This window comes from Nonomuraea sp. NPDC048901 (assembly GCF_040649695.1).
Taxonomy (GTDB): domain Bacteria; phylum Actinomycetota; class Actinomycetes; order Streptosporangiales; family Streptosporangiaceae; genus Nonomuraea.
Genome location: NZ_JBEZFW010000032.1, coordinates 1 through 57671 on the forward strand (window position 1 = coordinate 1; position 57671 = coordinate 57671).

General features: G+C 70.2%; 52 protein-coding genes and 1 pseudogene (1 of these 53 running past the window's edge). 29 read left to right on the forward strand and 24 right to left on the reverse strand.

The genetic code is table 11. The annotated features are described in order from the left end of the window. The first annotated feature begins 303 nt into the window (after window positions 1-303). The 3 genes from AB0C30_RS55065 (at window position 304) to AB0C30_RS55075 (ending at window position 2168) form a co-directional block, all read left to right on the forward strand. On the forward strand, window positions 304-552 hold the full coding sequence (locus AB0C30_RS55065; RefSeq protein WP_357960150.1) for a hypothetical protein: 249 nt from the start codon (window positions 304-306) through the stop codon (window positions 550-552). Window positions 553-708: 156 nt separating this feature from the next. Next, entirely contained in the window at window positions 709-1284 is a 576-nt protein-coding gene (locus tag AB0C30_RS55070; protein ID WP_357960153.1) for an RNA polymerase sigma factor, read from the forward strand. Then, window positions 1281-2168 carry a hypothetical protein gene (locus AB0C30_RS55075; protein ID WP_357960156.1) on the forward strand — a complete coding sequence of 296 codons (888 nt, stop codon included), beginning with the start codon at window positions 1281-1283 and terminating at the stop codon, window positions 2166-2168. Before AB0C30_RS55070 ends, AB0C30_RS55075 begins: the two co-directional genes overlap by 4 nt. Window positions 2169-2199: 31 nt before the next feature. On the opposite strand, the gene AB0C30_RS55080 is transcribed toward AB0C30_RS55075, so the two are convergent. Genes AB0C30_RS55080 through AB0C30_RS55095 form a run of 4 tightly spaced genes read right to left on the reverse strand, consistent with a single transcriptional unit; the run spans window position 2200 to window position 8468 of the window. Then, entirely contained in the window at window positions 2200-4248 is a 2049-nt protein-coding gene (locus AB0C30_RS55080) for a DUF3488 and transglutaminase-like domain-containing protein (protein ID WP_357960159.1), read from the reverse strand. Then, complete coding sequence (locus AB0C30_RS55085) at window positions 4245-5321, reverse strand: DUF58 domain-containing protein (RefSeq protein WP_357960161.1); 1077 nt, start codon at window positions 5319-5321, stop codon at window positions 4245-4247. Before AB0C30_RS55085 ends, AB0C30_RS55080 begins: the two co-directional genes overlap by 4 nt. Beyond that, complete coding sequence (locus AB0C30_RS55090; RefSeq protein ID WP_225289611.1) at window positions 5322-6299, reverse strand: MoxR family ATPase; 978 nt, start codon at window positions 6297-6299, stop codon at window positions 5322-5324. A gap of 15 nt (window positions 6300-6314) precedes the next feature. Then, window positions 6315-8468, reverse strand: a complete 2154-nt coding sequence (locus AB0C30_RS55095; RefSeq protein ID WP_357960164.1) for a hypothetical protein — start codon at window positions 8466-8468, stop codon at window positions 6315-6317. Window positions 8469-8630: 162 nt separating this feature from the next. On the opposite strand from AB0C30_RS55095, the gene AB0C30_RS55100 reads away from it, so the two are divergent. The 3 genes from AB0C30_RS55100 (at window position 8631) to AB0C30_RS55110 (ending at window position 15072) form a co-directional block, all read left to right on the forward strand. After that, window positions 8631-9830 (forward strand): hypothetical protein, encoded by a 1200-nt coding sequence (locus AB0C30_RS55100; protein ID WP_357960167.1) that lies wholly within the window; start codon window positions 8631-8633, stop codon window positions 9828-9830. 200 nt (window positions 9831-10030) lie between these two features. Continuing rightward, a complete protein-coding gene (locus tag AB0C30_RS55105; protein WP_357960170.1) occupies window positions 10031-11521 on the forward strand; it encodes a hypothetical protein in 1491 nt (496 codons plus the stop codon). Window positions 11522-11820: 299 nt separating this feature from the next. Next, window positions 11821-15072: a chromosome partitioning protein ParA gene (locus AB0C30_RS55110; protein WP_357960173.1), complete on the forward strand. Its 3252-nt coding sequence runs from the start codon at window positions 11821-11823 to the stop codon at window positions 15070-15072. Between the two features lie 89 nt (window positions 15073-15161). On the opposite strand, the gene AB0C30_RS55115 is transcribed toward AB0C30_RS55110, so the two are convergent. Further along, on the reverse strand, window positions 15162-16403 hold the full coding sequence (locus AB0C30_RS55115; RefSeq protein ID WP_357960176.1) for a citrate synthase: 1242 nt from the start codon (window positions 16401-16403) through the stop codon (window positions 15162-15164). Between the two features lie 68 nt (window positions 16404-16471). Here AB0C30_RS55115 and AB0C30_RS55120 point away from each other — a divergent pair, with 68 nt between their 5' ends. From AB0C30_RS55120 to AB0C30_RS55155, 8 genes are all read left to right on the forward strand, one after another. Next, on the forward strand, window positions 16472-17686 hold the full coding sequence (locus tag AB0C30_RS55120) for a hypothetical protein (protein WP_357960179.1): 1215 nt from the start codon (window positions 16472-16474) through the stop codon (window positions 17684-17686). Between the two features lie 55 nt (window positions 17687-17741). Next, window positions 17742-18182 (forward strand): GNAT family N-acetyltransferase, encoded by a 441-nt coding sequence (locus AB0C30_RS55125; protein WP_357960182.1) that lies wholly within the window; start codon window positions 17742-17744, stop codon window positions 18180-18182. 80 nt (window positions 18183-18262) lie between these two features. Continuing rightward, window positions 18263-19096 (forward strand): TauD/TfdA family dioxygenase, encoded by an 834-nt coding sequence (locus AB0C30_RS55130; RefSeq protein WP_357960185.1) that lies wholly within the window; start codon window positions 18263-18265, stop codon window positions 19094-19096. A gap of 53 nt (window positions 19097-19149) precedes the next feature. Next, window positions 19150-20028, forward strand: coding sequence for a hypothetical protein (locus AB0C30_RS55135; RefSeq protein WP_357960188.1), 879 nt, complete (start codon window positions 19150-19152; stop codon window positions 20026-20028). 139 nt (window positions 20029-20167) lie between these two features. Continuing rightward, a complete protein-coding gene (locus AB0C30_RS55140; RefSeq protein ID WP_357960191.1) occupies window positions 20168-21169 on the forward strand; it encodes an SIS domain-containing protein in 1002 nt (333 codons plus the stop codon). 71 nt (window positions 21170-21240) lie between these two features. Continuing rightward, window positions 21241-21873, forward strand: a complete 633-nt coding sequence (locus AB0C30_RS55145) for an HAD family hydrolase (protein WP_357960194.1) — start codon at window positions 21241-21243, stop codon at window positions 21871-21873. Between the two features lie 130 nt (window positions 21874-22003). Next, window positions 22004-23437, forward strand: a complete 1434-nt coding sequence (locus tag AB0C30_RS55150) for a vanadium-dependent haloperoxidase (RefSeq protein WP_357960197.1) — start codon at window positions 22004-22006, stop codon at window positions 23435-23437. Then, window positions 23398-23586 carry a hypothetical protein gene (locus AB0C30_RS55155; protein ID WP_357960199.1) on the forward strand — a complete coding sequence of 63 codons (189 nt, stop codon included), beginning with the start codon at window positions 23398-23400 and terminating at the stop codon, window positions 23584-23586. Before AB0C30_RS55150 ends, AB0C30_RS55155 begins: the two co-directional genes overlap by 40 nt. Here the strand turns inward: AB0C30_RS55155 and AB0C30_RS55160 are convergent, their stop codons facing one another. After that, the gene (locus AB0C30_RS55160; RefSeq protein ID WP_357960202.1) at window positions 23587-24690 is read right to left on the reverse strand and encodes a LacI family DNA-binding transcriptional regulator; all 1104 of its coding nucleotides are present in this window, start codon (window positions 24688-24690) and stop codon (window positions 23587-23589) included. Window positions 24691-24851: 161 nt separating this feature from the next. On the opposite strand from AB0C30_RS55160, the gene AB0C30_RS55165 reads away from it, so the two are divergent. The 6 genes from AB0C30_RS55165 to AB0C30_RS55190 all read left to right on the forward strand — a co-directional run bounded on the left by AB0C30_RS55165 (window position 24852) and on the right by AB0C30_RS55190 (window position 30486). Continuing rightward, window positions 24852-25745, forward strand: coding sequence for a PfkB family carbohydrate kinase (locus tag AB0C30_RS55165; protein WP_357960204.1), 894 nt, complete (start codon window positions 24852-24854; stop codon window positions 25743-25745). Next, a complete protein-coding gene (locus AB0C30_RS55170; protein WP_357960207.1) occupies window positions 25742-27046 on the forward strand; it encodes an extracellular solute-binding protein in 1305 nt (434 codons plus the stop codon). Before AB0C30_RS55165 ends, AB0C30_RS55170 begins: the two co-directional genes overlap by 4 nt. Further along, window positions 27043-27927: a sugar ABC transporter permease gene (locus tag AB0C30_RS55175; protein WP_357960210.1), complete on the forward strand. Its 885-nt coding sequence runs from the start codon at window positions 27043-27045 to the stop codon at window positions 27925-27927. The genes AB0C30_RS55170 and AB0C30_RS55175 overlap by 4 nt, the downstream gene beginning before the upstream one ends. Next, window positions 27924-28799: a carbohydrate ABC transporter permease gene (locus tag AB0C30_RS55180; RefSeq protein WP_357960213.1), complete on the forward strand. Its 876-nt coding sequence runs from the start codon at window positions 27924-27926 to the stop codon at window positions 28797-28799. Before AB0C30_RS55175 ends, AB0C30_RS55180 begins: the two co-directional genes overlap by 4 nt. Window positions 28800-28891: 92 nt before the next feature. Next, window positions 28892-29419 carry a SigE family RNA polymerase sigma factor gene (locus AB0C30_RS55185; protein ID WP_357960215.1) on the forward strand — a complete coding sequence of 176 codons (528 nt, stop codon included), beginning with the start codon at window positions 28892-28894 and terminating at the stop codon, window positions 29417-29419. Further along, window positions 29416-30486: an ABC transporter substrate-binding protein gene (locus AB0C30_RS55190; protein WP_357960218.1), complete on the forward strand. Its 1071-nt coding sequence runs from the start codon at window positions 29416-29418 to the stop codon at window positions 30484-30486. Before AB0C30_RS55185 ends, AB0C30_RS55190 begins: the two co-directional genes overlap by 4 nt. Before the next feature lie 113 nt (window positions 30487-30599). Here the strand turns inward: AB0C30_RS55190 and AB0C30_RS55195 are convergent, their stop codons facing one another. Genes AB0C30_RS55195 through AB0C30_RS55210 form a run of 4 tightly spaced genes read right to left on the reverse strand, consistent with a single transcriptional unit; the run spans window position 30600 to window position 33178 of the window. Continuing rightward, window positions 30600-31529, reverse strand: coding sequence for a dihydrodipicolinate synthase family protein (locus AB0C30_RS55195; protein WP_357960221.1), 930 nt, complete (start codon window positions 31527-31529; stop codon window positions 30600-30602). A 58-nt stretch (window positions 31530-31587) separates the two neighbouring features. After that, window positions 31588-32439, reverse strand: coding sequence for a helix-turn-helix transcriptional regulator (locus tag AB0C30_RS55200; protein WP_357960224.1), 852 nt, complete (start codon window positions 32437-32439; stop codon window positions 31588-31590). Between the two features lie 11 nt (window positions 32440-32450). Continuing rightward, on the reverse strand, window positions 32451-32969 hold the full coding sequence (locus AB0C30_RS55205) for a DUF6879 family protein (protein ID WP_357960228.1): 519 nt from the start codon (window positions 32967-32969) through the stop codon (window positions 32451-32453). Further along, window positions 32966-33178 (reverse strand): hypothetical protein, encoded by a 213-nt coding sequence (locus AB0C30_RS55210; protein WP_357960231.1) that lies wholly within the window; start codon window positions 33176-33178, stop codon window positions 32966-32968. Before AB0C30_RS55210 ends, AB0C30_RS55205 begins: the two co-directional genes overlap by 4 nt. A 234-nt stretch (window positions 33179-33412) precedes the next feature. On the opposite strand from AB0C30_RS55210, the gene AB0C30_RS55215 reads away from it, so the two are divergent. The 3 genes from AB0C30_RS55215 (at window position 33413) to AB0C30_RS55225 (ending at window position 36178) form a co-directional block, all read left to right on the forward strand. Next, window positions 33413-33541, forward strand: coding sequence for a hypothetical protein (locus tag AB0C30_RS55215; protein ID WP_357960234.1), 129 nt, complete (start codon window positions 33413-33415; stop codon window positions 33539-33541). Next, complete coding sequence (locus tag AB0C30_RS55220; protein ID WP_357960238.1) at window positions 33538-34698, forward strand: methyltransferase domain-containing protein; 1161 nt, start codon at window positions 33538-33540, stop codon at window positions 34696-34698. Before AB0C30_RS55215 ends, AB0C30_RS55220 begins: the two co-directional genes overlap by 4 nt. A 454-nt stretch (window positions 34699-35152) precedes the next feature. Further along, the gene (locus AB0C30_RS55225; RefSeq protein WP_357960240.1) at window positions 35153-36178 is read left to right on the forward strand and encodes a hypothetical protein; all 1026 of its coding nucleotides are present in this window, start codon (window positions 35153-35155) and stop codon (window positions 36176-36178) included. Between the two features lie 43 nt (window positions 36179-36221). Here the strand turns inward: AB0C30_RS55225 and AB0C30_RS55230 are convergent, their stop codons facing one another. Both AB0C30_RS55230 and AB0C30_RS55235 read right to left on the reverse strand, forming a co-directional pair. Continuing rightward, entirely contained in the window at window positions 36222-40031 is a 3810-nt protein-coding gene (locus AB0C30_RS55230) for an SMC family ATPase (protein ID WP_357960243.1), read from the reverse strand. Beyond that, window positions 40032-41144, reverse strand: coding sequence for an exonuclease SbcCD subunit D (locus AB0C30_RS55235; protein WP_357960245.1), 1113 nt, complete (start codon window positions 41142-41144; stop codon window positions 40032-40034). Between the two features lie 106 nt (window positions 41145-41250). Between AB0C30_RS55235 and AB0C30_RS55240 the strand changes: the two genes are divergently transcribed. After that, window positions 41251-42744 carry a prolyl oligopeptidase family serine peptidase gene (locus tag AB0C30_RS55240; RefSeq protein WP_357960248.1) on the forward strand — a complete coding sequence of 498 codons (1494 nt, stop codon included), beginning with the start codon at window positions 41251-41253 and terminating at the stop codon, window positions 42742-42744. A 10-nt stretch (window positions 42745-42754) separates the two neighbouring features. Here the strand turns inward: AB0C30_RS55240 and AB0C30_RS55245 are convergent, their stop codons facing one another. Together AB0C30_RS55245 and AB0C30_RS55250 are read right to left on the reverse strand one after the other, a co-directional pair. Then, window positions 42755-43669 (reverse strand): alpha/beta hydrolase, encoded by a 915-nt coding sequence (locus AB0C30_RS55245; RefSeq protein ID WP_357960251.1) that lies wholly within the window; start codon window positions 43667-43669, stop codon window positions 42755-42757. Window position 43670: 1 nt separating this feature from the next. Next, window positions 43671-44531 (reverse strand): enoyl-CoA hydratase-related protein, encoded by an 861-nt coding sequence (locus tag AB0C30_RS55250; protein WP_357960254.1) that lies wholly within the window; start codon window positions 44529-44531, stop codon window positions 43671-43673. A 141-nt stretch (window positions 44532-44672) separates the two neighbouring features. On the opposite strand from AB0C30_RS55250, the gene AB0C30_RS55255 reads away from it, so the two are divergent. Then, window positions 44673-46100 (forward strand): LCP family protein, encoded by a 1428-nt coding sequence (locus tag AB0C30_RS55255; RefSeq protein ID WP_357960256.1) that lies wholly within the window; start codon window positions 44673-44675, stop codon window positions 46098-46100. Here the strand turns inward: AB0C30_RS55255 and AB0C30_RS55260 are convergent. Genes AB0C30_RS55260 through AB0C30_RS55275 form a run of 4 tightly spaced genes read right to left on the reverse strand, consistent with a single transcriptional unit; the run spans window position 46075 to window position 49465 of the window. Continuing rightward, the gene (locus tag AB0C30_RS55260; protein ID WP_357960258.1) at window positions 46075-47031 is read right to left on the reverse strand and encodes an asparaginase; all 957 of its coding nucleotides are present in this window, start codon (window positions 47029-47031) and stop codon (window positions 46075-46077) included. The two genes, AB0C30_RS55255 and AB0C30_RS55260, sit on opposite strands and share 26 nt — an antisense overlap. Beyond that, window positions 47024-47857 carry an amino acid ABC transporter permease gene (locus AB0C30_RS55265; protein ID WP_357960261.1) on the reverse strand — a complete coding sequence of 278 codons (834 nt, stop codon included), beginning with the start codon at window positions 47855-47857 and terminating at the stop codon, window positions 47024-47026. Before AB0C30_RS55265 ends, AB0C30_RS55260 begins: the two co-directional genes overlap by 8 nt. 58 nt (window positions 47858-47915) lie before the next feature. Next, entirely contained in the window at window positions 47916-48560 is a 645-nt protein-coding gene (locus tag AB0C30_RS55270; RefSeq protein WP_357960264.1) for an amino acid ABC transporter permease, read from the reverse strand. After that, window positions 48560-49465, reverse strand: a complete 906-nt coding sequence (locus AB0C30_RS55275; RefSeq protein WP_357960267.1) for a glutamate ABC transporter substrate-binding protein — start codon at window positions 49463-49465, stop codon at window positions 48560-48562. Before AB0C30_RS55275 ends, AB0C30_RS55270 begins: the two co-directional genes overlap by 1 nt. A 107-nt stretch (window positions 49466-49572) precedes the next feature. Here AB0C30_RS55275 and AB0C30_RS55280 point away from each other — a divergent pair, with 107 nt between their 5' ends. Then, window positions 49573-50709, forward strand: coding sequence for an ROK family protein (locus AB0C30_RS55280; protein WP_357960270.1), 1137 nt, complete (start codon window positions 49573-49575; stop codon window positions 50707-50709). A 162-nt stretch (window positions 50710-50871) separates the two neighbouring features. Beyond that, complete coding sequence (locus tag AB0C30_RS55285; protein ID WP_357960274.1) at window positions 50872-51645, forward strand: hypothetical protein; 774 nt, start codon at window positions 50872-50874, stop codon at window positions 51643-51645. A gap of 52 nt (window positions 51646-51697) precedes the next feature. Here AB0C30_RS55285 and AB0C30_RS55290 read toward each other — a convergent pair whose 3' ends face one another. Both AB0C30_RS55290 and AB0C30_RS55295 read right to left on the reverse strand, forming a co-directional pair. Continuing rightward, complete coding sequence (locus AB0C30_RS55290; protein ID WP_357960276.1) at window positions 51698-52270, reverse strand: cysteine hydrolase; 573 nt, start codon at window positions 52268-52270, stop codon at window positions 51698-51700. Beyond that, window positions 52165-53478 (reverse strand): transposase, encoded by a 1314-nt coding sequence (locus AB0C30_RS55295; protein ID WP_357960279.1) that lies wholly within the window; start codon window positions 53476-53478, stop codon window positions 52165-52167. The genes AB0C30_RS55290 and AB0C30_RS55295 overlap by 106 nt, the downstream gene beginning before the upstream one ends. Before the next feature lie 34 nt (window positions 53479-53512). Here AB0C30_RS55295 and tnpA point away from each other — a divergent pair. Beyond that, window positions 53513-53946: pseudogene (tnpA, locus tag AB0C30_RS55300) on the forward strand (IS200/IS605 family transposase). 86 nt (window positions 53947-54032) lie between these two features. After that, entirely contained in the window at window positions 54033-54380 is a 348-nt protein-coding gene (locus tag AB0C30_RS55305) for a hypothetical protein (protein ID WP_357960282.1), read from the forward strand. Window positions 54381-54443: 63 nt separating this feature from the next. Here AB0C30_RS55305 and AB0C30_RS55310 read toward each other — a convergent pair whose 3' ends face one another. The 4 genes from AB0C30_RS55310 to AB0C30_RS55325 form a co-directional block, all read right to left on the reverse strand. After that, window positions 54444-55265, reverse strand: coding sequence for an alpha/beta hydrolase (locus tag AB0C30_RS55310; RefSeq protein WP_357960285.1), 822 nt, complete (start codon window positions 55263-55265; stop codon window positions 54444-54446). Between the two features lie 72 nt (window positions 55266-55337). Then, a complete protein-coding gene (locus AB0C30_RS55315) occupies window positions 55338-56075 on the reverse strand; it encodes a class I SAM-dependent methyltransferase (protein WP_357960288.1) in 738 nt (245 codons plus the stop codon). Window positions 56076-56433: 358 nt separating this feature from the next. Further along, window positions 56434-57438, reverse strand: a complete 1005-nt coding sequence (locus AB0C30_RS55320; RefSeq protein WP_357960291.1) for an enolase C-terminal domain-like protein — start codon at window positions 57436-57438, stop codon at window positions 56434-56436. Window positions 57439-57459: 21 nt separating this feature from the next. Next, window positions 57460-57671: the end of an MFS transporter gene (locus tag AB0C30_RS55325; protein ID WP_357960294.1), read on the reverse strand. The gene runs 1162 nt beyond the window's last position; only the last 212 of its 1374 coding nucleotides appear in the window; the start codon falls outside the window, past its right edge — the gene reads right to left on this strand; its stop codon occupies window positions 57460-57462.

Consider the following 57671-nt stretch of genomic DNA (forward strand, 5'->3'; position numbering starts at 1 on the left):
GGACAGACCCGAGAACACTATCTGCGCAAGCTCGTTGACATCCTTCACAGGAAGATCAACGATCTTCGCGACTTTCCGTCACCACCGAATGTGAGACAGGGCCGAGTTTCTGACACACCCGGTTGTGGTCCGGCGTTCCCGGTCAGGAGGGCGGGGCCCGAGATGAAGCTTTCATCGCGTCCGCGATGTTCGCGCTGGTCGTCGGGGCCGAGCGGGGGCGGATCTTGCGGCGGTGCGGTGCTTGTCGTCCAATTCACGGTGATCGCTCTTCGCGATTTCCGGCCCTTCATGAGGGGAGAACTGGTGCGTCGCCGAATCACCGCCTTGTCGCTTCTCGCGGTCACCGCTCTGACGCCGATCCTGGCCACGAGCACGCCAGCGCACGCCTCGTCCACACTCCAAGTCGTCTACAGCAACCTGCCCTATGACGTCTGCATCAGCTTCGGCCGGTCAGGACAGGAGACCGGACGCTGGCAGACCTGGTGGTGCAGCACCCACCAGCCCGAGAACCCGATGTTCTACACCTACGACCTGTGGGCGTACGTGAACTGAGGCAGTTCCCCCGGCACGGGTGCTGCCGTCGTCCCCATGAAGCAGCACCCGCGTCCTCATGTGATCCCGTCTTGAAGAAATCTGACCGGGATGTAATGTTCTGCGCCCTTGCTCGCCAATAAGGGGAAAGCCCCGAGCAAGCGGAAGGCGCACTGGATGGCAGACACATCATCGGAGGGCCTCCTGCGGACGATGCGGGATCCTGAGGCCTTCGAGGTCTTCTACCGAAGACACGCCGAACGCGTGAGCCGCTTCGTGGCCCGCCGGGTGACCGATCCGCACACGGTGGACGACCTCACCACCGAGATCTTCCTGGCCGCCATCGACACCGCGGGCACGTACAAGGCCGAGCGGGGCGGCGAGGTGGCGTGGCTGTTCGGCATCGCGCGCAACGTGGTGGCGTCCGAGCTGCGCAGAGCGGCCAGAGAGTTGCACAAGAGCGGCAGGGCGGCGGGACGGCGCACGCTGGACGCCGACGACATCGCCCGGTTAGAGGAGCGCATCGACGCCGAGCGGGCCGCCCGCCCGCTGTTGTCGGCCATCGCGAAGTTGCCCAAGAGCCTGAGGGCCGTGGCCGAACTGGTGGACATCGACGGCCTGTCGGTCGCCGACGCCGCCATGGCCCTGCGCATCCGCGTCGGCACCGCCCGGGTGCGGCTGCATCGCGCGCACCGCCGGCTGATGATCGAATCCGGTCACCGCCCGGAAGCCATCTTGAAAGGATCGTCATGAACGGGTCTCTCGCCGGTTTCGAAGAGCGCCGGCTGGCCGAGCTGAAGGAGCACGTGGCGGCGCGGGCGGCGGCCGAGCGGGCCGGACGGCCGCACGCGGTGGCCGAGCGGGCCGGACGGCCACGCCGCCGGATGGTCCTGGCCGTGGCGGCGGGGGCGGCGATCGCCGCCGTGGCGAGCGTGGTCACGGTCTCGTCCATGGGCGGGGCCGACCGCGCCTACGCCGTTACCAAGGACTCCGACGGCATCGTGTACGTCACCGTACGCGACTTCCGGGACGCGGCGGGACTGACCAGGCAGCTCAAGAGCCTCAACGTGCCCGCCATCGTGGACTTCGTCCCGGCGGGCCAGAAATGCAAGGAGCCGCGCGCCGAACCCGTGACGGACATCCCCCGCGGCCTGTATTACGCGCCCAGGAACATCCCCGGCGACGACGCCGGCTCGGGCTGGCAGATGCAGATCAACACCAAGCTGTTCAAGCCCGGCCAGACCTTCGTCTGGACCCTTGCGGTCGATCCCGTCTACGGAGGGAGCGACACCAGCACGATCCTCATGCGGGACCCGGTGGCGCCCTGCGAGCTGGTCCCCGACGACGTACAGCACGTCGTGCCGAAGATGCCCTTCCCGGAGGTCACGTCGCTGGGCGGGTACCGGGTGGAGGGCAAGACCGTGGGCGAGGTCCTGCCGGAGATCGAGAAGCGCGGCCTCAAGGTCACCTACCTGATCACCGAACCCCCTCCCGAGCGCTATCCGGGCGACCCGTACCTGATGTACCCCACCAAGCAGGGCACTCCGGTGGGTGCGGACTGGTTCGTCTGGCAGGCGGACGAGCCGGAGAAGGGAGTGATCCGCCTGATGGTCACGCAGAAACTCCAGAAGCCTTAGCGATCAGCCCGTCATGGTTCGCTCCGGCGGGTCAACGTAGGAGCAGTCGCTTGCGGAGGCGGGTTTTGAGGGGTGTTCTGGCGCGTACGGCCTGGCGGACGGCGTCGCTGTGGCGCCAGGCCGCGTCGGCGGCCTCGTGGGCGACGTCGTCGGGGGCGTAGCGGACGAAGTTGGAAATATCGGCGAGTGGTCGGAGATGGGTTGATATGTCGGCTGGGTGCCGGGCCACCACGTCCTCGGCGGTCAGCGCCCGCTCCCCCTTCAGGCCGAGGTCGTCACAGGTCTGCGACCACGCGCCGAGCACCCGCCGCTCCGCGCCCGTCACGCTCCTGCGGGCCCGCCTGCGCCACCACGGCAGCACCATCGCCGCGCTCGCGTACACCACCAGGATCCCCGCCCCCACCGCCGGGACGATCACCCACAGCGGCGGCCCGGCCGAGGTCTCGCGGCCGCCACCCGCCGTGGGCTTCTGACCGGCCTTCGGCTTGTTCACCGTGCCCTGGGTGAACTCGCCCTCCAGCTCCTCGCTCTCCTTGAGAGCGGAGGACACCACCTCGTGGTCGTCCTTCGCGCCGCCGCGGCCGGGCGTGGGGTAGAACGGCCGCCAGCCGAGCTTGTCGAACTTGATCTCCGCCCACGCCATGACATGACCAGATTTAACGTGGTAAATCCCGTCGGACGCCTGCCCCGGCCGGAACCCCACCACGACCCTCGACGGCAGCCCGAGCGTCCTGGCCATGAGCGCGAACGTCGACGCGAACTGCTCCGACGTCCCCCTGTGCGTGGTCTCCAGGAAGAACTCCAGGCCCTTGAGCGAGTGCCCCGGCGGCGCGGTGACGTCGTAGGTGGCGCTGGTGCGCAGGTAGCTCTGCAGCCGGTACGCCTGCTTGATCGGCACGTCCGCGCCCTTGGTGGCCTGCTGGGCGAGCTTGTGGAACAGCGCCTCCTGAGGCCCGGCCGGGAACGCGGTCAGCGCCCGATCGTCGACCGGCGTGGCCGCGAGCAGGTCGGCCTTCGACGGCTCCGCCACCCGCGAGGTCACCTCGTACGTGAACCCCTTGGCCGGCCGGCTCGCGGCCAGCAGCGCGCCGCTCCCGGGGTCGACGGCCAGGCCGCGTACGCCGTCCACCTCGACGGGACGTTCGGCGCCGGGCAGCCAGGTGCCGGGCAGGCCGCTGAACGTGATCGTCTGGCGTACGGTCTGCGCCTTGCCCGTCCAGTCCCCCGCGGGCACCCGCCCGCCCGTCGGCTGGAAGCGGGCGCCGGACGTCCAGCGGACGCCGTCATAGCGGTCGAGTACGGCCAGCCGCCAGTTGAGGGGCTTGGCCGCCTTGACGGTGAACAGGTCACGGTCAGGGATCTGCAGCCAGGCGGACACGCGGTCGAGCGGGCTGACGCTGTCGACGCGTACCGGGGGCGGGAGTTCGGCGTCGTCGCGCGGGTTGTACGGCTCGGCGGCGATGGGCAGCAGCGGCCCGGCGACCAGGGCGACGGCGGCCAGCGCGGCGGCGGCCGGGATGCCGGCGAGCAGCCACAGCGCCGGCCGGTCGTCCCGGAGCAGGGCCAGTGCCGCGATGAGCACCACGAGGGCCGCGGCGACAGGCAGGTTCGAGCCCTCCCCGTCCACCCCGAACAGCAGCGCCACCCCGTACACCACCAGTCCGGGCACCGCGGCGGCCACGCGGGTCCTGGTGCGGGTCAGCGTCTCGGCGCCGACCACGGCGGCGGCCCAGACCAGCGTGTGCACGAGGACCAGCAGCCGCGGCTCCGGCTGGGCGGGCAGGAGCGTGGTGAGCAGCGCCCGCCACGAGTCGGCCAGGTCGCCGAGCAGGCCGGGAGCGATGCCCTTGTACAGCGGCACGGTCCCGGCGAACCACAGGACCAGGTCGAGCACCAGCGCCAGCCAGAGAGGCCGCCGCCGGCAGAGCGCGGCCACCAGGGCGGGGACGGTCGCGGCGGGCACGACGGCCAGGAGCAGCTCGGTGCCGGGGAAGACGCGATGGAACCCCCACCCACCGGCCCCGGTGACGGCCGCCACCAGCGCCAATCCCCCTAACCACCGCCACACAGGCTGCTTCATCGCCTGCCCCAGGCCAGCGGCAGCGCGGCCAGGTCCGCGATGGGGACGACCGTCACTCCGGGCACGCTGAGCGGACCTGTCCCTATATATACGCAGATGATGCGGTCGAACCGTCGTCGTGCCCCCGCCACTCGGGCGGCCTCGGCGGGGTCCCCGGTGATCACGACCAGCGAGCCGCCGCGGGCCAGCCGGACCGCCTCGCCGACGCCGGACGTACCGGATCCAACCAGGGCGAGGCGATCCAGCAGCAGCTCGGGGTCGGTCTTGGTCTCGGCGAGCGGCCCGTCGCCCGTGAGCACCCGCACGGGGAAGCCGGACCGTGCGGCGGCGACGGCGGCCGAGGCGGCGGCGTCCACGCCCAGCTCGGTGAGGTGACGGGTGTCGAGGACGACCGTCGTGGTGGGCAGGCTGGCATCGATGAGCTGGCGCACCATGAGCGTGCCGGTGCGCGCGCTGGACTTCCAGTGGACGTGGCGCAGGTCGTCGCCGACGACATACTCGCGCAGGGTGTGGAAGGTGACCGTGCCGCTGGGGGCGTTGTCGCTGGTGGGGCCCTCCAGGTGGTGGGCCTTGCCCGACGCGGGCACCGGCAGCGCGACCGTGCGAGGGCGGACCAGGAGCGTGGCCGTCTGGCCGTACCGCCTGATCCTGCGTGTCAGGCCGAACGGGTCGGCGCGGACGAGCAGGAGCGGGCCGACGGGGATCTCGCCGCGCACGCCGGTGGGCAGCGGGTACGACACCGTCCTGGTGGCGTTCCGAGGCAGGCGGGGCAGGTCCACCGTGTGCTCGGCCGTACCGATCCGGTCCTGCGCGCGCAGCCCTGACAGGCCCCGGCGGCCGAGATTGCGTACGTGAAGGACCGCCACGGCCGCGTCCCCGCGCGGCACCTTGAGCGGAGTGACCTCGCGGTGCACCTCCAGCCTCGGTCCGGGGGCGGTCCAGGCAAGGGCGGCGGCGAGCGCGAGCAGCCCGCCGGTGGCCAGCACGACGGGCTCCGGGTAGCCGAGCGCGAACCCGGCCGCGTACAGGATCACGGAGCCGGCGAGCGTGCCCCACCCCAGCGGTGTCAGCACCTAGGCCGCCTGCGGCACCGGCATCCCGGCGAGGAGCTCGCCGAGCACGTGCGCCGCGGTGACCTCGCGTAGTTCGGCCTCCGGGGTGAGGATCAGCCGGTGCGCGATGACCGGGACGGCCAGGGCCTTGACGTCCTCCGGCACGACGTAGTGGCGGCCGGCGGCGGCGGCCTTGACGCGGGCGGCCCGCAGCAGCGCGAGGCTGCCGCGCGGGGAGGCGCCGAGCCGCAGGTGCGGGTTGGTGCGCGTGGCGCCGCAGAGGGCGACGATGTAGTCGTAGACGGGGTCGGCGACGTGGATGCGGGTGGCGAACTCGATCATCCCGGCCACGTCCGACGCGCGGGCCACCACGGGCAACCGCTCGACCTGCGGCCCGGTCGGCATGCCCTTGAGCACCTCGACCTCCGAGACGTGGTCAGGGTAGCCGACGGAGATCCGCATGAGGAAGCGATCGAGCTGGGCCTCCGGCAGCGGGTACGTGCCGTCCATGTCGACGGGGTTCTGCGTGGCGACCACCAGGAACGGCCTGGGTACGGGATGCGGCTCGGCGTCGACCGTGACCCGGCGCTCCTCCATGACCTCCAGCAGCGCCGACTGGGTCTTCGGGGAGGCGCGGTTGATCTCGTCGGCGAGCACGATGTTGGCGAACACCGGCCCCTGGTGGAACTCGAACTTCTGGTGCGCCTGGTTGAAGATCGACACACCGGTGATGTCGCTGGGCAGTAGGTCGGGCGTGAACTGGATGCGCCGCCACTCGGCGTCCACACTGGCGGCGATGGACCTGGCCAGCGTGGTCTTGCCGGTGCCGGGCACGTCCTCGATCAGCAGGTGTCCTTCGGAGAACAGGCAGATCAGGGCCAGCTCTATGGCTTCGTGCTTGCCGCGGATGATGCGCTCGATGTTCTGGGCCAGCATCTGGAAGCGCTGGGCGAACTGTGCCGCAAGCTGCTGCGGTTGCTGCGTCTGCTCGTTGTACAACTGAGGTCCCCTATCTCAGTCGGTGCATTCGAAGAGCGGAGCCTCCGGGAAGCCGCCCCCGTCCGGTGTGGCCACCAGCGTGTCGTTGAGGTAGCCGTTGCCCGCCGACGACTCGATCCGGTTCCAGATGTCACTGGACTTTCCGGTGGACTTGTCGGTGTAGGACGAGCCCTTGACCTGGCAGATCACTGTCAGCGTGATGTACTGGCCCTGTGGGATCCTTCCGGCCTCGCCATCGGCGGACGGGCCCGGCCGGATGAGCGTGTTGGTGTCGTTGTTGCTGGCGTTCTGGTACTGCTGTTTCGGATAGGCCAGGTCCACGTCCGCTGTGGCGGCGTCCTGGCTCTCCCCCGCGTCGTTCTTGGCCTTGAGCTTGAACTCGTGCTTCTGGTTGTTCTTGAGCCCTTCGGCGGTGAACGACGTGCCCTTGACGCTGTCGTTGCTCACCGCGCCGGAGAGCACGTACGTGATGCCTTCGCCGCCGCTCTCCGGGGCGTCCCAGGTCAGCTCGGCGCCGCGGTTCTTGGGCTTGGCCGCGAAGTTGGCCGGTCTGCCGGGGGCCACGCAGGGCTTGACCCCGGCGCTGGGCTCCGACTCGACCTGGCCGCCCGACCAGTGGGCGACGACCGTGAAGGTGTACTCGGCGCCGCAGCTCCCGCCCGAGAACTCGAACTGGAACGGCCCGCCGGCGTCCACCGACTGCGGCGTGCTCCTGCCGTCGCCGCCGGACACCTTGAGCGTGTAGCGGTCGACCTTGCCGCCGCTGGACGGGCTGAAGTTCACGCTGACGTGGCCGGGGCCCGACTTGGCGCTGACCGCGCCCGGTTTGGTGGGCGCGCTGGGCGTGGGGGTGGGAGTGGGGCTGCGGGTGGCCGAGGAGGGAGTCGGGGTCGACGTCGGGGTCTTGGTGGGCTTGCGCGACGGCTCCGGGGCGTCCGTCCGCGTCGGCGCTGGGTCGTCCGTCCTGGTCGGGTCGGGCCTGGGGTCGGTGTTCGTCGGCTCGGGCCGTGGCGTCTGCTTGGGCTTGGGGGTGTTGGTGGGTCCCGGTACGTCCGAGTCGTCCTTGTCGACGTCGTGCTTGCGGCCTTCGGTGTCGACGACGACGGCCTTGTCGCCGTTCTCGTCGTTCGCCCAGAGCAGGCCGTCCTTGACGAACACGTCGACCGGGCCGGGCCCCTGCGCCACCTGGAGCTTGGTGGGCTGACCGCCCGCCGCGCTGTCCCACACGATCAGGCCGCCCGTGCTGCGGTCCGGGACGTACACCTTCGAGCCGAGTATCTGCGGCACGCCGAGCGCGGCCGGGTCCTTCACCGCGAACTTGGTGTTGAGCACCGAGTTCGACTCCGTGTCGACCACCACGAGGAGCCCGGAGTCGCCGGGCGTGAGCAGCGGAACCAGCGAACCCTCGGTCGAGGCCGGCGCCAGCACGCCGCCTTTGGCGGCCTGGGCGACCTCCTTGGGCAGCGTGATCTCGCCCACGCCGCCGTCCGCGCCGACGATCGTGGCGGTCGCGGCGCGGGTGTTGACGATCACCGGCAGGCCGCCCGCGATCGTGACGGCCAATTCCTCGCCCGGCTCGCCGACCTTGACGGCGCTCGCGGCGACGCCCTTGGTCACGGGTACGACCTCGCCTTTGGCGGTCACCGGCACCCAGAGCCGCCCGCCACCGTCGATGCGGGCCGAGCCGAGCGGGCCCGGCAGCGACAGCGGCGCGCCGACCGAGTTGAGCGTGGCCGGGTCGATCTGCTGAACCTTGCCCTCCGGGTCCACCGCGTAGCCGGCGGCGCCCGAGACGACGATCTGCAGACCGGCCGTGCCGAAGTTACGGGTCTGCGCGACGCTGAGCTGGCCGGGCTCGATCCGGCTGACGTAGCCGCTGCCGTCGTCGACGAGCAGGACGTTCGAGCCGTCCTGGACGATGCGCAGCCGCTGGGCCGACTTCTTGTCGAGGTAGCCGTCGACCTCGCCGGACAGGCCGTTAACGTGCACGATCTTGCCTCGGGCCTGGGTCCAGAGCCAGGCGCCGACGTCGGCCAGTTTGGGTGTGGCGCTGGAGACGCCCACGCCGAAGACGGCCGCCAAGGCGACCAGGATCACGGCCACCGCGCCGGCGATCACGGCCGTGGCACGGTCTCCGCGGAGTACGCGGATACGCAAGGCGTCACTCACCCCGTACGTATGATTACTTAACGTTTGCCCCCGTATTACCCTGGATCACCCTAGCGTGCGGCGCGACTACTCGCAGGTAAGCACGCCAGGTTGGGCACTACTCGCAGGTAAGCCCGTCAGGTCGGGCCGAGATTGTCGGCGCGAAGCCGTACCTTAGTCCCCGTGTCCGAACAGCCCTTGACCCTCGACGCCGCCCTCTCGGAGGAGGCGGTGCTGTCGACCTACCGCCGGATGTTCGCGGCGCTGGCCCGCGACAGCGGCGCGGTCGTCGACGACCCGGCCCTGGTCGACATCGCCGAGACGCTGTTCGCGGCGTTCGCCGAGGCGGGCGAGGAGTGGCTGACGCACGAGCAGATGCGCTTCGCCTGCCGCGCCTATCCCGGCGACCAGTTCGACAACCGGCTGCGCGTGCTCAAGGGGCTGGGCGCGATCCGCGAGGTGTTCCCCAAGCCCAACCAGCTGCGCTATCGGGCGTCGTTCACCAGCGTGGTCGGGCTGATGTTCATCAGGCGGATGATGGACGACGGCGGCCAGTCGGAGATGCACCGGCTGCTCGCGCTCGAAGACCTCAACGTCGCCGACCCGCGCACCACGATGGAGGAGGCCAGGCAGAGCGCCGCCAACCTGGCCAGGGCGTTCCGGCTGTGGGCGCTGGAGCTGATCACGCTCACCATGGGCACGATCGAGGAGCTGCGCGAGCAGGCGCCCAAGCTGTGGGGCACCGAGGAGATCGCGCGCCGGGCGCAGAGCCTGCACGGCACGATCCTGACCCGCTGGCCCGCGCTCGACCGGGTCTGCACCGATCTGCGGGCGGCCATCTACGCCTACAGCGACGCCTCCCGGCGGGCGGCGGGGCGCCTGGCCGACTCGGCGGGCACGACCCGCAACCTGACGCTGCTGCCCACCGAGACGTGGCGCACGTTCTCGCAGACCGCTTCGCGTGAGCGGCTCGCGGCGGTGCTCGACGGCTTCGTGTTCGACGCTCCGGCGCCCTGGCACGACCCGGCGGCTATCGCCCGCGCGGTCGACGAGGCGCCCCGCCCGGCTCCGGCCCAGCCCACTCCCCCGCGCTCCAACCTCGCCGACGCGGGCCCCGAAGGCTCGCTCGGCTCCGCGCCCAACGCGGCGATCGAGCGGCTGACCGAGGTGGCGGAGTCGCTGCTGGGGGCGTCGTCGCGGGTGGCACTGGCCGACGTACTCCGGTCCGACTGGCCATCGGCCCGCCGGCTGCTGGCCGACCTGACGACGGTCGATCTGCGGCCTGAGCTGCCTTATCGGCTCGTGTGGGCCGACGACCTCACGATCTCGCCAGGAGGCGAACCGGCCTGGCTGTCCCACGGCTACCTGGAGCGCACCGCATGACCCGACTCTCATCAGAGGCCGCGGGCCCGGACCTTCCCTCCTCGGAGGTCGCTGGTACTCGCGGCTCCTCAGGGGGCCCGGCTGCGGGTCGCACTTCAGCGGGCGTCGGTGGGGGTCGCTCTTCGGCGGGTACCGGTGGAGGTCGCACTTCGGGAGGCGTTGGTGCGCGGCGCGCGCTGGGGGACGACGCGGTAGCTCACGTGCGGGCGCGGTCGGGCGGGCCGCTGCGGCTGGGGGCCGGCGTCGCGGCGCCACCCGGGATGCTACGGCTCACGCGCCCCGACTCCACCGGCCAAGCCCTGCCGGTGTGGCCTGATGCGGCCACCCCGTCGCTCCTCGACGAATACCAGGTGCCCCCGGTCCCGGTCGAACGCTCGGGCGAAACCCGGCGGGTGCTGGCGGCGACGCTCAAGTGCTGCTGGAGCGACCTGTCCGTCGACCCGTGGCCGGGCACACCGGCGCCGGTCGAGCTGATCCTCGACACCTACCGGGCACTGATCGGCCGGGCCGACGACCTGATGCGCAACTGGGCCATCGGGGCACTGCGCCGGCTGCACGACTCGGCGTGGATCGTCATGTCCGACGGCGTGGTCTCGCTGGGCCCGCGCTGCGCCCTGTGGCCGGTCGAGTCGCACGCCCAGCTGAAGGAGCTGGTCCGGCGCATTCCCACACCGGAGCAACGGGACCTCACGGTGGTCGCGGACGCCGACATCGTGGCGGCCGCCACGCAGGAATCCCACGGACTGCAGGAACCACCCGCTGCGGAACAACCTTCGGCCGCGCAAGGGCCGCTGGACATTCAGCAATCCCCCGCTGGGCCAGGATCGCCGGTCGTACAGCAACCCGCCGCCGCGCAAGAACCACCCACCGCAGAACAGCCCCCTACGGAACAAGGACTGGGCGTTCAGCAGCCCTCCGCCGTGGAAGGACCGCTCACCGCACAGCAGCCACCCGAGGCGCGGGTGCGGGCGCAGGATCCCGCAACCGCGACCGCGATGACAGTGGCGGCGGGCCGGGTCGAGGGCGGTGCGGCGGAGTTCGACGAACTGCTGGGCGGCTATGACGAGCGGCGGCGGGCCGAGTTGGTGGCGGCGTTCATGGCGGTGGAGCATGGCGCCGAGCCGGTGCTGGAGGCCCGGTTCGGTGGGCTCCGCGATCCCGCGCTCCGCCACACTCTGGGCGAGATGCTCGCCCGACGAGGCCGGACGCTGATCCAGCACCGCGAGCGATGGACCTCGGGCTACGACGACGCCTACCGCGCCGAGCCGACGCCCGCGACCACGCCCGCGGCCGCCGGGTCCGGGTTCGGGGCCGGGGCAGCGGCGGGGCTTGGTGAGAGTGAGCGGGCGGTGTTGACGCTGGTGCTGGTGCATTCGGTGGCGATTCCGAGGGCGGAGGGGCTGCTGCCCGATGACACCTGGCTCTCGCCGCATCCGACTCCCGTCGACGAGCTGCGCCGCCACACCCAGTTGCCGATCGGCGAGCTGGAGGCGGCGCTGCGGATGCTGCGGCACGCCGGGCTGCTGACCCAGGTCAAGGCGGGCGAGGAGGCCGGCGGTTACGCGCCGGGACCGCAGTTCCACCGGCTCACCCCGGCGGCGCGGCGACGGCTGCAGGAGGAGCTGATCCTGGCGGCCGGACCACACAGCCCGCTGGCCGCGGCCGTACGCGCGCGGAGATCGACAGGGTAGGCACCCGGACCTGCCGGGCCCGGATTGCCACCCGGGCCTGGCAGGCGCCAAGCGTCAGACGCGGTCGGGGTAGCGCGGTGAACAGGAACTAAGCGTCCTCGGCCGGGCGGCGCGGCGAAGAGACAGCAACAGCCCACGCGGCGCGGCAAACAGACAGCGAGCGTGCTCGGGTCGGCGCGGTGAAGAAGCAGCAAGCGTCCGCCCTCACCCGGGCGGCACGGTGAACAGACAGCAAGCGTCAGCCCCGCCCGGGTCGGCGCGGTGGAACGGAAGGACTACGGGGGTCACAGGTGTCGCAGGTGGAGAACGTCGTCGGGGACCGGGTGCTGATCGCCATGCAGGCGGTCAACATCTCACGGCTCTCGACCCATCCGGTGCCGACCGTCCCCGGCACGCTCATCGTCGTCGCCGGGGCCGGGCCCAAGGACTCCAACGGCGCGGGCAAGTCGTCGTTCATCGCGTCGATCACGGCGTTGCTGGGTGACGAGCAGTGGCGTTTCGCCTCGGGCGCGAAGGCGGTGTCGGAGCTGCTGTTCAACGCCGAGCTGGCCAGTGGCGCGGGCGCCCGCCAGTGGGCCAGCGCCGACCACGGCTACATCGTCGGCGTGTTCGGGCGGCCCGGCGCGTCCTACGACCTGCCGCTACGCGCCACCGGCCCAGTTCCCGGCGCCGTCGCCTCAGAAGAAACCGCCGGGCCGGAGCATGGCATCATAAATGCGGACCAACCCGCCAAAAAGGGGCATGGCACCTCCATCGCTGACCAAGTCACCGAACCGGAGCAGATCAGCGTGGGCGTGGAGCCGGCCGTACCGGATGACGGTGAGTTGTTCTCCGTGCCCGACACATCCGGCGGGGCCGTCACCGTGTGGCTCAAGGTCAATCAGGAGGCTCCCCACCTGGAGATCCGCTGGCGCGAGGGCGTGCACCTGGCCTCCGCCGCGTCCGAAGCCGAGCGCGTGGTGCGCGCCGACGAGATGTGGGCGACGCTGCCCAAGTCCGCCGGACGCCGCGACGTGGTGGCCCGCGACCTGACCAAGGTGCTCTACGGCGACCGCATCCGCTGCGTGTCGTTCCTGTCGACTTCGGTCCGGAGCAAGGTCGCCACCAACCTGCTCTCCCAGCCGCTCAACGAGATCTCGCCGGAGCGCGTGTTCGAGGCCATCGCGGCTCTGACCGGCCTCGACGCCGAGCTCGAGCAGGAGCGCGAGGCTCGCCGGGACGAGCACGCCAAACGCGTACGGGCGGCGCAGGCGGCCGATCGGCTGGCCGAGTTCGAGGCGGAGTCGCGGGCGTTGCTGACCACGTTCGACCGGCGCGATCAGGCCCGGATCCGGCTGGCCGACGCGCTGCGGTGCTGGCGGGGGCGCCAGGCTCGCAAGCTGGACGACGCGGCGGCCAAGGACGAGCTGCTGGTCGCCGAGCTCGAACGGCACCGGGCCGCGGGCGAGACGGCGGCCGAGGCGCTCTCCATGGTGAAGGCCGAGATCGCCACCCTGAAGGACGACACGCTCGATCGGAGGGTGGCGGAGGCGCGCAAGGAGCTGGCCGCGATGCAGGCGCGGGCCGCCAAGCTCGACGCCGACCGGGCCGTGGCGGAGAACTCCGCCGACGAGTTGCGCGGCCTGATCCCGGCGTTGGAGGAGACGCGCCGGTTCTCGGACGGCCGTGATGTGCCCACGGCCGAGCGGGAGCTGCGGGAGGCGCGGCTGCGGCTGAACGAGGCGCTTAAGGCGCTGGGCGTGGCCGATCGCGAGGTGGCCTCTGCCCAGGCCGCGCTGGACGACGCCGAGGGCGGCCCGGCCGCTGCCCAGCTCAACGCACTGGCCGCGGCGGGCGTCGTGGCGACGGGTCTCCTGGACGCACTGGACGTGGCCGAACAAGCTCGCGACTACTCCCACGCCCATGGTGATTCCGCCGGCCGACCATCCCCCAAGGCAGCCGGGAGAGCGGCCGGTCAAGCAGCCGCTGGGGCGGCCGGCGGAGCGGTCGCGAACGCTGGTGGGGCCGGGCTCGGGTTGGAGGAGTTGCGGGGGTGGCCGCACGAGCATGCCGTGATCGTCGACGCCGGCCAGCTCGAAGCGGCCGCCGCGGCCTTGGTCGAGCTGCCCGGTTCGGTCCTGGTGAGTGCCGCCGGGGTGAGCGTGGTGGGGGCGTTCGACGGGGAGGCGACCGGCCGGGAGGCACGGATCAAGGCTGCCGAGCACCGGCTCAACCGGGCCAAGGACACCCAGGAGACCGCGGCGCAGACCGTACGCGATGGGGAGGAAGGTGTCGCGGAGGGACAGCGGCGGCTGGAGGGGGCGCAAGCGGGAGTACGGCTCGCCGAGCTGGAGACGAAGCTGGCCGGGCGGCGGGCGCGGCTGGGCGAGCTGACGACGGCGCTGGAGGAGCTGGCGCCCGCGGTGGCGGAGGCCGAGCGGCAGGCGGCCGCGCTCGACTTCCGGGCCCGCACGAAGGACATGGAGATCGAACGCCTGGAGGGGCGGCGGCAGCGGCACGAGGGCGAGCGGGCCCGGTCGCGTCAGGACGAGACGAGGGTGAGCGGCGAACGGGAGGCGCTCAAGGTCGAGGCGCTGGCCGCCGACTGGGGCGGCACCGCCGAGGGAGCGCGGGAGTGGCTCAATGCGCTGCCCGAGGGCGAACGAGCGCGCACCGCCGAGGAATGGTGGCGCGTCGCCGAACGGCATTTCGACCAGGCGTTGCGCGACACGTTCCCGGAGGAGGACGCGGAGATCCCGGAGGAGCTGCGGTTCCTGCTGTCCGAGCGTGGGGGGAGCACGGCGCGGGAGCAGGCGACGTTCGCGGCGGTGTGCGGCTCGCTGGCCTCCTACCTGCGCGGGCAGGAAGAATACGAGAAGCACCAGCGGCGTCAGATCGAGGCGCAGGTCGTGTCGAGGCAGCGTGACCTGGCCGCGGCCGACAAGGGGGCGGAGGAGGCGGCCAGTTCGACGGCCGTGCACCGGGCGGCGCTGACGGCGGCGATCAAGTCCCGGCTCACGCGGGTCGCCGAGGAGTTCGAGCAGCTCGACACGTCCTACGGAGGTTACGGGGCGACGCTGGAGTTCCCGGTGCCACCGGCGCCCGCGGATCCGGAGCAGCGCTGGCAATGGCGCGTCACGCCCAAGTGGCGGCGCGGCGAGGGCCAGGGCTTCGTCCCGTACAACCGGCGGGCCAACACCGCGCTCATGGACGAGAAGGCGGTCAAACTGGTGTGCGCGGCGGCGATCGCGTCATCCGGGGGCGGGCATCTGTGCCTGGTGCTCGACGAACTGGGCCGCAACCTGGGCAAGGAGCACCGGCGGGAGGCCGTGGCGCTGTTCCGGCGGATCGGCGAGACGTACGGGATCACGGTGATCGGGGCGCTCCAGGACGACATGGAGCCGTACGCGATCGACGCCTGCGGGCAGTACATCAAGCTCAGGCGATCGTCGGACGCGATGCCGTACAACGAGCCACCGGTGATCGTCGGGCACGACGAGCACGCGGAGCGCGTGCGGGCATTGGCCGCCTATGTGGACAGGAGCGGGCACTCCCCTGTGGCTGCCACCTGATCACCGGGTCCGCTCCATCCGTGCGGACCCGACGTGATCACGTGCGGACCCGACGTGATCAGCGGACGCGGCCCCATACGCGGGGGCTGTCATCTGATCGGCGGGCCGACGTACGAGGCGCGGAGGCGGAGGAGGGAGCCCTTGGCGTATTCCTCCATCGCGTGGGCCAGCCACCCGGCGGTCCTGGCCACCGCGAAGATCGCCTCGCCGGAGCCGGGCACCATCCCGGCGACTGCGGCGAGGGTGGCGAGCGCGAAGTCGACGTTCTGTTCGGGCAGGCGTCGCCGACGGACTTCAGCCAGTACGGCCTGGACCACGGCGATGCGTTCGTGGTCCGGCGCGGCCTCCTTCACCAGGTCGAGCAGGAGGCCGCCGCGGGCGTCGCCGTTCTTGTAGACGCTGTGGCCGAAGCCGGGGATGCGCTCGCCCCGACGTACCCGATCAGTGATCACGCGCGAGGCCTGGCCGGGTTCGGTCACCTCGGCCAGCAGCCGTTCGGCCGCGTGGGACGCGCCGCCGTGCAGGGGGCCGCCGAGCACGCCGAGGCCGGTCAGCACCACGGCGTACGGGTCGGCGCGAGCGGAGGCGGCGACCCGGGCGGCCAGCGTGGAGGCGGCCAGCTCATGGTCGGCGAGCAGCACGAGCGCGCCCCGCAGGGCGGCCAGGAGGGCGGGGGTTGCGGGCCCCGGGCACAGGCGGGACCAGAGCCGCTCGGCGATCGACTCGCCGCCGGGAGCCTGGAGCGCCGGCAGGGCGTCGACGAGGCCGGAGATGAGGCGACGGCCGGTGGCGGCGACGGAGGCGGGATCGAGCTGGTAGCGGAGGGAGTCGGCGGCGCCGAGGACCGTGGTGATCACCTGGAGGCGGTCCAGAAGCGGCAGACCCTCGGGAAGGCCGCGCTGAGCCGCTATTGCGACCTGCGACGTGTCCGGATCGCGCGCCCAACCCCTCGCCCCGCTGTCGGACATCTCTGGACCACCTACCCGATCCCGCGTCGCGGGGTCCGAGGCGAAGGCGTCGGGGTCGCCTGTCCACAGCCACTCGGCCACCGTTTCGAAGTCGGCGGTTCGGGCCAGGGTGAGGGCGTCGCGGCCGCGGTAGTACGGGCGGTCCAGACCGAGTGCGGTGATGCCGGACTCGATGACCAGCTCCGGTGGCTGGCCGCGTGGCCGCCCGCGACGGGCCAGCTGCTCGATCTCCGCCGCGTCGAACAGGCTGCGCCGGTCCTCACTGTGACGTCGCTTGAGCACGCCCCGGCTCACGTACGCGTAGAGAGTGGCGGGCTTCACGCCGAGCCGCTCGGCTGCCGTCGCCGCGTCGATCCACTCCACGCCAAAGCCTCCCATATTGATGAAAATCAATATTGATACACATTGAGCAGGCGTGTCAACGTGTGCACATGCCCAAAGTTCACTTCCTTGACGTGACCAACCGAGACGGCGTGCAGACCGCGCGCACCGGCCTGTCGAAGTTCGGCAAGACCATGGTCAACTTCTATCTGGCCAAGCTCGGGGTGGCTCAGTCCGAGATCGGTTTTCCCTTCCTGTTCCACGAGGTGCCCTACGTACGGGCGCAGACGGCGCTGGCCGAGGCGGGCGCGTTCGGCGAGCTGCGGCTGTCGGGCTGGTGCCGTGGTGTGCCGCAGGACGTGGAGAAGGCGGCGCCACTCGGGCTGAAGCACTACAACCTGTCCATCTCCACATCGGACTACATGATCCAGAACAAGTTCCGCGGCCGCCTCGACCGCGGCGCGATCATGCGGGAGATGACGGCGGCCGTGCGGGCGGCCAAGGCGGCGGGCGCGCTGACCGTGGGCGTCAACGCGGAGGACGGGTCGCGGACGGATGACGGGTTCTTGCTGGAGTTCGCGCTGGCGGCCAAGGAGGCGGGCGCCGACCGGGTCCGCTACTGCGACACGATCGGCGGCGACACCCCCGACCGGATCCGCGAACGCTTCGCCAAGCTGGCCTCGGCCGTCAGGATGCCCGTCGAGACGCACTGCCACAACGACCTCGGCCTGGCCGTGGCCAACTCCATCTCGGGCGCGCTCGGCGACCTGGAGGCCGGGCAGGACGCGTGGATCAACACCTGCGTGAACGGCATCGGCGAGCGTTCCGGCAACGCCGACCTGCTGTCCACGATCCTCGCCTTCGAGCACGGCTTCGGGCTCCAGGCGGAGATCGGTGACGCCATCGACCTGTCATGGGCGCGCAGGTTCGGGCTGTGGGCGAGTTACGCCTTCGGGCAGCCCTTGCCGTACAACCAGGTGGGGGTGGGACGCAACGCGTTCGCGCACGAGTCGGGCATCCACGCCGACGGGGCGCTGAAGGATCATGGCAACTACGAGCTGTACGACGAGGCGACGCTCGGGCCGTTCCCCGAGGATTGGCACGCGCGCGGCGGGCGGGTCGTGCTGACCGGCGAGTACGGCGGGAAGGCCGGATTCCGGCACGTCATGGACGGGCTCGGCGTGGACGTACAGGAGGAGGACCTGGCGTTCCGGCTGGTGCAGCTCTGCAACGCGATGACCGGCCGACCGCTCACGGACGACGAACTGCGGCTGATCGCGGCGTATCCGCGGGAGCTGGCACTGCTGTTCCCGGAGTACGAGTGAGGCCCCGGGCGCTCCGCCCGGATCCGGCAGAAGTGGCGGCTCATAGCATGAGCGCATGCAGATCGAGGAACGGACCGTTGCCGACGCCGACCTGACCGCCCTGCTCGCCGCCGCCTTCGACGAGCTGGTGAAGCGCTACGGGCCCGAAGGGCGTTCCGTCGTCAAGGCGCAGGCCCGCTACCTCGTCGCCTACGCCGGGGAGCACGCCGCCGGATGTGGTGCCATCCAGCCGGTGAGTCCGGATATGGGGGAGCTCAAGCGGATGTACGTGGATCCCGCGTTCCGAGGCCAGGGGATCGCCAGGCGGCTCTTGGCGGCCTTGGAGGATCTGGCTCGGGACATGGGCTACGAGACAGTGCGTTTGGCGACCGGGGTCAAGCAGCCTGAGGCCATAGCTTTGTACGAGAGCAGCGGGTATGTGCTTGGCGAGTCGTACGGCATGTACGTGGATCAGCCGCTGACCCGCTGCTACCGCAAGGAGCTGGGCTCGGTCTGAACGACGCGGGCGAGCGCGTGGACCCGCGCCCCGGGCGGGTAGGCCGTAAACAGGCGGCACGACCACCGGGAGAGACCACGATGCGGACCAACGCGACACCGGTAGGCGGGCCCACCGCATGGACCCGGTCCACCCTGCGCGAACAGGACTGGCTGCGGCACATCGACCAACCACTCAGCCGGACCCAACCCGAGTTCCACGTCCCGGCATTGACGCTCCTGGCCGAAAAAGCCAAGGCCGCGCTCGAAGCGGGTCCCGGCCTTGTGGTGATCCGGGGATGGCCGATCGCGGACTGGCCCGAGGAGCGGATCGATCTTCTGTGCTACACGTTCGGCTCGCTCATCGGCACCCCGCGTACCCAGAAGGCCGGTCTGGTGACCACCGGCGAGAACTCCCGCAGGGGCATGGACGACCAAGGGCTGGCCCTCCACACCGACCGGGCCGGGCCGCCCGGACCGCCGCACCTGCTGGGCCTGCTCTGCCTCCGCGCGGCCGTGCGCGGCGGGGAATCCCTGCTGGTGAGCGGCCACGCCGTACACGACCGGCTGCTGGAAGAGCGGCCCGACCTGCTGGCCGAGCTCTATGAGAACTTCCATTTCGGCGCGGGCACGGTCTCGAACTTCGACCGCGTCTACCCCGTCTTCGAGTGGCGCGCGGGGCGGCTTCGCGTCCAGTACAACCGCCACTGGATCGAACGCGGCCAGGAAGCGGCCGGGAAGCCACTGACCTCCGGCGCCGTGGCCGCCCTGGATGCCTTCGACGAGATCCTCGCCGACCGGGACATGGTCCTGCGCTTCCCGCTGCGCCCCTGTGATCTGCTGCTCGTCAACAATGACGTGGTGCTGCACGGCCGTACGGCGTTCACCGAAGACCCGCGCGCCCGTCGCCGCCTGGCCCGGATCTGGCTGGACTGAGCACTCTGAAGACGGATTGACCATATTTCGTTTAACGGAGTATGGTCTCCCGCATGCTCAAGAGATCAACTCTTGCCGTGACCATGCTGTGCGCTGTCACGCTCGCCGGCTGCGCCTCCAGCCCTGAGGCTCAGCCCGCCCAGACGACGACCGCAAGCGGCAAGTCGGACAAGCCGCAGAGGATTCAGTCGGCCATCGCCGACTGCATGAAGCAGAAGGGCTTCCGTTACGTCGCCTGGGTCCCGCAGCCCAAGCCGGAGACGGACACCGAAAAGGCCGTCAGCGGCGACTACGAGGTCATGAAGCGGGTGCGCTCGAAGCAGGGCTTCAATGTCTTCTACCCGGTCGCCGACCCCGCCTCCTTCAAAAAGCAGGCCGCCTACAGCCGCGACGACGATCCCAACTCCCCGATCAGGGACTTGCTGTCGAAGGCACAGTTGGTCAGCTACAGCAAGGTCCTCGACAGCTGCAACGTCAAGGCTCTCAAGGATGTGACCGGCAAGGTCGTCAAGAGCATGGACGACGAGTACGAGCAGTACGAGAAAGCCTACAAAGCCGCCAGCGACCGTGAGCTGAACGGCGACCCCAAGCTGATCGAGCTGGCCGCGACCATGGCTGACTGCGTCAAGGGCAAGGGCTACCGCGTGGACTCCGTCAGCCCGACGAGCATGGCCGATCGCGGCTGGCGAGAGTTCTCGGCGCAGATGAACGCCATCGCCAAGAAGCAGGGCCAGGCCGAGGAAGACGCCGACGAGAACACCGTCTACCAGCCAAAGCTGTCGCAGGCGGCCGCGAATCAGTACCTCGCCAAGGAGATCAAGGCCGCGCTCGACGACCTCGAGTGCGGCAAGGACTTCTACCCCGCTTTCTACCCCAAGGCCGGGCGCATCGGCGACCGCCTCGACTCCGAGTTCGGCCGCTGGAAGCTCTGATCACCCAGCACGATTCGCGTCTTGCGGGGTGATACGCAGACGCTGTCAGCTGGGCTGCCATGCGACCTCTTGACTCATTCTCGCTCCGAGTGAGAACGTTATCAACGTCTGACTGAGAACGTTCTCAAAGGAGTCCTCTGTGACCGACCTGCTGCCGCTCAAACCGATCGAGTCCGACCTGGCCGACAAGATCCGCGCGACGCTCGACCAGCGACCCCAGTTGGCGGAGCTCGTCTCGGACGTCATCGACAAGGGTCTGCGCAATGTGTTCTTCGTGGGCGCCGGCGGCTCGCTCATCGCCGCCTACCCGGCCCACTACCTGCTCGAACGCGAAGGCACCTGGCCCGTCTACAAGCTGCAGAGCGACGAGCTCAACACCGCCCGCCCCCGGCGCATGGGCGAGGGCTCCCTGGTCTTCCTGGCCTCGTACACCGGCAAGACCAAGGAGACCGTCGCCGCCGCGCAGTACGCCAGGAGCACCGGCGCGACCGTGGTCGTGGTGACCCAGGAGGGCGGCCCGCTGGCCGATGCGGCCGACGTGGCCTTCACCGGCAAGAGTGATCTGTTCATGCAACTGGCGGCCTATGCCCTGCTGCGCAGGTCCGGGGTGGAACGCGACTGGGCGCTGCTCGACAAGGCACTCGACGCGCTGCCGGACGCCCTGGTGACCGCCGCGCACGAGGGTGAGGAGCGGGCGCGGGTCATCGCCGAGACGCTGAAGGACGAGCCGATCACGTACGTGCTCGGCTCGGGTCCCAGCTACGCGTGGGCGTACGGGCTGGCCATGTGCTTCCTGCAGGAGATGCAGTGGAAGCACGCGGCGGGCTTCAACTCGGGCGAGTTCTTCCAGGGCGCGTTCGAGGTGGTCAACGACGACGTGGCGGTGATCAACCTGCTCGGCGAGGACCCGTCGCGGGCCATGGCCGAACGGGCCAGACGCTTCCTCGACACGTACGCGACCAAGAAGACCTTCCACATCGACACGGCGGACCTCACGCTGCCCGGCATCCCGAAGGCGTTGCGCGGCGAGGTGTCCCCGCTGGCGATCGCCGTGCTCATGGACCGGCTGGCCCGCCACTACGAGGCGGTGCGCGGCCACGACCTCGACAAGCGCAACTACATGTTCCAGGTGGACTACTGATCTACCCGTTCCAGGAGCGTCGCCGGGCGGCACTCCGCCGCCCGGCGGCACCGCGGGGAAAGGAGCTGGGATTGCCGGTCGAACTCGTCATTTTCGACTGTGACGGGGTGCTCGTGGACAGCGAGCGCATCTCGGTACGCGTCGGCACGGCGGCGCTGCGCGAGCTGGGGTGGTCGATCGACGAGGAGGAGTACGCCGCCCGGTTCGTGGGCTGCAGCGACGAGGAGTGGGAGCGGGTCGTCGGCGACGTTCCGGCGGGGTGGCGCGAGCGGCTGGCGGCGGCGCACGAGGCGGCGCTGACGGCGGAGCTCGTTCCCGTGCCGGGGATCGTGGCGGCGCTGGATGGGCTGAGCGTGCCGGTGTGCGTGGCGTCCAACGGGAGCCACGCGAAGATCCGCCGCAGCCTGGAGCTCACGGGACTGGCGGAGCGGTTCGCCGGGAACGTCTTCAGCGCCGAGGACGTGGAGCGGGGGAAGCCCGCACCCGATCTGTTCCTGTTCGCGGCGAATGCGCTCGGGGTGCCGGCGGAGCGGTGCGTGGTGGTGGAGGACAGCGCTTACGGGGTGATGGCGGCGGAGGCGGCGGGCATGCGCTGCCTGGCGCTGCTCAACGGCCTGGTCTCACCCGCCCGTCTCTCCCCCGCCACCCACGTCACCGACCCGGCCCTCCTGCCGTCCCTGATCGGGCGAGTCTTCAGCGCGTAAGTCTGTTCGAGCGTGGGGATCGGGGGAAGGCAGCTCTTACCCGCCGGATAGATCGAAAATGAGTTCGAGCATGGAAGCCTAGCCTCTCCGCACCGGGCGCACGGGGGCCCACGACGCGAGGAGACTTGCCATGCCCGTTTTGATGTCCTTACGCGCGGCAGCGCTCACCTTGGTGACCGCCGCCGCGCTCGCCTTACCCGTCACACCCGCCCATCCGGCGGCGACGGCGCAACCCAACGTGGTGGTCAGGTGGAACACGGCGCTGCTGGCGGCGGTGCGCAGCGGCACCCTGGGGCCGCCGCTGGTGGCCAGGGCGCTGGCCACCGTGCACACCTGTGCCTATGACGCCTGGGCCGCCTACGATCCGGTCGCTGTCGGCACCCGGCTGGGTGGCACACTGCGGCGGCCCGCCGCCGAACGCACGGACGCCAACCGGGCCCAGGCGATCAGCTACGCGGCCCACCAGGCGGCCGTGGACCTCTATCCGGCGCAGCGGGCGGTGTTCGACGGGTTGATGACCGAGCTGGGCTATGACCCGGCCGACCAGTCCAGCCAGCCGGCCCAGACCGGTCTGGCCGCCTGCACGGCCGTGCTCGAATACCGGCACGCCGACGGCTCCAACCAGCTCGGCGGCTACGCCGACACCACCGGCTACGCGCCGGTCAACGCTCCGATGGTGGTCGCCGATCCGCTGACCACGGTCAACGACCCGAGCCGCTGGCAGCCGCTCACCTTCCGCAACAAGGCAGGCGTGGTGGTCACGCCGCCGTTCCTCGCGCCGCACTGGGGCGGGGTCGCCTCCTTCAGCGGTCACGCGCGCGACCTGGCCGACAAGGTACCCGCGCCGGCGACGTACGGCTCGGCCGCCTACCGTACCCAGGCCGCCGAGATCGTGTCGGGCACCGCCGCGCTGACCGACCGCCAGAAGGCGATCGCGGAATACTGGGCCGACGGGCCCAACAGCGAGACGCCACCCGGCCACTGGTGCCTGTTCGCCCAGCAGGTGTCGGCGCGTGACCATCATGGCCTGGACCAGGACGTGAAGATGTTCTTCGCGCTGGCCAACTCGGTGCAGGACGCCGGGATCGCCTCGTGGGAGGTCAAGCGCGTCTTCGACTCCGTACGCCCGATCACCGCGGTCCGCTTCCTGTACCAGGGGCAGCAGATCGCGACCTGGGGCGGCCGGGTGATCGACGGCGCGACGTGGGTGCCCTATCAGGTGCCGACGTTCCCGACGCCGCCGTTCGCCGAGTACGTCTCGGGCCACAGCACGTTCAGCGCGGCGGCGGCCGAGGTGCTGCGGCGCTTCACCGGCGGCGACACGTTCGGCGGCGAGGCGCTGATCGCCAAGGGTTCGTCGCAGGTGGAGCCGGGGGTGAGCCCCGCCAACGACCTGACGCTGCGCTGGCGCACCTTCAGCGACGCCGCCGACGAGGCCGGGATGTCGCGGAGATATGGTGGCATCCACTTCCGGGCCGGCGACCTGCAAGGCCGTGCCCTCGGCCGGGCGGTGGGCGGCGCGGCATGGCAGCGCGCGGCGGCCTACTGGTCGGGACGCGGCTGAGAGAGCACCACACGTACGTGGTGTGGCACGCCACACCACGTACGACGTGGAAAGCTGCAAATCCCGCCGTGGCCTTCCTCGCCTCCGCCGACAGCAGCTTCATGCTCGGCACCACCCTGTACGTCGACGGCGGCGAGAACCAGTTCTGACTATGGGGCCGTCTCGGCGGGCGGCCGAACGGATCTGGCCGACTCGCGCTCGACGAAGCGGGTGGGCAGGCGGCGGTGTACGAGGCGGCGGTCGGCGCCCTGGACACGGTCCAGGAGCAGGCGGCCCGCCTCCGCCCCCAGCTCGTACACCGGCTGGGCCACCACGCTGAGCGGCGGGGAGATCGCCTCCGCCCAGTCGGCGTCGTCGAAGCCCACCAGCGACACGTCGGCGGGACAGCGCAGCCCCAGCCGCCGCAGCGCCTGGAGCACCCCCAGCGCGAGCAGGCTGTCGAGGGCGAGGATCGCGGTCGGCGGGTCGGGCAGTCCGAGCAGCCGGGTCGTGGCCGCGGCGGCGTCCTCCCTGCGGAAACCCTCGGCGCTGACCAGCTCGGGCCGGGGCTCGATGCCGCTTTCGACCAGGGCGTCGCGGTATCCGGCCGCGCGGGCGCCGACTGTGGTAGCGCCCAGGCGTTCGACGCCGCGCAGCCCCGGGCGGGCCAGCCGGGGCCGCAGCTTCTCATCGCCGCCGGTCAGTAAGGCGATGTTGCGGTGTCCCAGCGCGAGCAGGCGTTCGGTGGCGTCCTTGGCGGCGGCGCGGTTGTCGATGCCGACCGTGTCGGCCTCGAGCCCGGGAACCCGCCGGTCGAGCAGGACGACGGGAATCCCGGCGTCGATGACGTCCTTCAGGGCGTCGCGGTCGGCGGTGTCGGTGGGCGCGACGACCAGACCGTCGACGCGCCGCTCGGCGAGCACGCCGAGCGCCTTGCGTTCGAGCGACAGGTCCTCGTCGGTGTTGACCAGCAGCACCTCCCAGCCGCGCTCGTGCGCCACGTCCGCGATGCCGCGCAGGGCGCGGGAGAAGAACGGGTTCTCGATGTCGGGTACGAGCACGCCGAGCGTGTGGGTCAGCCCGGTGATCATGCTGCGCGCCAGGCTGTTGGCCCGGTAGCCGAGGCGTTCGGCCGCGGCCAGCACCGCCTCGCGGCTCTTGCCGCTCACCGAGCCGTAGCCGCCGAGTGCCCGCCCGGCCGTCGCGGTGGAGACCCCTGCCTCCTTGGCGACGACCTCGATCGACGGCATGCTCCGCCGAGCGCTGCCGCTCATCCGCACCCCCGGTGCTGCTAGATCGTGTCCACACCATCATGCTCCCACTGACGGGAGGCGATCACCGTAGCGGATTTACCGAGGGCTATTGACATGCGTCTCAGCGATTGAGAACGTTCTCACTCAAGCGAGTGAGAACCTTCCCATTCTCAGGAGAACGTGTGCAGCCACGCTTGATTCGCCTGGTGGCCGTCGGGGACAACGTCGTCGACCGCTATCCCGATCTCGGCGTCATGTATCCGGGCGGCAACGCCGTGAACGTCGCCGTGCACGCCCGCCGTACCGGCGCCGAGTCAGGCTACCTGGGCGCGGTCGGCACCGACGAGGCCGGGCGCGTGGTGCGCGACGCGCTGGCCGCCGAGGGCGTGGACCTGTCACTGCTGCGGACGGTGGACGGGCCGAACGCCTTCGCCACCGTCCGTCTCGTCGCGGGCGAGCGCAAGTTCACCGGCGGGCGCGAGGGCGTCTCGCGCTTCCGCCTCTCCCCCGCGGATCTGGTACGGCTGGCGGCGGCCGACATCGTGCACACCGGCGAGTGCTCGTTCCTGGAGGGCCAGCTCGACCAGCTGGCCGCGCACGCCAGGCGGCTGTCGTTCGACTTCTCCGAACGCCCGTGGGACTACGTCGAGGAGCATGCCCGGCACGCCGGGATCGCGATCCTGTCCAGCCCGTCCGGCTCGCGCGACGAGGCGCTCGCGCTGGCGCGGCGGGTACGCGCGCTGGGCCCGGCCACGGTGGCGGTCACCCTCGGTGCCCACGGCGCCGTCCTGGTCTCGGGAGCCGCCGGAGCGGACGAAGCCGCGGGCGACAGCGCCGCTGAAGCCTTAGCGGACTCCAGAGACGTGGTCGCCTGGGGTGCCGCCGAGCCCGTCGCCGTGGTGGACACGCTCGGCGCCGGTGACGCGTTCATCGCCCGCCTGCTGGTCGGCCTGGCCCGCGGCGAGGACCTGCCCGCGCTGGCCGTCGCGGCCACCGCCTACGCCTCCCACGCCTGCACCTCCTACGGCGCCTTCGGACACGAAGCCCCCCTGCCAAGCACCAAGGAGAGCCCATGAACACGCATCGCTGGACCGCCCTACTGCTGGGCACGGCGCTGGTCACCGCCGGTTGCGGCGGCGGCTCGGCCGGCGCGCCCGCCAAGGCCGACCTGTCCGCGCCCAAGGACAGGTCGGGCACGCTGACGATGGTCACCAAGTTCGCCGATCCGAAGTACGCGCCTTACTTCGAGAAGGTCGTGGCGGCGTACAAGGCGGCCAATCCGAAGGTCGACATCAAGCTCGAGCAGGTCGGCGACCAGCCGTACAAGGACAAGATCCGGGTGCTCACGGCGTCGAAGGACCTGCCGGACATCTACTTCTCCTGGGCCGGCGACTTCGCCAACAAGTTCGTCCGGGCCGGGCTGGCCGCCGACCTGACCGGTGTCATCGGGCCCGACACCCCGTGGGGTTCGACGTTCGCGCCGGCCGCGCTGAAGGCGTTCCAGTACAACGGCAAGTACTACGGCATGCCGGTCGACCTCGACGGCAAGTACCTCGCCTACAACAAGGCGGTCTTCTCCAAGGCGGGCGTCCAGGTGCCCAAGACGTTCGAGGAGCTGCTGACCGCCTGCGACACGCTCAAGTCCGGAGGCGTGCAGCCGATCGCCTTCGGCAACCAGTACGGCTGGGCGGCCATCCACTTCATCACCCAGCTGAACGCCTACGACGTGTCCCCCAAGACGCTGGAGACCGACTACGCCCCGGCGACGGGCGCCTTCACCGATCCCGGCTATGTCACGGCGCTCAAGCAGTTCGGCGAGCTGGTGTCCCGCTGCGGCACCAAGGACGCCAACGGGCTGTCGCACGAGACCGCGCAGGCGCAGTTCCTGTCCGGGAAGGCGGCCATGCACTATCTGGAGTCGGTCGAGTTCGACGTGCTCGACAAGTCGGAGCTCGACTGGAGCTTCCTGCGCCTGCCCGCCCCGGCGAGCGCCCCCGGCGACACGAACGCGCTGACCGGCGCCCCCGACGGCTTCCTGGTCAACGGTCAGAGCAAGAACGCGGGCCTGGCCGTGGACTTCCTGAAGTTCCTGTCCAGCAAGGAGAACGCGGCCACGATGACCAAAGACATCGGCTGGCTCAGCCCGGTCAAGGACTCGGCCACCTCCGCGAACTCCTACCCGCAGCTCACCGACGCCCTGGAGGACATCGGCAAGGCCGGCAGCTTCGCCATCTGGCTGGACACGATCACCAACGCCGAGGTCGCCAGTGCGTACCTGTCCGGGGTCGAGGGCATGCTGTCCGGCTCCCGTACCCCCGAGCAGGTCATGGCCGGCGTCCAGAAGGCGGCGGCCAAGGCCAAGAAGGAAGTCGGGTGACCGTGCTGAGGCGGTGGCGGGCCTGGGCCTGGGTGCTGCCCGCCGTCGTCCTCCTGCTGGTGTTCGTCTACTACCCGATCGCCGACAACCTGCGGCTGAGCCTGTTCTCCTGGAACGCCTTCTCGCCCGAGCCCCGGTTCGTGGGCCTGGACAACTACGCCGAGGCGTTCGGCGACCCGGTGTTCTGGCGGGCGCTGGGCAACAACGCCGCCTACGCCGTGGTCTCGCTGGTCTTCCAGGGCGGGCTGTCGCTGGTGCTGGCCGCGCTGCTGGAGGAGCTCGTCGGGCGGCGGACGCGCGGCCTGCTGCGCACGCTCTACTTCATCCCGGCCGCGATGTCGATCACGGTCGTGGGCGTGCTGTTCTCCTTCCTGTACAACCCTCGGTACGGCCTGCTGAACGAGGCGCTCAACGGCCTCGGTCTCGGCCACCTGGCCAGAGCCTGGCTGGGCGAGGAGAGCTCGGCCATCTGGAGCGTCATCGCGATGAGCCAGTGGCAGTCGGTCGGCTACACCGCCGTGCTGTTCGTGGTGGCCATCCAGCGCATCCCCCGCGAGTACTACGAGGCCGCCAAGGTCGACGGCGGCGGCCCGGTCCGTACGTTCTTCTCCATCACGCTGCCGATGGTCAGGGAGATGACGACGCTGGTGGTCATCCTCACGATCTCGGGCGCCTTCCTGGTGTTCAACGAGGTCATGGTGATGACGGCCGGCGGTCCCGACAACTCCAGCCAGGTGCTCGGCACGTGGCTGTACCGCAAGGCGTTCATGGAGGACGACATGGGCTACGCGGCCACCGTCGCCACGGTGATCTTCGTCATCACGTTCGCCATCGCGGCCGGGCAACTGGCCGTCTCCCGCCGCCGGAGGTACGACTCGTGATCTCGACCAGCCTGACCCGCCCGGCCGTGGTACGCGCGCAGGCCCCCATACGGCTGCGGGCGGTGGTGGGGCGGCTGCTGGGGTGGAGCCTGCTGGCCGGGTTCGGGATCGCCGTGCTCTATCCGGTGCTGTGGATGGTGCTCAGCGGGTTCAAGGACAACCAGGAGATCTTCAACCAGCCGTGGGGGCTGCCCGGCGAGCTGCGCTGGGACAACTGGGCGCGGGCCTGGGACCTGGGTGTCGTCCGCTACTTCACCAACAGCGTGATCGTCACCTCGGCGTCGATCGTGGCCACGACGCTGATCAGCGCGTGGGCGGCTTACGGGATGTGCCGGTTGCGGCTGCCGTTCGGGAACGGGGTGGCGTTGCTGGTGCTGGGCGGGCTGCTGCTGTCGCCGACGGTGGCGCTGATCCCGCTCTTCCGCCTGCTGACGTCGATCGGGCTCTTCGACACGTACTGGGCATTGATCGTGCTTTATACCGCTTTTCGGGTGCCTTTCACGATTTTCCTGATCCGGGCGTACATGATCGAGCTGCCACGCTCCGTGGACGAGGCGGCCACCATCGACGGCGCGTCCACCACGCAGATCTTCTGGCGGATCATCCTGCCGATGTCGCGGCCCATCCTGGTGTCGGCGGCGCTGCTGCAGGCACTGTTCGCGTGGAACGAGTTCGCGTTCGCGCTGGTGTTCGTCAGCGACGACGCGCTGAAGACGCTGCCGGTCGGGCTGATGGCCATGCAGAGCCGCCTGCTCACGGACTGGCCGGTGATGATGGCGGGGCTGACCATGGCCGCGCTGCCGACGATCGTGCTGTTCCTGATCGGCCAGCGCCAGTTCCTGCGCGGCCTCACGGAAGGCGTCGGCAAGTGACCGCACGGCCCTGACGCCTCCATCCCTCCTCAGGAGTGCCAACCTTTCGCCGCGCCCACAGCGTCTGGAGGTTATCGACTTGAGGAGAGACGTTGGATCGCGATGCCAGTTTCCAGGCGTTCGTGGACGCTCACCAACGCCCGTTGATGCGCCTGGCCTATCTGCTCACCGGAGAGGTCCACCTCGCGGAGGACCTCGTGCAGAGCGTGCTGGTCCGCATGATCGGGCGGTGGGCGAAGTTAGGCCACATCGACAACCTCGACGCGTACGCGCGCAAGACCATGGTGAACCAGTACATCTCGTGGCGGCGGCGCCGCGGCTCCGACGAGGTGCCGAGCGCGGAGCCGCCCGACCGCGCCTACTCGCCCGAGGACTCCGCCGTCCTGCGGATCGTCCTGCGTCAGGCACTCATGCGGCTGACGCCCAAGCAGCGCGCGGTACTCGTCCTGCGCTTCTACGAGGATCGGACCGAACGTGACGTCGCCGACCTGCTGGGCTGCTCCGTCGGCACCGTGAAGAGCCAGGCGCACCACGCCCTGGCCCGCCTGCGCGCGCTGGCACCCGAGCTGGCGCCGAGACTGCCCGTTATGGACGACCACAGTGCGGAGGCACGCCGATGACCTGGCTCGGAGAGCAACTCGGCCGCATCGCGGACGACATGCCGGAGCGCGATCTGGCCGCCAGGGCGCTCGAGATCCACCAGCGCCGGCGGCGTAACTTCATGGCGCTCACCGCCGCCGCGGTGGTCGTGGTCACCGTGCTCGCCGCCACCGTCGCGGTACGGGCGCTGCCCGCGGAGCCGCGCGCCGCCGCTCCCCCGCCCGAGCAGTCCACCATCACGGTCGGCATGATGACGACCCTGGAGTCGGTGCCCGTTGTCGTGGCCCTGAACAAGGGCTATTTCAAGGAGGAAGGGCTGACGGTGGAGTGGAGGAGCATCCCCGGCGTGGCGGCCGCGGTGTCCCTGGCCGAAAGCGGCATCGCGGATCTGGCGCAGACCGACTACGCCACGGTCTTCACGGCGAATGAGGCGGGCAAGAAGTTCAAGATCGTTTCCAGTCTGCACCAGGCCGCGCCAGGAAGCTTCGCGATCGCCGTGGACACCAAGTCCAAGATCAGGACGGTGACCGACCTCAAACGCAAGAGGGTCGCGATCTCGGGCCTCTCGGGGCTCGGGCAGTTGACGCTGACCGCCGTGCTGAAGCGGGCCGGACTGACCTTGGGGGACGTCCGGCTGGCCGTGGTGCCCGATTCCGATATGCTCCGCGTGCTGGGCAAGGGGCAGGTTGACGCTGCCCTGCTGGCCGAACCCCTCATCAACGTAGGCCGCGAGGTCAAGCGCGTGCGGATTGTGGCTGACCCGATGACCCAGGAGTTCGCGAACCTGTACACCGGAGGCATGATGGCCACCGACGAGTGGGTTCGCGAACACCCTCGCACGGTGGCGGCCTTCCAACGCGCGCTGGTCAAGGCGCAGCGCCTAATCGCGACCAACCCCCAGCAGATGCGCGACGCTCTGTATAGATTCGCCAGGGTCCCCCAGAAATGGGCGGCAGGCGTCGCATTCGGCTCCTATCCCGCCCATCTGGACCTGACAGAACTCCAGCGGGTCGCCGATCTGGCCCGCGCCTACAAGTTGATCAAACACCCGGTAGACGTCAGGAACACCGTTGTGAAGGGCGGGTGAGCCCGGCTGAGCGCCGGGCTCAGGCGGCGTCGGCTCTCGGCGCTCGACTCCCGCCCGGCTCCCGGCTTTCGACCTCGGCGCTCGGCCTCCGCCCGCCTTCCGGCTTTCGGCTGCTACGGCGCCGGGAACAGCTCCGGCAGGGCCGTCATGGCGATCGGGTGGAGCCGCTCAGCGTGCTCCTGCTCCACCGACCGGTACGGCCAGCGGACCCGGGTACCGATCTCCGCCCAGCCACCGACATGGGCGAGGAACTTGTCGAGCGCCGGATTGGCGTACCCACCGGACGCCAGCGGTTGGACGTGCTCGGCGAAGAACAGCCCGATCCGGCGCTCCACATCGCGCGCCGCCGCCTGGTCGGCGCGCATGAGGTGCTGCCACGCCATGGCGCCGGCCGGACTGAACGCCGCGATGTTGGAGTACGACCCAGCCGCGCCCAGCTCCATACCGGTGGCAAGGGTGTGCCCCGCCACGAACACCGGCAGATCGGCCGCCTCGGTTCGCATCTCGCGATACCAGCCCGCATCGCCCCCCGCGACCTTCACCCCGACCAGCGCGGGAACCCGTGCGGCCAGCATGCCGAAGTCGGCGGGCGTGAGACGGGTCTTGGCGTGCGGCGGGTTGTACAGAACCAGCGGCACGGGGTCGGCAACCTCGGCGACCCGCTCAAGGAAGGCCACCACCTCGGCCAAGGACGGCGGCGCCCAGTCCGGCAGGATCACCTGGATGGCGCCGGGGTGGAGCGCACAGGCGAGCTTCACTCGTCGCAGGCAGGTGGTTGCGCTCATATGACTGGCGCCTATCTGGTACGGCAGACCGGCGCAACGCTCCGCGAGCAGCTCGTTGACCTGCTGGTATTCCTCATCGGTTATGGCGTGGAACTCCCCCGCCGTGCCGTGGGCGTACACGCCGTCCAGGCCCGCCACGGCCAGCCGGTCCAGCTCGTCGGCCAGCCGGGCGAAGTCGATGGAGTCGTCGGGGCGGAGCGGCAGCAGGACGGTGCCCCACGTACCACCGAGCGTCTTTCGCGTAAGAAGTGTCGTCATACGCCGAAATATCATCAGACACCGGTGCGGCATGGGTAGACGCGACGGCTCATGGGGGCTACTCGTCGAGGGCGGCCACCGCAGACGTGATGATGCTGCGGGCCGCTTTGCCGTACACCGCAAGCCTTGCCAGCTTCGTGAACACGTCGGCGTACATCACAAGCTCGTGGGGCTGCGTGACCGTCAGATGGCCGGAGACGAGTTCGACGGTCACCTCGGCCTCGTCGAACATGAAGAAGCCCTCTGTCGGCCAGATCGTGGACCGGTCGGCTCCCAGAGGGATGATTCCCAGGGAGATCGACGGCAAGATGCTCACGCTCAGGAGATGGCCGAGCTGCGCGGCCATGACGTCGACGCCGCCTATGGGCTGGCGGAGCACGCTCTCTTCCAGGATGACCGCGATACGCCGGCCACCGTCGTGGACGACGTTCTGCTTGTTCACGCGGACCTGGACGGCCTCCTCAATGTCGTCAGGCAGCCCTCGGCGATGCATGAGGGATGTCAGTAACACCGCAATGTAGGCAGCGGTTTGCAGCGGACCAGGGATGAGCTGGGAGGAGTAGATACGGAAGTGCCGGGTCCGTTCCCAGGTGGGGATGACGGACTCCTGCGCGGCCTTCAGGCCCGTGCGTTCCATCTCCCTCCACTCCACGAACATGCCCTCGATGGCCTCCAGAGAGGCAATCAGGTCTCCTGCCTGATCGGGCACGTCGCAGCGCCCGCACCACACGCGGATGTCGGCGGTTGAGGGGGTTCGGCGGGCGTTCTCAATCCGGCTGACCTTGGAGGGGTGCCAACCGGCCAGTTCCGCGAGGTCTCGGCCGCTCATTCCGGCGTCGGTCCGGAGCTTGCGGAGCTTGGCCGCTAACACAGTCGCTGCGTGCTGGGCGCTGGAGGACGAGAGGGACATGGTCGACTTGATCAGGCAGGCCGGTACTGGTCGTGCGGTATGGCGCGTCGCCACACGGTCTCGAACGCCTCGGCACTGAATTTGATCACGTCAATGTCGGTGACATGCTCGACGTCCAGCCAATCCCCCTCGCCAGTGAAGTGGTTGATCAGCAGCACCTCCCCGTCGAACAGCCAGAAGTCATTGCCGGGGAGGGCCAGGTCAGAGGTTTTTCGGCGTGGCAGCCACCGGACCTCCTCACCGGCCCGGACATTGGGGAAGGTGACGTCGTACTCGTAGCGGATGTAGTTGCTGATTGGCTCGGACACGATGCGCGCTCGTCGTACCTCGACACCACGGGCGATGACGTCGGCGATTTTCTGCAGCCAAGGCCGCCACCACGATGATCGATCCTCTGGATCGAGTCGGTGACCGGCTTGCCAGGCGTGGTAATCGGGGTCGTCGAGCATGTAGCCGTCGCGCATCTCCAGGTGAAGTGCGGAGCGGCGGCATTGCCGGAGGGCTTCGTCGACACGTTCGGCTGGGGTCACTGCTCGGCCTTCGGCAGGAATTGGAGCATTCGCAGGGGGATCCGGATGACGGCCTCCCCCGGGGGGATGTCTCCGACCTCCCCAACGGCTACGAGGTCTGTGAGGGTGTAGCCCTGCACGATGAGGTCGCCGGTGTTCTGATCTTGCCACAGAGTGGGCGACCCGCCGCTTGGACTGTCGGGATCCTTGCCAAGGAACCGGAGCGTCATGGAAGTCCCCTTCCTAGGAGATCGAGTACCCGCGTGCCGTAGCTTGCGTCCTGCCGCGCCCCCGCCTCAACACGATTGCCAGAAGTTGCCAAAGTGAATCAGCGCTGTCCTCCCCCCAAGATGGACGCGCGCAATGAGCGGCAATGGCATTGAGCCTGGTCAACCCGTCTTCATAGCTTCCCATCATCAGCCCGCAGGCAGGACCCCACGCACCCCCACGAAAGGGAAGACAGCATGGGCGGAAAGCACGAAGACCCCAACAGCCCCAAGGATAAGGAGGTCACCGGTAAGGAGGGCGGCACCGGCAGCACCAACGACCACCACCAGGAACCCCAGGGCGACCACGCCAAGGGCAAGAAGTGACCGCGACCCCCGAACGCCTCGACCGGCTCATCGCAGCCCTCGACCCTGAAGAGGCCGGCGACATCGGCGAGCCCATCAAGGACGCGGTGCGCGCTGTGCCGCGCCACCTGTTCATCCCCCCGGTCGGTCTGGTCGTCGAAGAGGGGGAGCCGTACCTGATAGACCGGGAAGCCGATCCCGGCACCTGGTGGGACACCGTCTACTCGCGCAGCATCATCGTCACGCAACTCGACGACGGCGCCACCGAACTGAGCGAACTGCGGGGCGACTCCACCTCGTCGGCCTCCGCACCGTCCACGGTCGCCGACCTGCTCAACCACTTGCGGCCGGAGCCGGGTCACCGAGTGCTCGAAGTCGGCACCGGCACCGGATACACCGCCGCGCTGCTGTCCCATCTCGTCGGAGATCAGGGGGAGGTGACCTCCATCGAGGTGGACCCACAGGTGGCCGAGCGGGCGGCGAAGAACCTCGCCGCGTCCGGGACTCATGCGCGACTGCTCATCGGCGACGGCGCGCTCGGCTGCCCGGATGGGGAGCCGTACGACCGGGTGCACGTCACCTGCGGCATCCGTACGATTCCGTACGCCTGGGTGAAGCAGACCCGCCCCGGCGGCGTGATCGTGCTGCCGTGGCATCCCGGGTACGGCACCAGCCACGCGCTACGCCTGGAGGTGCGGGACACCGGGACCGCCGTCGGGCGGGTGGTCGGGTATGCCGGCTACATGATGATGCGGTCGCAGCGTCTGAGGCCGGGCGAGGACCCGCCGCCGGGCGAAGGGCGTCGGCATTACCGGACGGCGCTCGACCCGCGAGCGCTCGACCGGCTGGGCGCGGGCGCGGATCTGGCCATCGGCGCGCTGACGGGTCTGCGGTCGCACACCACCGAGGGTGCCGATGAGGACGGCGAATACGTGCGCACGTGGGTCTACGATCCGGACGACGTCCGCTCGTGGGCGGTGGCCACGTGGCGGCCCGGGAGTGTGGATCACGGGGTTCAGCAGGTGGGCGACCGGCCTGTGTGGGATGAGGTCGTCCAGGCGTACGCGCGGTGGGTGAGCTGGGGCGAGCCGCACTGGCGCCGCTACGGCCTCACCGTCGCGCCGGAGGGCCAGTCGATCTGGCTGGATACGCCGGGACGGGTGCTGAGTAGCACCTGAGTCCTGAGCGGGCGCGCGGCGGCGCGCGTCTTCTTTGACGCGTTCCGCCGCCGCGCCGCCAATTCGTGCACGAGTCGACGCATAACGGCCGAAGCGCCTGCGTACCTCTCCCTCCTGCCGCGCAGGTCGAAAGCGGCGCGCTGGATCTGGCGCAGCCCGACTACCCCACGGTCTTCCCTCATCGGACATGGCGTGGAGTTCCCCCGCCGTGCCGTGGGCGTACACGCCTCCCAAGCCCACCACCCCCAGCCGGTCCGGCCCATGTCGATGGAGTCGTCAGGGCGGAGCGGCAACAGGACGGTGCCCCACGTACCACCGAGGGACTTTTGCATAAGAAGTGGCGGCATACGCCGAAATATCGTCAGATGCCGGTGTGACTTGGATAGGTGATCCAGGATGTGAAGGGTGACTGCGGCGGCTGGCGCTGATGAGTCCTGAGGCGCTGAGGCGATGGATGGACGACGCCGGGCGCGTCGCGACGCGTCATGGGCACGGTGCTGCGGGCGAGGTCGAGCGCCGTGCTGTGGGCGGGGTCGAGCGCGGCGCGACGCGTGCTGCGGATGAGCCTGCGGCCCCGCCGACCGGCTTGACCGTCGAGGACTGCCTGGGCGCGGGCTTCCGGCCGTACGGCAACTGCCTGAGGCGCTCCCGTGCGGGCGTCACGGTACGCGTCTACTTCTCCTATGACGCACGACACCACGCCGTGCTGCTCGAAGCGCGCCGAGGCAGGCGCGGGACGTTCGTGTGGATCGACGGCCGCCGGGCGCCGGCGCCGGTCGGTCTCGACGGCGGCGTCAGGAGTGCGTCGTTGGCGCATTGGCTGGAGCATCGCTTCACCATGAGGGTCCTGGGCGACGGAGAGGACCCGGCGCTCGCCCTGTCGATGTGGGGCTGGATGACCGAAGTCGGGCGCATCGCGGCGCGCGACCGGCGCGGATGGGCGCAGGAATACCCGGCTCCGCCCGCGGGCGTGACGCCTGCCGACTACCGGGAGCTGGGCTCCGAGTTCGAGGACGAGCGGTGCGCGTTCAACTACCTCGACGAGACGGGGAAGAGCACAATCCGTGTCTTCTTCTCCGCCGATCTTCGGCATCAAGCCATGTTGATCGGGGGGCCGGACTGGTTCGGTACGCTGCTCTGGGTCGACGGCGAGCCGGTGCCGGTGCCGTGTGACCAGGGCTTTGGTCCGTTGTGCGAGCAGTTCGCCGAATGGCTGGACGATCGCTTCGTCTGTACCGAGATCGGCGGCCTTTGGGATCATCCGCTCTACGATCCGGCCAAGATCAATTTGCTCGGTGAGATCCGCGGGCTGCTGATCTGGGACGCGTTGCGGCGTGTCCGGCACATCGTGCTTCCCCGCCCGACCGAGGCGTGGCGGAGCCCGATGCTGCGGGTGTCGGGCGACTCGTGGCGTATATATCCGGATGGCCAGGCGTACCAGCAGGACCGGCCCGACCGCGTGCTGCCGATTCCCCGCTGAGACAGGACCTTCTGAGACAGCGAACGCAGGCCTGGGCCGGTCGTCAGCTCACCCCGACCGCCGACAGCGTGGATCCGGTGCGCGACTTGGAGACCCTGAGCTGGGCCGGGATCCTCGAACGCAGCTCGGCGACGTGGCTGATGATGCCGACCGCCCGTCCTCCGTCACGCAGTCCGTCGAGGATGTCGAGCACGCCGTCGAGCGTGTCCTCGTCGAGCGTGCCGAAGCCCTCGTCCACGAACAGCGTGCCGATCTCGGCGCCACCCGCTTCGGCGGTCACCACGTCGGCCAGGCCGAGCGCGAGGGCCAGCGAGGTGATGAAGCTCTCCCCACCCGACAGCGTGGCCGGGTCGCGGTCGACGCCCGTCCACCCGTCGGCCACGCGCAACCCCAGCCCGCCACCCGAACGTCCTCTGGCTCCGGCCGTCTTCCGCAGGTCGTGCCGCAGCAGGTAGCGCCCTCCCGACATGTGGTCGAGGCGCTCGTTGGCAGCGTCCACCACCTGCCGGAGCCGTTCACCGAGCACGAACGACGACAGGCTCATGTTCCACTGATTGTCGCTCGACGTACCACTGGCCAGTGCCGCCAGCCGCTCGGCCAGCCGGTGCCGGTCGGCGGCGGGCTGCCACCGCTCTATGCATGCGGCCAGCTCCGCGCCCAGCTCGGCCACCCGCTGCTCCCGCTGCTCGGCCCGGTCCCTGGCCGACGCCAGCGCTGTGTGGGCCTGTTCGGCCTCGTCGCGCGCCGCCTCGGCGGCGGCCAGATCGGGTACGTCCTGCCGCGCGGCGGCCACCAGCTCGGGATCGGCCAGCGTGCTGGTCACGGCCGCGTGCTGCGCGTCGAGCCGCCGCAGCAGCTCGGCCTTGCCGTCCCGCTCGTACTCGCTCCTGGCGGCGGCCTCCACGTCGGCCACGTCGCCGAACCCCGCCTCCAGAGCCGCCCGTACGGCCGCCTCCATCGCGCTGACCCGCTCAGCCTCGGTGGCGACGGCAGCCTGCGTGGCTTCCAGGGCCTCCCGTAGTAGTTCGGCCTCGTCGTTCAGCCTGGACAGGCGGGCGGTGAGCGTGGGGTCGTCGCCGCGCGCGCTGTCGAGCCGCGCGGTGAGCCGCCCCGCGTCACCACTGAGCTCCTCTTGCCTGGTACGGCAGGCGGCCAGGCGGGCGGTGACCCGGCGCGCCCGCTCTTCCAGCGCCACCCGCTCCTGGCTGAGCGCGGCGGCCTCCCGCGCCAGCCCGGCCTCCCGCCCGGCCGACTCCCGAAGCCGCATCACTGCCTCCTCGGCCACAGCCAGCACGGAGGGCGCCGACTCGGGACCGATCGTCGCTCCATGGTCATCTACTGGAGCCGCTCCGTCGGGGGCCGCGCCCCGATCAGCCAGAGCGAGCGGCCGCTCGTCGTCCCCGTCCTCAGCCCTGACGTGCGCCTCGGGATCGGTCTGGACGGACTGAGCGGACCGTGTATGGCGGCGGATGTCGGAGTCAGGAAACAGGGTATCGAGGTGCCCGGTGTCAGGGACGTGGGTTTCGAGGAGGCCGCTTTGAAGGAGGCGGGTGACGAGGCGGGCGCGTTCGGCCTGGTAGTGGGTGTGGTGGGTGCGGTGGGCCGTGAGTAGTTCGCCGAGCTCGCGGGCCTGGTCCCGGACGCGGTCGCGTTCCGTCTCGATGCGGTCCAGCTCGGCGGCCAGTGCGGGCTCGCGTTCGGCGATCGCCTCCAGGCGGGACAGCTCCTCCTGAGCCTGGAGCGCCGCGGTCTCGGCGGTGCCGGTGTCGAGGCCGCCCGCTGCCGACACGGCGTCGGCGTGGCGGGATTCCAGGGAGGCGAGTGTGCGTTCGGCCGCCTCACGTTCGGAGAGGGCCGCCTCGTGGGCTTGCTCCGCCGCCAGCTCGTCGTCGGCGGACGGGGCGCTGGGGGCGGGCGAGGCCGGGTGGGGGTGGTGGTCGGAGCCGCACACGGCGCACGGGCTGCCGTCGGACAGGTCGCGTGCCAGCTCGGCGGCCATGCCGTCGATGCGTGCCTGCCGTACGTCCAGCCAGTGCTCGCGCAGGCCCTGCGCTCGGTCCACAAGCGATTGGTGGTCGGCGGTGGCGGACTCCAGCTCGGCGGCCAGCGTCTCGGCCCGGTGGGCGGCATCTCGTACGGCCCTGGCCGCGTCGAGTGTCGCGACGGCGGCGGGGATGGCGGCCGTCTCGGCCCGTACCTCCGCAAGGCGGGCATTGACCTCAGCCAGCCGTACGGGCAGCTCCGCGTCGGCGGCGGCCACCTCGGCCTCGCGCTGGGTGAGCCGGTCTAGCTCCACGGTCAGGCCGGCCAGCTCCCGGTCGACGGCGATCAGTTCGGCCGCCGCGGTCCGTACGGCCTCGGCCGCCGGGATCCTGGCGGCGTCCAGGCGGGCCCGCGCCAGCTTGCGTTCGGCCTCCTCGACGAGCGCGGGCAGGGCGGCGAGCCGGGTGGCGGCGGTCTCGTCCTCGGCGGCCAGCCCGGTCAGCTCCTGCTCGACGCGCTGAAGGTCTCGGCGGACGACGAGCAGCCTGGCTTCCTCGGTGAGCAGCTCGGACAGGCGGGCGATCTCCGCCTGGCGGGCTCGCTCCATGGTGTGCAGCCGCTCGGGCTCGACCCAGCCGACCAGACTCCCCACCCGAGCCGCCGCACCGCCGTGCCGGGACCCGCCACCGTCGTCGGAGAAGTTGGACAAGTGGTGGGAGGGCTCGATAAGCGGCCAGTCAGCGGGGTAGGCCGCAGGCGCGTCGGTGGGAGTGGGAAGTCCGGTGGGGGTGGCTTTCAGGAGGGGGTAGGCGCGGGCGACGGCGTCCGTGGCCAGGGAGTGGGCCTTGGCCGCGGCTTCGGCGCGCTGGCGGGCGGCGCGGATGAGCGGAAGCACGCGGTCGGCGCGGGCGGCGTCGTCGAGGATGGCCTGGAGCTCGGCGCGTTCCTCCGCTCGCTCGTCGAGGGTGCGGCGCAACGTCAGGGCCTCGGCGTGGCGGCGCTGGCGGTCGGCCAGCGACATCGCCTGCTCGAAGCGGGAACGTGCCGAGCGCAGGGCCCGCCCGGCCGCCGCGTGTTGCTCGGCCGTCCGGACGACGACGGCGCGGGCGGCGGCGAGCAGCGCTCCGGCCCACCCCAGCGGGTCGGTGTCCGAATCCCGGGCGGCTGTAGCAGTGGCGGGCCCGAGGGCGGCGGGAGTGAGGTCGCCTGCCGCCTCCTCCAGACGTTTGATCGCGAAGTCCACCTGCTGCCGCAGCTCCTGCTGGTCCCGCCAAGCCGCCTTGCGGTGCTCGGCCAGCCAGGCCTCCGTCTGGGTGAACACCTTCACGGTGAACAGCCGCTCCAGCAGCCGCCGCCGGTCATCCCCATCGGCGCGCAGGAACCTGGCGAAATCCCCCTGTGGCAGCATCGCGACCTGGCAGAACTGGTCGGCGTTCATGCCGAGCAGCCCGCCCACGAGGTCACCGGCCTCGTCGGAGCGGGTCGTCAGGCCGTGCCAGGCGGAGCCGACCCGTTCCTCGACGATGACCTTGGCCTTCTCCTCGGTGAACCCGGACCCGCGCAACTTGGGCCGCTGCCACACCGGAGAACGCTGGATGCGCAGTAACCGGCCCCGCAGCGACACCTCGAGCGAGACCGAAGGCCCGACCGAGGGCGGGGCGTGGTCGCAGCGCAGCGCGCGGGCGCTGTTGCGCTGGCCCGGGACCTGGCCGTAAAGGGCGAAACAGAGGGCGTCGAGGATCGTGGTCTTGCCCGCGCCCGTCGGCCCGTGGACGAGGAACAGGCCCGCCTCCGCCAGAGCGTCGAAGTCGACCGTCTCCGAACCGGGGAAGGACCCGAAAGCCGTGAGCGTGAGCCGGTGCGGCCGCATCTACGCCATCGTCTCCTTCACCCTGGACGCCTCGATCGCCTGTCTTAGCAGGTCTTCCTCGTCAGGTCCGGCAGGCTCGCCGCGTACTTCCCGAATGAAGTCGAGCGCCACCTCCGCCTCCGGCCGGCCGCTGAGGCGGGCGGGCTGGGCGACGGGAGCGCCGCCGGAAGGCTCGAAGGACAGCGCCAGCGTGTGGGGGAAGCGGGCGCGCAGCCGATCCATGGCTGATTTGGGGCGGATCGGATCGGTCAGTACGACCTGCAGCCAATGGTCTTCCACGTCGTCATATGCGGAGGAGGTCAGCAGGTCCTCCAGCGGACCGCGTAGGCGGCCGATCGGCCGGGGCACCGGGGCGGGTACGAAGTCGACCTCCGAAGAGCCGAGCGTGACCAGCCACGATCCCTTCTTCTGGTTGACCTCCGAGAAGGAGTAGGCCACGGGGGAGCCGGAGTAGCGGACCGTCTCCGACATCCGCTGGCGGCCGTGCAGGTGGCCGAGCGCGACGTAGTCGACCCCCTCGAAGGCCGACAGCGGCACGTGCGCCACCCCGCCCACGCTGATGTCGCGCTCGCTGTCGCTGGCCTCTCCCCCGGTGACGAAGGCGTGGGCCAGGACCACCGAGCGGCGGTGTCGCGGGGCGTCGGCGCGGATGTGCGCCATGGCGTGGGACAGCGCGGCGGTGTGGCTGCGGTCGGGCAGCTCCCAGGGGCCGCGTACCAGCTCGGGCTCCAGGTAGGGGATGCCGTAGAAGGCGACGTCGTCCACCAGAACCGGCTCCCAGGCGCGGGACGGGTCGGTGCGCAGGTGGACCCCGGCGGCGTCGATCAGGTCGGCGCCGAACCCGAGCCGGCGCGCCGAGTCGTGGTTGCCGCTGATCAGCACGGTGCGGGCGCCGGTGCCCATCAGGCGGCGCAGCGCGTCGCCGCAGAGCGCGACCGCGTCGACCGGTGGCAGGGCGCGGTCGTAGACGTCGCCGGACACCACCACCACGTCGACCCGCTCGGCACGCACCGTCTCGATCAGGTGGTCGATGAACGCGGCCTGGCCTTCGAGCAGGCTCTCGCGATGGAACGAACGCCCCAGGTGCCAGTCGGAGGTGTGCAGGATCCGCATTCGCAGGAAGCTAACAGGTCTCACCGACAAATGCGGTCCCCTGCGTCACACGTCTCAGGAGTAGGCTGAAAGATCAGCGGGCAATTCAACCCACATGGGGAGGCCGATGCGCACTGGCCGTGGCACCGTGAGCGTCGCCGCAGGTTTGGTGCTGGTGGCCCTGGCCGCGGTCGGCTACGTTCTGCCACCCGCGTTCAACCCTCCGCCACTCCAGGCCGATCACGCGATGCAGGCACTCCCGCCCCAGCCCGCGAACGAACTGCGGCCCGTGGTCGCGGTGACTCCCGTGCACCGCGAGGAGATCTCGCTCCCGGCTGAGGGCCAGACATTGTTCGGAACGGTCCGCGCCCCCATGACGCCGGGACGGCATCCGGCGATGGTGTTCGTGTCGGGGTCGGGCAACGGCTCGCGGACGGAGTTCACGCCGCAGGCGGAGTTCCTGGCCAAGGCGGGCGTGGTGACGCTGGCCTTCGACAAGCGGACGGTCGGCTACAACTTCCGCGACCGGGACTTCGGGCTGCTCGCGGACGACGCGCTGCGCATGGTCGAGTACATGCGCACGCGCCCCGACGTGGACCCCGACCGCACCGGGCTGTGGGGGGTCAGCGAGGGCGGCTGGGTGGTGCCCATCGCGGCGGCCAAGAGCCGCGACGTGGGGTTCGCGGTGCTGGTGTCCTCGCCGAACGTGTCGCCGCTCAGGCAGGTGGCCTGGGCGCTGAACGAGCAGTTGCAGCGCCTGCGCGCGCCGATCGGCGTACGCGACCTGCTCACCAGGGCGATGGGCGGGGTGGGCTTCAACTTCCTCCGCTACGACGCGATGCCCGCGCTCCGGCAGATCAGGCAGCCGGTGCTGGCGTTCTACGGGACGATGGACCCGTCCATCCCGTTCGTGGAGTCGTCCCAGTCCCTGATCACCGCGCTCAAGTCGGCGGGCAACGACCAGTACACGATCCGCTTCATGGACAAGGCCGACCACGCCATGCGGATCAACGGCGGCCCGTTCGCGCACGGCTACCTGGAGACGCTGGCGAACTGGATCATCGGCCTGCCCGGCACGGCGCGGCCCCAGCTGCACGTGGCGGGCACGACGCCGGTGCAGCGCTTCGAGGCCAGCGACGTCCCCGCCGCCCCGTGGTACGCGGGCGGCACGATGCTGGGGCTGACGATCTGCCTGGCCGCCGTCGGCTACGTGGCCGGCCCCGTGGCCGCGATGGTGGTACGCCTGCGCGGCCGCCGGCAGACCCCGGCCGACACCAACGCCCGGCTCTGGCCGCCGATCAGGCGCAGGCTGCGCCGCATGGCGTGGACGGGGCTGGGGCTGCTGGTCTCGGTGCTGGCGTTCATCACGGTGCTGGTGCTGTTCTCGGTGAACCAGGCCGGGGCCTGGCCGGCCGTGCTGGCCGGCTGGCTGGTGGTGCGGGTGCTGGCCGTACTGATGCTGGTGCAGGAGGTCACGGCGGTGGCGGCGGTCGTGGCGGGGCTGCGGGAGGGCATGCGGCCGAGCCGCTGGCAGCACGTGGCGATCGCGGGCGTGCTCGGCGGCACGGGGCTGCTGCTGGTGGCGGCGGCCTACTACGGGTTGTTCGCGTTCCCCTGGTGAAGGAACGCGCTCAGCCTCCGGTCTGGTAGACGAAGGCGTTCAGCCAGCGGTCGATCTCGGCGAACACCTGCTTGCGTACCGGCTCGGCCGACAGCACCAGGTCGTGCATGCCGTCGGGGATGCGTACGCAGGTGACGTGCGGGCCCACGCAGGTGGCCCAGCGGGCGATGTGCCGGGGATCGAGTACGGTGTCGGCCGAGCGGGCTTCGGGCACGAAGTCGCGTACCCGCAGGCCCGTGGTCGAGGCGAGCACGAGGACCGGCACGTCCACGGCCAGCCCGGCGTGCAGCCGCCGCTGCGCCCGGCGGATGGCGGCCAGCCAGGTGGCGTGCACGGAGAAGCCGCCGAGCGGCTTGAGCTCCAGGTCGTAGTCCCATTCGCCCTGTTCGGTGCGGTGCAGGCTCTGGCCGTACGCGAAGCTGACGCCCAGCGGCAACGCCCGGCTGGAGTACGACAGCGGCGTCTTGAGCAGGTCGGCGGCCAGGCGGAGCGGAGCGGGCACGTTCAGGTCGAAGAACGGGCTGTTGAGCACGAGCCCCTGCACCAGGCCCCGGCCGCGGACGCGGTCGGCCCACAGCGGCGCGACCAGGCCGCCGGTCGAGTGTGCGTTGATCGTCAGCTCGTCGTGGTCGCGCCTGATGACGCGTACGGCCTCGTCGATCTCCGGGAAGTACTCCGTGACGCTCCTGACCAGGCCCCTGGTCTGGTGCGGCAGCAGCGACCTGCCGTACTTGCGCAGGTCGAGGGCGTAGAAGTCGATGCCGCGGCCGAGGTAGTGGTCAGCGAGGTGGTCCTGGAAGAAGTAGTCGGTGAACCCGTGAAGGTAGAGCACCGCCCTGCGGGAACCGGCTCGGCGGGAGATCAGCGTCGCTACGACGTCGCCTTCGTAGTCGGGCGGCATGGACAGAACGGTGGTGTCGTACATGCTAGACACGATAAGGATTTACCGGCCATGACGGCACACCGCCCGGCAGGTCCTCACTGATCTTCATCGGGAACTCGGCCGGCCGCTTCTCCAGGAACGCCGTCACCCCCTCCACGGTGTCCGGCGCGGACCCGAGCTCGGCCATCAGCCGAGAGTCGGCCGCGTGCGCCTCCCAGGGCGACGAGGCCGACAGCCCTGACCACATCAGCCTGCGGATCGCGGCGACCGACACGGCGGAGGTGTTGTCGGCGATCTCCCGGGCCAGCGCGTAGGCGGCGGGCAAAAGCTCCTCGGCGGGCAGTACGCGGGACACCAGACGGCCCTCCAGCGCCTCGGAGGCGGGGAAGACGCGCCCGGTGGCCACCCACTCCATGGCCTGCGCGATGCCCACGAGCCTGGGCAGGAACCAGCTCGACGCCGCCTCGGTGACGATCCCTCGCCGGGCGAAGACGAAGCCGAACTTCGCGGTGTCGGCGGCCAGCCGGACGTCCATCGGCAGCGTCATCGTGACGCCCACGCCGACGGCGGGGCCGTTGATGGCGCCGATGACCGGCTTGAGCGACCGGGCGATGCGCAGCGCGACCGTGCCGCCGCCGTCGCGCGGCACGCCATCCACGAGTTCGCCAGGCTCGCGGTGGCTGAAGGTGTCGCCGCCACCGCCCAGATCCGCCCCGGCACAAAAGGCCCGGCCCGCGCCGGTGACCACGATGGCGCGTACGTCGTCATCGGCGTCCGCGAGGTCGAACGCCTCTATCAACTCTCCGCGCATGGCAAAGGTGAAGGCGTTCAGCCTCTCGGGGCGCTTCAATGTGATCGTGGCGACCCGGCTGGTCACGCCGTAGTCGATCTGGGAGAAGGACATAGGCCGAATCTTATTCGGTTACTAATGTTCACTCTCCCCTAAAGACATATTTCGCATTCTGTCCGTAGGCTGCCGCCTCGATTCGGCCTACGGTGAAGTTCGCGGGGAAACGGGGATGGCGTGAAGCAGGCAAGGAAACCGGTGAGCGCCGTGGCGGTTCTCGGCTGGCTGGTGCTGGCCGCGCTCGCGCCGGGAGCTGCGCATCTGCGGGCCGGATGGCGCAAGACGGGTCTGATACTGCTCGGCTGTTACGCGGTGGTGCTGCTCGCGCTTCTCGCCGTCAGGCTGAGCACCGACAACCTGCTGGGCGATCTGACCCAGGACAGCTGGCTGACGGGCATCACCGCCGGCGCCGTCGTGCTCGGGGTGGCGTGGTTCGCGCTGATCGTCCACTCGTTCATCGTGCTGCGGCCCGGCAGTCTGCCGCAGGCCGGGCAGGTCGTGGTGGGCACGTTCGCGGGGCTGCTCGCGGTGCTGGTCGTGCTGCCGTTCGGGATGGTCACGAGCTATGTCTGGACGTCCCGGAACGCGCTCAACGACATCTTCGTGAACGAGGGCACCCCCGAGCCCCAGGCCGAAGAGACGACGACCCGCCCCGAGGACCCGTGGGCGGGCCGTACGAGGGTGAACATCCTGCTCATCGGCGGCGACGCCGACGACAACCGGATCGGCGTACGCACCGACAGCATGAACGTGGCCACCGTCGACGTGAAGACCGGCAACACCGTGCTGGTCAGCCTGCCGCGCAACCTGGAGAACGTGCGGTTCCGTCCGGGCACGCCAATGGCCGAGCACTTCCCCAACGGGTTCCGCCTGCCGCCCGACCCGGGCGGCGGCCGCAGCGACCTGCTCAACAGCGTCTGGGAGTACGCCGACGCGCACCCCGAGATCTTCGGCGGCAAGCAGCACCAGGGCCCCAAGGTGCTGATGGACACGATCGGCTACACCCTCGGGCTCAAGGTCGATTGGTACGCCCTGGTCAACATGTGGGGGTTCGCCCGGTTGATTGACGCGATCGGCGGGGTCACGCTCACGGTCGAGCAGGACGTGGTGTTCGGCCGCTACAACGAGGGCCTGGTCAAGGCGGGCACGCGCAAGCTGAAGGGCGCCGACGCGATGTGGTACGCCCGCTCGCGTACCTTCAGCGATGACTTCACCCGGATGCGCCGTCAGCGGTGCGTGATCGGCGCCTTGCTCGACCAGGCCGACCCGGCGACGGTGCTGACCAGGTTCAACCGGATCGCCGGGGCCACCAAGGAGCTGATCAGGACCGACATCCCCCGGCCGATGCTCAAGCACCTGGTGCCGCTGGCGCTGCAGGTCAAGAACGCCAAGGTGACGAGCATCCAGTTCGTGCCGCCGCTGATCAGCACCGTCTCCCCGGACTGGGCGAAGATCCGCTCCATCACCGAGAAGGCCATCCGCGATTCGGCGGGCGACCGGCCCACCGCGGCCACGGCTTCACCGGAGTCTTCTTCGGCGCCGAAGTCCACCAAATCGCCCTCGTCCAAGAAGCAGAAAGAGAGCGACCCCACCAAGACCCTTACCGAGGGCTGTGGCTCGCTGTGACGATCCGGCCGACCGGCGCGCCGCCGCCGAGCACGGCCACGCTCTCGAACGCGGCGGCCGACGACACCTCACAACCCATCTCGCGGAGCACGGACAGGGCGATGACCGTGGTGGCGCGCGGGCTGCCGTCGATGACCTTCACCGCGACCGAGTGCCCGGACTCCATCGCCACGACCAGTACGCCTTCCGCGCCGCCCTTGACCAGGGCGCCGGGCAGGGCGCGCATGAGCTCGGTGTTCTGGTGGCCGGTCCCGCCGACGTACTCGGGGTGCTCGCGCATCGCGTCGGCCACCTGGCGCGGCGCGCTGCCGGGCGCGGCCAGCACGAGCCCCTGTACGGCCCGCGCCAGGCCGGTCAGCGAGAGCCCGAACAGCGGCGCCCCGCAGCCGTCCACGGCCACGTGGGCGGCCTTCTCCCCCGCCAGGTCCTCGGTGACCGAGCGCACCCGGAGCTGCACCGGGTGCTCGGCGGCCAGGTAGGAGTCCACGTCCCAGCCGTTGGCCACGGCGGCGGCCAGCATCGCGGCGTGCTTGCCCGAGCAGTTCATCCGCTCGCGGGAGACGCCCTGGTCCTGCCTGATCAGCGCGTGCATGGTGACCTGGTCCTCGGGCCAGGTCGCCGGGCAGCCGAGCGCACCGAAGTCCAGCCCGTAGTCGGCCAGCAGCTCGCCGACCAGCCGTACGTGGAAGTCCTCGCCCGTGTGGCTGCCCGCGGCGATCGCCAGGCTCGGCCCGCTCAGGGCGGCGCCCGCGACCAGGCAGGCCAGCGCCTGGAACGGCTTGGCCGACGAGCGGGGCAGCACCGGAGCCTCGACCCGGCCGAGCTCGACCACGGCCCGGCCCGACGGGTCGAGGCCGACGGCGCTGCCGTAGTGGACGCTCTCGACGAATCCGGAGCGCACGACCTCGGCGAGGAGGGCGAGTTCAGGCACGAGCGAATCTCCTTCTGGTTCTGGGGATGGCGGGGCTAGCGCGCCGGCGAGCCTCCAGCGTACGGGCCAGTTTGGACAGCGACGCGTTGACCACCAGGTAGACCAGCGCGACGACGAGGTAGGTCTGGATGAGATAGCCGTTGTAGGCGGCCAGGACCTTGCCGCTGTAGAGCAGCTCCGCGTAGCTGACGACGAACCCGAGCGCGGTGTCCTTGAGCAGCCCGACCGACTGGCTGACGATCGACGGCAGCACCCGGCGGGCGGCCTGCGGCAGCACGATCAGGCGCATGGTCTGACCGTGGGTGAGGCCGACCGCCAGGCCCGCCTCGCCCTGGCCGCGCTCGATGGAGCGGATCCCGGCGCGGAAGATCTCGGCGAACGCCGCCGCGTTCGACACCGCCAGCGGCACCACGAGCTTCCAGAACAGCGGCAGGTCCAGCCCGTACTTCGGCAGCGCGAACAGCACCACGTACACCAGCAGCAGCGCCGGGATGGTCCTGACCACCTCGACATAGGCGGCGGCGGGGACGCGCAGGAAGCGGTGGCGCGACAGCCGGCCCAGGGCCAGCACCAGCCCGAGCGCCATCGCCAGCGCGGCCGAGACCACCGCGGCCAGCGCGGTGGACCACAGCCCGGTCAGGAGATAGCGCCACATGGGCCAGGTGGCGTACGGCTGCCAGCGCGCGGCGTCCAGCTGCCCGTTGGCGGCGAACTGCCGGACGGCCAGCGCGAGCAGCGCCAGGGCGGCGAGTACGCCGACGACGGTCGCGATCCGGATGCGCCGCCGCGCCCGGGGGCCCGGCTCGTCGAACAGAGCAGTGCTCATGGCCTTACTCCCAGCGCTCTTTTGAAATCGCCCAGCGCTCTTTTGAAATCGCCAGTGCTCATCGCAGGATCGCCAGTCGTCGTTCGAGCCGGCCGGTGACGAAGCCCGCGCAGGCGGCGATCAGCGCGTACGCCGCGCCCGCGCCGACGAAGATCGGGATGGGCTGGGCCTCGAGGAGGTTCACCCGGTTGGCCGCCGCGGTCAGGTCGACGACGCCGACGGCCGCCGCGAGCGCCGTGTTCATGGTGAGCGCGATGAAGATGTTGCCGATCGGCTGCACCACCGTACGCAGTGCCTGCGGCAGGATGACGTGCCGCAGCGACTGGGCGAACGTCAGCCCGATCGCGCGGGCCGCCTCGCCCTGCCCCTTGGCCACCGAGTTCACCCCGGACCGCAGCGCCTCGCCGATGTAGGCGGCCTCGTACACGGCGATCACCGCGATGGCCGTCACCCGCAGGTCGGCCTTGATGCCGATCTCCGGCAGCCCGAAGAACGCCAGGACGAGCAGCACCAGCAGCGGCAGGTTCTGGAAGGTCTCCACGTACGCGGTGCCGAGGGCGCGCAGCACCCGTACCGGGCTCACCCGCAGGGCGGTCACCAGCACGCCCAGTACCGCCGCGCCGAGGAACGACGCGGCGGTCAGCTGGAACGTCACGAGCAGCCCCTGCCACAGCTCGGGCAGGTGGTCGAGGAGGACGGACATCAGGACCCCGGCACGGAGCCGATCTGGGGCGGCTGCGGAGCGTCGCCCACGACGACCGTGCCGATGGAGTTCTTCCAGATCTTCTGCCAGGCCCCGGCGTCCTGCATCTTCTTCAGCCAGGCGTTGGTGAACGTCTTGAACTGGTCGTCACCGTGCTTGAGCCCGATGCCGTAGGGGTCGACGGTGAAGGGCTTGGTGACGATCTGGATCGACGGGTCCTTCTTGGCGTCGGCGATCAGCAGCGTCTCGTCCTGGACGTAGGCGACGCCCCGGTCCTGCTTGAGCGCCTGGAGGCACTCCGGGTCGCTGCCGAACGTGATGATCTCCGCCTGCGGCGCGAACTTCTTGATCGCGGGGATGGCGGGCGTGTTGGCGCCGGCGAGGACCTTCTTGCCGTTCAGGTCCTCGGGCTTGGCGATGCCCGTCGCGCCCTTCTTCACCGCGATGGTCAGGCCGGAGGTGTAGTACGGCCCGGCGAACGCCACCTGCTTCGCCCGTTCCGGCGTGATCGTGTACGTCTGGAAGACGACGTCCACGGTGCCGTTGGCGAGCAGCGCCTCGCGGGTCTCCGAGGCCGAGTTGACGATCTTCACCTTGGGCTGGCCGATGATGTACTTGGCCAGCGCCTTGCCCAGATCGGCGTCGAAGCCCTCGACCTGGCCGGTGGCCGGGTTCTGCTGGGAGAGCAACGGCGCGTCCAGCGAGCCGCCGACGATCAGCTCGCCGCGCTGCTTGATCTTCTCCATGGTGGAGCCGGGCAGGATGTCCGCGGCGGCCGCGACCGGCGCCTGCGCGAGGACGTCGTCCTTCTTGGTCTCTCCTCCGGGCACGGCGGGGCTGCTCGTCTCGCCGCAGGCCGCCAGGCCTAACAGGGAAACGGCGACGGCAGCGACAAGTCTCTTCATGACCATCCACTTCCTTCGAAATCGAAGATGAAGCGGAACGTAGTGGGAGATTTCGTACGAAGTCAATACGTTGTCGCAGGAAGTCCGGACATGATATTCCTCTCAGCATGAACCAGCGGCTGCCCGTGAGCGGGGCACAGGGAGACCTGCTGCGTCTCGTGGCCACCGGCCGGGCCGAGTCGCGGGCCGACCTCGCCCGCTTATCCGGGCTGGCCGCCTCCAGCGTGTCGCTGCGGGTCGAGGAGCTGATCTCGCTGGGCCTGCTCGGCGAGGAGGGCTCGGGCACCTCGCGGGGCGGGCGGCGACCCAGGCGGCTGCGCCTGTCGCCGTCAGCGGGGGTGCTGGCGGTCGCCGACCTCGGCGCGCACCATGCCCGGCTCGGGCTGCTCGACCTCAGCGGCGCCCCGCTGGTGATCGAGGAGCGGCCCTGCGAGATCGCCCGGGGTCCGGAGGCCACGCTGGACCTCCTGTCGGACGCCTTCGACGAGCTGCTGGCCGTACATGTGCCGAATGACGTGCCGCTGCGCGGGGTCGGGACCGGCATCCCCGGCCCGGTGGACCCGGCCACCAGCCGGGTGGTCACGCCGTCCCGGATGCCCGGCTGGAACGGCTTCCCCGTCGCCGAGCACCTGGGCCTGCGCTACGACCTGCCGATCCTCGTCGAGAACGACGCCAACCTGATGGCCGCCGGCGAGGCCCGGCACTGGCCCGGCTGCGACAACCTCATGGTCCTCAAGGCCGGGACCGGCATCGGCTGCGGTGTGATCGTCAACGGCCACCTGCACCGGGGCCGGGGCGCGGCCGGCGACATCAGCCACGTACGGGTACGTTCCGACTCGTCCGTCCTGTGCGCCTGCGGCCACCCCGATTGCCTGGAGGCGTACGCCAGCGGGGCCGCCCTCATGTCGGCCCTCGCGGACGCCGGGATCACCGTGGCCCGTCCCGCGGACATCGTGAGCCTGGTGGACGACGCGATCCCCGAGGCCACCAGCCTGGTCCGGGGCGCGGGGCGGCGGATCGGCGAGGTGCTCACCGTGTTGGTCAACTTCTTCAACCCGGACGTGATCGCGGTGGGCGGCAGTCTGTCGGCGGCCGAACCGCTGATCACCTCTATCAGGGCGGCGGTGTACGAGCGCTGCCTGCCGTTGGCGACCCGCGACCTGGAGATCGTCCCGGCCAGGGCCGGCCGGGACGCCGCCCTCCTGGGCGCCGGTGCGCTCCTCTTGGAAGCGGCGCTGGTTTAGGCGGCCATTCTCGCTCGCGATGCGACACACCCGAAGCGCCCGTCACCACGGTGGCGGGCGCTTTTACGCTAACGTACCTCTGATAAATCGGGTCCCAGTCGTCGCAGCATGTGAGGTCCTTTGTCGCCCCTCCCGTTACGACTCGTTTTCCTCTTCACCTCCGTGCTCCTGATCGCCGGATGCACCACCACTTCGCCACCGGCCGAGCCCGAAACCGCTAATCCGGTCGCCGAACAACCGGTCCCGGAGAATTCGACGTCAGAAGAAAGCGATGACGACGCGGGCTTCGTCGAAATCTGCGTCAACAAGAAGACGCGCCTGCGGATCAACTATCGACCGTGTGACGACGCGCGGCCCGGCGCCGCCTGGTACTTCTTCTCGCTGGACGCGCGGGTGACCGCCACCGGCTCCAAAGCCGAGCACGGCTCGTTCAAACAGCCACGAGGCGACTCGTACCGAGCTCCCGCCAAGGGCGGCAGCGGCTCGGACGCGATGATCGCCGACGTCGACGACCGCGTGAAGGTCTGCGTGCGAAAGGCTACTCGGATCCGGTTCGCGAACATCAGGTGCGACGACGGCGAGAAGGGATACGGCTGGTATTACATTCGCATCGACGGCACCGTACCGGCGATGGGCAAGAAAGCCGACAACGGCTCTTTCCGTGAGCCGTACGCGGAGGCGTACAGCGCGCGCAGCAAAGGCGGCGACGCCGCCAAGGCAGCGATCGGTTACGAGGATCCGGACGCCCCCGAGCCCGAGCCCGATGACGAGGAAGAGTACTGCACCACGACCGTCAACAATGAATGCGTCGCCACCAATGAGTGCACAGAAACGGTGAACGGCGTCTGTACCAGGACCGAGGACGGTTATCTCGGAACGCCATCAAGAAAGTGCCGCAACGTCTGGGCCCGCAAGCACTGGACCCGCCGCTGCTGACACGGCCCGCGGACGGCTTGAAGTCGGCTGGCCCGTCCGCGCAGTGGGCCGTCTACTCCTCGCCCACCAGGTCGAACAGTTCGCGCCATTTGCCGACCGTGGCGAACACCACGGACATCGCGGCCAGCGCCGGGTCGCGCGCCTCTCCGTAGGCGGTCGTGCAGTCGCTGGCCACGTACGGGTCGAAGCCGCGCTGGTCGGCGGAGCGCACCGTGGTCTCCACACAGACGTTGGTCAGGATGCCGGCGACGAGCAGCCGCTTGATCCCCAGGCCGCGGAGCAGTACCTCGAGATCGGTGTACAGGAAGGCGTCGTAGCGGTTCTTGTCGATGACATGGTCGCCCTCTACGGGTGCGAGCTCGTCGATGATGTCGGCGTCCCAGGAGCCCCGAACGAGCGGCTCCGGATCGCGCGGCCACAGCTTCGCGGAGCGGGCCGGCATGTCGATCAGGCCGGGCCGGAAGACATGCCGGGTTTGACGTGCTCCTCCACATAAATAGTGGAGGGTTCCTGTGCTGCTTACGCAGCAGCTCGCAGCGCGGGTGCGGGCGAGACTGTGGGACAGGATGCTTGACGCTTCACCGGCCCCGCTATCGCGGAGTCTCCACGTCCTGTGACCGCCCATCCGGCGGCGGAGTTGTACCGATGAAGCTGGTTTCGGGCGGCGTTGGTATCAGCGTTGCCAATCCATCCGCACGCCAGGTTCTTGCACACGAACCGCGACTGCCTCTCGCGTGACCCTTTCGTGGTGGTGTGGCAGCGGTGACACTCCTGGCTGGTGCCGCGCGGGTCGACCGTGGCGACCAGACCGCCACGGTCGGCGGCCTTGTAGGTCAGCAACTCCACCGTCCGACCCCACGCCTGACCCGCGATCGACCGGTTCAGGCCCCGCTTCTGAGCGACGCCCCGCCCCGGCTCCTGCACCGTCCCGGACGCCGAGGCCATCATGCTGGTGACTCTCAAATCTTCGACCACGATCGCGCTGAGCCGCCGCGCGAGGTCGGTCGTGCTCTGATGCTGCCAGTCGACCACTCGGCGCTTGGCTGTCGCGCGGAGCCGGGCGATCTGGTCGTAGGTGCGGCGTTCCCGGTTGGACACCGGGTCGCCTTTGCCGCGGCTGGCACGCTGACGGGCGCTTTTGCGCTCCAACCGCAACAACCGCTCACGCTGCCCGCCAGACAGCCACGGGCCGTGCCGAAGATGCTCCCCGGTGGACAAGGCCAGCGGGACCGCGATGCCCCGGTCCATGCCGGCCTTCGGCCCGGCGTGCGGCACGGGAGCGGAGACGAGCAGTTCGGTACGGAAGGCGATGGTCCACCCGTGGGCGTCTTTCACCAGTCGAGCCCCGGTGATCCTCCCTGCTGGTCCGCCCTTGGTGAGGCCGGGCAGGTCTTTGGTCCACCGGAACTTCACCCGCCCGAGTTTGGGCAGGTTCACCGCACCCCACCTGCGGTTGATCCTGGCGATCTGCAAGTCGCGGGCCTGGGGGACGTCCACGGCCATTCGGCATCCGAACCGGCCCTTGAACGTCGGGCGTTCGGCCGGGTGGGCGGGGTTGAAGAAGTTCGCCCACGCCTGCCGGTAGGTCTTCAGCACGGCCTGCGCGGCCTGAGCGGGCAACTGCCCCATCCACTCGATCTCGTGGCGGGCCTGCCGAATCGCCGCGTCGCACTCCTTCAAGGACGCAAGGCGGCCCTGACGGAAGGTCGTGAACTCATGCAGCAGGTTCCACACGGCACGCGCAGTGTGGGCTTGACCGTCCAAGACGGCTGCTTGCCGCTTGTCCAACGCCAAGCGCGCCACATGCGCACGCCTCCGTTTCACCTGCTCCACGCACTGATCATATCGTTTCGTTTATGCCACCGCGATGGAATCCAATCCCGAGGCGAGAAGGAGACGATATGTCGTCTACACCCCGTATGCCTATTTGGCTTTCGTGACAAATTTAGTGTTTATGACAAAGTACCGGCGTGGGGTGTTCACTGGCGAGATGCTGATCCGCCGTGAGGAACTCATGCGCTAGGTCTGCGCCGACTTCGAGGTCGAACTGCGCGAGTTCAACGGCGAGCACGACCACGTCCACCTGCTGGTCCACCGCCCGCCTAAGGTCGCCCTGTCCAAACTCGTCAATTCGCTGAAGGGGATCTCGGCCCCGATGCGTCGTAAGGAATACAGCGCACACGTCGCAAACACCTCCGGGGCGGGCATTTCTGATCTGGTTCCTATTTCGCCGGATCGGTCGGCGGAGCGCCCTTCACCGTACTCAAGCAGTACATCGAGCAGCAGAAACAACCAGTATGAGTAAAAGTGAAGCTACCGATAAACCTGAAAGGTCAGGGAACCCTCGCACCCTGACGGGCACTCCCACGTGAGCCATCACCCCCGGCATGAACACCGGAGCATTGGCCTGCGTCGACCAGCGCGTACCGAAGCTGGGGGCCGTGGTCAGGCGGCTCAGCTCGCTGACAGACCCTACCTTCAGCGCCGAACGCGACCGCTTGACGCGCCTGCACATGGAGATCGTCCAGCGGGCGGTCGGCCCCATGACCGACCACCAGCGCCAGGTCATCTGGGTGGTGATCGGCACGGCCGACGCCGCGATCCAGCACTGGATGGCCGACATCCTGACGCCCGTCGAGGTGCGCTTCCAGATCCTCACGGCGTGCCGCCTGCTGGACCTTTCCACCGGCCAGATCGCGGCGGACCGCCGACTCGCGGACCACGAACCGGCCTGATCGTGGGACCGAGCCGCAGGGGCGATTTCCAGAATCGCTTCTGTTTTTCGGCCGGACGTCGGCCTATCGCGGGATCAGTCCCCGGACGTCGGCGAAGAGCCGTTCGTGCGCGGCCGCCGCCTCCGGGCTGGTCAGGTCCATGCCTTGGATGAATCCGTGGACGAGGCCGGGTTCACACCGGTGCGTGACGTCGACTCCGGCTTCGGCCAGGCGGCGGGCGTAGGCGTCGCCCTCGTCGCACAACGCGTCGTGTTCGGCGGTCACCACCAGGGCGGTCGGCAGACCGGACAAGTCCAGCTGGTGCAGGGGACTCGCCGACTGGCGCCCAGCCGGGTCAGGCACCCACTGGGCGACGAACCAGCCCAGTATGTCGGCGTCGAGCCCATAGCCTGTGCCCTTCTCGGCGACGCTCGGCTGGGAGAGCGTGAGATCGGTGTTCGGACATATCAAGATTTGTACGTCGGGCAGCGGACCGCCCTCGTCCCGCAACCGCAGGCAGGCCATGGCGGCGAGATATCCCCCCGCGCTGTCACCCGCCACGGCCACCGGCCCGGCCCAGCGGAGCACGTCAACGACGTCGTCGATGGCGGCTGGGAACGGATGCTCCGGAGCCAGCCGGTAGTCCACCGCCAGCACCTCGACATCGCACTCCTTGGCGATGCGGCGACAGGTCCTGTCGTGCGTCTCCAGGTCACCGAAGACCCATCCGCCACCGTGCACGAACACCAACAGGGGACGCGGCTCGGCGGCGGGCCGATAGTGGCGCAGCGGCAGGTCCGAGGGGCCGGTCACGTCCGCGACGTGCGGCAGGCCGGGCCCCTTCGGTCGAGTGCCGTTCCGGCTCCGCGCGCTCTCACGGAGTTCACTGGCGAGATATGGGGACACGCCAACGAATGATAGAGGCCACCCCTAAAGGGGAGGAATGCCACGGTCTTCCTCGCTGACGCTGCCGCGGTCTTACTCGCTGACAGCGGGGCGGTGGAAGGTGGCGCGGCAGCGGTGGCGTTCCGGGTCGCGGAGGTCTTCGATATGGTCCGCGACCAGGCCCTCCGATGCGAAGGACGCGATCTCGGACGGCGTGAGAGGCCACGGCGGCGCGAACACCGGGCCGCCCTCCTCACGGGCCGAGGCGATCACCAGGAGCGTGCCGCCCGGCCCGACGAAGCCGGAGACCGAGTCGATGGCCTGCGCGTGGAGGTGCTCCGGCAGAGCTTGGACGGTCATGATCTCCACCACCAGGTCGAACGCATGGCGCCACTCGGTGGGCGGGTCGAGCAGGTCGGCGGCTCGATAGTCCACCGTGGAGTCCGGAAAGCGCTCCTGGGCCAGGCGTACGGCCGACTCGCTGACGTCGAAGGCAACCGTGTCGTAGCCGAACCTCACCACGTACTCGGCGTCGTCCCCCAGCCCGCACCCGACCACCAGCGCTCGCCGACCCACTCCCGGGCCGGTCCCCGACGCCGAAGAGTGCCACTCGACGAGCAGTGGGTGGGGTGTCTGTGAGTCCCACGGGACGATCGCCTCACCCGTCGCCGACTCCGCGTACAGGCGCTCGAACCACCCCGTCGGATCACCGGCCGCCAGTGACTCCGCCGCCAGCCGCCGGGAGTCCTCGTCCCGATCCCGCTCCGCCAAAGGTCCTCCAAGTTCGAGTCCGTACGGCAGGCCGCGCCCCGCCCTGTCGGCCAGTGCCACCAAGTCGACCGTATCGCCCATCGGCCCGACAAAGCTGCGTTGCTGGAGAACCGGGCAACATACCCCAAACGCCGCAACTCGATGTCGAAGAACGGGATCAGCACGCAGACGGCCGGGCTGGGGTGAGGGCACGGGAGGTCGGCGTGCCACCAGGAGAGCTCCCCCGCCCGGCCGTCGACGGCCAGTTGGACGACGTCCCGCGCGGTGGCCTCCCGCCCGAGCAGCTTGCTCGCGGCGCCGATGACCGCAGAATGGCAACAAGTGTCCGCCACCTGGTTAACGCCGGTACATCCCCCACATCAAGCCCCTTCATCGCGAAATTTCGGGATAAAGGTAGGGGGGTTAGATCACATAGCCGTCACGCGAGAAACGAGTCCTTGGCCATCCGGCGTACCCGGGCCTCGTCGATGACGTGCCCCAGCCCCGCCTGCGTCAGCGGCACCGCCACCACCCCGCCGTTCGCCCCCACGATCGGCGTCACGATCTGGTTGTTGCGCGGCGGCTGCGTCACGTCGCATGGCAGCGTGCACCCCGGCAGGCTGGCCAGCGCCACCGTGGCCGCCCGGGCCAGCCCGGCACCCTGGCCGCCCGCGCACTGGATGTCCCAGCCGGCCGCGGCGGCCCGGTCGTGCGCCCTGCGGGCCTCGCTGAGCGACGGGAAGGCGGTGGGCCGCAGGATCAGCACCCGCGCGGCCCGCAGGGTCAGGTAGTCGTCGAGCTCCGCCGACGAGCGCACCTCGACCGCCACCGACGCCGCCACCTCGTCCTGCAGCGAGGCGTGAGCGTAGACGTCGCCGACGGGGAAGGGCCGTTCGATGACCTCGATGCCGTACGAGTCGAGCGCCGCGAGCTGGCCGCCCTCGGAGTAGGCGCAGCCGCCGTCGACGGCCAGCGTCAGAGCCGGATAGGCCAGGCGTACGGCGCGCACCGGCTCGACGTCCCAGCCGGGACGCACGTCCAGCGTCACGTGGCCGTAGCCCGCGCAGACCTGCTGGTTGACCCGTGAGACCAGGCTTTCGAGTGACGGGTCGGGTTCGAGCCGGACGGTGGCCACCAGGGAGGTGCGGGTGCCGCCGATCGCCTCGGCGAGCGGCACGCCGCGCATCCTGGTCCACAGGTCCCAGCAGGCCATGTCGACGGCCGGGTCGCCGCTCAGTACGGCGTCGGGGTGCTCCCAGTCGACGCCGATGAGCTGGGCGGCCAGCGACTCCTCCAGCCGGGCCCAGGTCTTGGGCTGGGGATCCAGCGCCTCACCCCAGCCGGTCATGCCGGCGTAGTCGGTGAGCTTGACGAGCAGGCTCTCCGACCGCCTGCCGTACGGCAGGACCAGCCGGAAGACCTCTAGCTCCCGCACTCGCGGCATGTACCCCCCTCTGCGACGAAGCTACGAAACGACTCCTTCCAGTGTGCCTGCCTTCGTGTGCTGGGCAAAACGCGGGGCGATGACGGCGGCCAGCACGGCGAGGGTGAAGGTGAAGGCGAGGCCCACCAGATAGGTCTCGCCGGTGGCGGTGAACAGGGCCCCGGTGACCGCGACGGCGACGACGGTGAACACGGACTCGCCGACGCCGAGGGCCGCGGTGTTCTGGCCCGCCT

Coding starts and splice junctions, on each gene's coding strand:
- AB0C30_RS55070 (WP_357960153.1), top strand. CDS start 709: ATGGCAGACACATCATCGGAGGGCCTCCTGCGGACGATGCGGGATCCT.
- AB0C30_RS55075 (WP_357960156.1), top strand. CDS start 1,281: ATGAACGGGTCTCTCGCCGGTTTCGAAGAGCGCCGGCTGGCCGAGCTG.
- AB0C30_RS55080 (WP_357960159.1), bottom strand. CDS start 4,248: ATGAAGCAGCCTGTGTGGCGGTGGTTAGGGGGATTGGCGCTGGTGGCG.
- AB0C30_RS55120 (WP_357960179.1), top strand. CDS start 16,472: ATGCCCAAAGTTCACTTCCTTGACGTGACCAACCGAGACGGCGTGCAG.
- AB0C30_RS55125 (WP_357960182.1), top strand. CDS start 17,742: ATGCAGATCGAGGAACGGACCGTTGCCGACGCCGACCTGACCGCCCTG.
- AB0C30_RS55130 (WP_357960185.1), top strand. CDS start 18,263: ATGCGGACCAACGCGACACCGGTAGGCGGGCCCACCGCATGGACCCGG.
- AB0C30_RS55135 (WP_357960188.1), top strand. CDS start 19,150: ATGCTCAAGAGATCAACTCTTGCCGTGACCATGCTGTGCGCTGTCACG.
- AB0C30_RS55150 (WP_357960197.1), top strand. CDS start 22,004: ATGCCCGTTTTGATGTCCTTACGCGCGGCAGCGCTCACCTTGGTGACC.
- AB0C30_RS55155 (WP_357960199.1), top strand. CDS start 23,398: ATGGCAGCGCGCGGCGGCCTACTGGTCGGGACGCGGCTGAGAGAGCAC.
- AB0C30_RS55160 (WP_357960202.1), bottom strand. CDS start 24,690: ATGAGCGGCAGCGCTCGGCGGAGCATGCCGTCGATCGAGGTCGTCGCC.
- AB0C30_RS55170 (WP_357960207.1), top strand. CDS start 25,742: ATGAACACGCATCGCTGGACCGCCCTACTGCTGGGCACGGCGCTGGTC.
- AB0C30_RS55190 (WP_357960218.1), top strand. CDS start 29,416: ATGACCTGGCTCGGAGAGCAACTCGGCCGCATCGCGGACGACATGCCG.
- AB0C30_RS55195 (WP_357960221.1), bottom strand. CDS start 31,529: ATGACGACACTTCTTACGCGAAAGACGCTCGGTGGTACGTGGGGCACC.
- AB0C30_RS55200 (WP_357960224.1), bottom strand. CDS start 32,439: ATGTCCCTCTCGTCCTCCAGCGCCCAGCACGCAGCGACTGTGTTAGCG.
- AB0C30_RS55210 (WP_357960231.1), bottom strand. CDS start 33,178: ATGACGCTCCGGTTCCTTGGCAAGGATCCCGACAGTCCAAGCGGCGGG.
- AB0C30_RS55215 (WP_357960234.1), top strand. CDS start 33,413: ATGGGCGGAAAGCACGAAGACCCCAACAGCCCCAAGGATAAGGAGGTC.
- AB0C30_RS55225 (WP_357960240.1), top strand. CDS start 35,153: ATGGACGACGCCGGGCGCGTCGCGACGCGTCATGGGCACGGTGCTGCG.
- AB0C30_RS55230 (WP_357960243.1), bottom strand. CDS start 40,031: ATGCGGCCGCACCGGCTCACGCTCACGGCTTTCGGGTCCTTCCCCGGT.
- AB0C30_RS55235 (WP_357960245.1), bottom strand. CDS start 41,144: ATGCGGATCCTGCACACCTCCGACTGGCACCTGGGGCGTTCGTTCCAT.
- AB0C30_RS55240 (WP_357960248.1), top strand. CDS start 41,251: ATGCGCACTGGCCGTGGCACCGTGAGCGTCGCCGCAGGTTTGGTGCTG.
- AB0C30_RS55245 (WP_357960251.1), bottom strand. CDS start 43,669: ATGTACGACACCACCGTTCTGTCCATGCCGCCCGACTACGAAGGCGAC.
- AB0C30_RS55250 (WP_357960254.1), bottom strand. CDS start 44,531: ATGTCCTTCTCCCAGATCGACTACGGCGTGACCAGCCGGGTCGCCACG.
- AB0C30_RS55265 (WP_357960261.1), bottom strand. CDS start 47,857: ATGAGCACTGCTCTGTTCGACGAGCCGGGCCCCCGGGCGCGGCGGCGC.
- AB0C30_RS55270 (WP_357960264.1), bottom strand. CDS start 48,560: ATGTCCGTCCTCCTCGACCACCTGCCCGAGCTGTGGCAGGGGCTGCTC.
- AB0C30_RS55275 (WP_357960267.1), bottom strand. CDS start 49,465: ATGAAGAGACTTGTCGCTGCCGTCGCCGTTTCCCTGTTAGGCCTGGCG.
- AB0C30_RS55280 (WP_357960270.1), top strand. CDS start 49,573: ATGAACCAGCGGCTGCCCGTGAGCGGGGCACAGGGAGACCTGCTGCGT.
- AB0C30_RS55290 (WP_357960276.1), bottom strand. CDS start 52,270: ATGGGCGGTCACAGGACGTGGAGACTCCGCGATAGCGGGGCCGGTGAA.
- AB0C30_RS55305 (WP_357960282.1), top strand. CDS start 54,033: ATGAACACCGGAGCATTGGCCTGCGTCGACCAGCGCGTACCGAAGCTG.
- AB0C30_RS55320 (WP_357960291.1), bottom strand. CDS start 57,438: ATGCCGCGAGTGCGGGAGCTAGAGGTCTTCCGGCTGGTCCTGCCGTAC.